Origin of the sequence: Rhodococcus sp. T2V (assembly GCF_029269925.1) — a bacterium.
Taxonomy (GTDB): domain Bacteria; phylum Actinomycetota; class Actinomycetes; order Mycobacteriales; family Mycobacteriaceae; genus Rhodococcus_F; species Rhodococcus_F koreensis.
In genome coordinates this window covers 1-57,671 of the sequence record NZ_JARJBD010000046.1, presented here as the reverse complement: position 1 = coordinate 57,671, position 57,671 = coordinate 1, and the positions used below count along the sequence as shown (strand labels likewise).

The following is a 57,671-nucleotide window of genomic DNA, read 5'->3' as shown; positions in this document are numbered from 1 at the left end:
TCCGCGCCTATCGACGGATCACCGGCCACGCCCCATCGACCGTCCTACCCAGAGGGATCTCGGTACACACGATGTCCTCGACCGAGTAGGCGATCGCCCCGCACCGAGGGCACTGCCCGGGCAGCTGTTGGTATCGGATCATTGCCCAGTGCTCGTCACACAGGAGGTAGTCCACGCGAGCGTCGAAGTGGCAGCAATCCTTGACGACCACCGCCCAGCGGGCCGCACGCACGAAGCCGACGGGGTCACCGGGGAAGTACTGAGGATGCTCCGCGCAGAATTCACACGGCAGTTCCGTCTGAACGATCGACGGCATCGGGACGGAGTGGTCCGCATCGTCCATACCGAAACACCTCCCAATCTCGAACCCGTCACCCGTCACCCGTCACCCGGCCCTCGACACCCTCGGCGGAAGAACACGTTCGATCGCGCGCCGATCACGGCATCACCACCCCGATCAAACACTCAATTGCAGATCGGTGGTCGCCGATACACTTTCCGAAACCTGCTCGCCGCCGTTTCGTACTCATCCATCCACGCGCCCAGACTTGTTCCCTCCTTGTACGGAACCGAAGCGAGAATCAGCAACCGCTGATCGATGGTTGCTAGCAACTCGTCCACCTTCTCCGCTGGAACGGGGGCTGGTTTTCCCCTGAGAAGGAACCACGCCACCAAGTTGATCGTCAAGGGATAGTCCTCCCCGAAAACTAGATGCAACCCTTTGACGGCCTCTCGCAGCCGCTCGCCGCAATCTCGTTGTGAGTCCGAACCCTCGGTGGCAGCCGCAAGTTCGAGCACCAACTCGCGAATTCCGATCAGCTGCGCAGGCACTGTCGGATCGGTCAACCGATTCGCCCTATGTCCACGCCGCCGAGCCGCATCAAGCTCCCTCACAGCTAGTACATAGGCGACTGAAAAGATGATGACGGTCACTCCAGCAACCGCCGCCCACATCCCCGTCGATGAGGGCGCGATCGACTCACCGTGCGATAGACGCACAGTCGCAGTGACGCCCAAGCCCACGACAGTCACGTAATGCCCGACGAGGATCCTGATGCCGTCGAGGTTATTCGGGGAAGAAGCTAGGAAGGTTGGGAGCGTCAACCCAAGATAGCCGGCCCACCAACCGACCCCTACCCACCACCCGGTTGTCCCACCCTGAACGTCGACAACCATGGGCGCCCACAACACCACACCGACAGCACACGCTAACGCGACACTTCCCACAGCAACAAGACGAAGAACCTCGTCACGATAGAAAATCGGCCTTACCCGTACATCACTCACTCCCCTCCCCTTTCCTTGTGTTTGGGAACACCCAGACCGTCCCCCCGGACGTTTGTCCGCATCACACCTCGACGCGGTTGAATTTGGCCACCACCAGGCAAAACCTAGGACTCCTTGCAGCTGTCTATATCCAGACGATCCACCACATCGGGGAGACCGCGATCGCCAGCGCGGTCCCGGAGATAAGGAAGGGGGCGAAACCGAACTCCCCCAAATTCTTCCGGCGTCCGATAAGTTTCACCCACAGCATCACCACGAGCGCGAGGACGTTCGGCAGCAACATCCCGGAGAGCACATTCATCCATCCGACCCATCCCAGGGCAGCACCCAGAATGAAACTCAAACGCACGTCGGCGAGCCCGGGGTAGCCGCGGGTGACGATCGCGAAGGCAAGGTTGAACGCGAACACCAGCATGCCGGCGAGAAGAGCGCGCCCACCTGCCGCAGGATCTTGATCCACCGCCACAGCGAATGCCCCGAACATCAGACCCAGTGCAGTGGTCAACCGGATCAACGTCAACGGAAACCGCAGCGTGAGGTGATCGATCCACGCTGCCCACACGCACAGTAGGCTCAGTGCAAGCCAGGCCGTCAAGATCGCATCGCCGCCGGCGAGCAGCACGGCGCCAAACCATAATCCCGCGGTCGTAGCCGCAGGAACGATCCGCCGCCCGGTTGCCTCTGACGGAATATCGACCGCCTTACATAACCGGGCCATCATCGGCGCTATTGCCGCACTCAACGCCGCACCAGCCGCAGCGCAGGCGCTTGCAGCCCACCACAACTCTGTTGTGCCGTATTCGGCATCAAGCCACCGAACCGCGAACCACACCACCACACTCGAGACGACGACAATCCCGGCAGGCGCGTACACCGTCGCCGACAGATGATCACTGCGTTGCCCTGCCGCACCTTCAGCACCGACGGCCGGCGACGGTGGCTCCTCGCTGAGACCACTGCCCGCCAGCTTGGACGTCGGTTCGGTCATCTCGGGCACTCCTCCGCAACTGTGCGACAGACATAAGGGATAGATCGACACTAGCCGTCCACCCGGACCGTCTCAGCACCACCGAGCCGATGCGGGAGCTCGCCCACTGGAAGGGCCCTTCGAGAAGCCGCCGCCTGAAACGCTGGAGCGGCGGTGGTCGCGCCGGGCGTCGTTCTGTCCAGGTCATCACATATCACTGGGCTCGACATTGCGTCCTCCCCTGTCGGACTGGAATAGATGCGAGTACTCGTGAATCGACGAACCACCACGGAAATTGCTGCACTGTCCCTCATCACGGCCCTCACCCTCACCGGGTGCAACAGCACAGAAGCCGAGACCGTATCCCCGTCAGCCGAACCAGCTGCTGCTGCCACACGCATCGAGTGGTCAACGAACCCCACCGTTGATCAAGGTCAGCCAGGAGTGACCGACGGTCCGGCCCGGCTATCCGAGACACAGCCGCCGACCACTGCTGCGCAGGCCACCACTGCCACCCCATTGCCGCCCACGAGCGCGCAATGCGGAACCGTCACCAACAGCATCAACGGTGCGACTGCACCTGTGACCATCATCGCCGGAACCCCCCAACTGTCCAACAGGACTGAGCATCAGTGATCGCTACCTCAACGACCGCACCGTCGCCGCACAAGGACAAGGTCGATTCGCCCGTCATCGACGGTTGGAACTGCAGCTGGCCCTACCTCCCGGACCGATCACACACCGACTCCTACCTGCAATGCGTCGACCCGACCGGGAACGCCATCAAGTTCGGCGACCGACACAGAACACCGAGGCAACCGAACCTCGTGTAGCCCGCGCGCGACGCGCCGTCATCCGTGCTCGCACAATCGACGCCAGACGAAGGCAATATTGATTCATGAGTGCACCAGCGAAAAAATCCACGCGCCCCTCACGCCGCCCGCATCGTGCCCGCACCGCATCACCTGTCGGCAGCTACAAGGAATACACCAGACGCCTCGCCACCGGAGCGACGAGCGTCGTCATCGACGCCGACCCGGAGATCTGGATGGACCTTGGCCACATCCCCGACCAAGTCCAGGTCAAGATCATCGGACGGACCTGCGCCGGGATCGCCGGCGGCTCCATCGCAGCCGCCGGCCGATGCTATATCCAAGCCTCCAACCACGCCAGAGTCACTGCCTACGAATTCGCTCACATCGAAGCGTTCGACGACAGCTCCGTCGATGCCCGCGGTAAGAGCTTTATCGTCGGTACCGACAGCGCCAGGATCCGCGCAGAAGACGACGCCATAGTCTTCGCGCACAGCCACTGCTACGTCCAAGCCAACGGACAAACTCTCGTCGCCGCCACCGATACCACCACCGTCCGCATCGACGGCGAAGCGCACGTCCGAGTGAGCGGTGGCGTGCACACCACCGGGCCCGGTCGACCCGCGAATATCGAAACCCATCCGATCAGCCGCCTCGCACGCCACCTGAACCTCTGAGCGAAACTATTCCAGGAGTGGGCACGCAGCATGCCGCTGTGCCCCCGCTCACCAACTAATCCGAAGGGATTGCGAATACGGACCGCTCCCCCACGCCGGTCACCGGTTGGCGGAGTCCATCAGGGAAGCGGCACGGTGACCGGCTGCGCCCGGCAATGCGCTGTGCCCGCGAGTCTCGAACCAGCTTCCGAAGCACCGCAGTCCGAGGTCTACACCCGCCGGGCGCCCAGTGCCCACGACAAGGACACCGCACCGCTGATCAGAAATGGCTGTCTCCTCGTCAGGTCAGGTGCCCACCCCGCCGCCGAGCGGCACCACATCCACTGCAGCGCTGATCGTTTCCTCGCCTGGTCGATCGTCACCAACCGGAACCCTATCGGCGCCCCACCTGCACTGTCACTGCCGCCGTAATACATCTCGCGACCAGCAATTACTGCACAGACGCCACGAAACCTTCATCGCCACCAAGGTGAAACCTACGCCCCACACCTAGCACCGCCGCAAGCCAACACCGAAGAACCTTCTTGCAGCATCGTCAAACTGGTGGACATACTTAGGTCGATGACAACTCAGACGACATGTGACGGTTCCCGGAACGATGCGATCACTGTGCGCGCAGCCACTCCACTGCAGCTCTACGCCGCGTTCCGGCGCCAACACCCCCACACCGCGATTCCCGCCGACTACGTAGCCGACAACGGCTTCCAGCTCGGACGTTGGCAGGACCGACAACGGATCGCTTACATGCTCGGAACCTTGCCACCCCAGCGCATCGCACAACTCAACTCGATCGGGTTCGGATGGAGCGATGACGACGCCCCGCTCCCTTCCGTGCCACCGCGCGACAGCAAGCGGCGACGGATGCTCATCGAAATCGCCGCCTACCGCGAAGAGCACGGTAACGCACTGGTTCCCGCGAACTACGTGACCGCAGACGGTGAACAGGTAGGTCAGTGGCTCTATCGGGCTGTCAAGAAGTGGCGGGCCGACGCCCTCCCGGACGACGAACGTGGTCCGCTCGCCGCTCTTGGTATTTCCCCCAGCCCGCGCCCGCGGGGTCCGCGTACAGTTGCCCATCACACCAGAACAGCAGTCAATCCCCATGGCCAGCGATCGACAGGCGCGCGAATCTGGGCGTGAACGCGGTGGGCTGCAATCTCCATTCTCGCAGCTAGCCTGCACGGTCCTTCTGCCGAGCACTCCGAAAGGGCGACCGCTTCTACCCCGGCTCGGACATGACTCGCAGGAAAATCGAAGGCGCGTCGACCGCGAAGATCGCTCGCCAATTCCAGCCGACTCGTTTCCCCTCGACGAGCACACCGCCGAGAACTCATTATCGAGGCGTCAGTTGGGCGTGACCAATACCTGCAGCTCTCCGATTCGATGTTGGTACGTAGAAGTTAGGGGAACCGGCGTTACTCCGCCGACCGTTCCTCCCGGCCACGACGCGGTCCACGTCACCACAAAATTGCTGGTCGCACTTACATTGAAGACCCCTGAGGGCTCGCCGATAGACGTCTTTTCGATGTGATGCCCGCACGTCGGTGAGGGCATCCCACTCGGCGGCGTAAATGGACTTGCATCTACTAGATCCGAATATGGAGTGAAAGGCAACAGCGCACCTGCACAGAAGGTCGGCAAGGATCCGTCGCCCCAATTCACCAGGACGCCAGTGTTCACTGCGTTGGCGGTGACTGTAACCAATCCCGTAGTCACCACTCGAGATACGGGACCAACCACAGAAGGACGCGTCGCGCCGTCACTGCACACCCACGACCAGGCCTGTTTGCCGACGAGGCCGGTTCTTCCTCCCGGGAAATTAGCGGGCTCAGGGGTCCAGCACATCGGCGGCTTCTCAAGCTGCATTCCTGTGATGGCGATGCCTACGGTGTTCATGATCTCGGCCATCGCCGGCGGAGTGGCCGGCATTCCCACATCGGGGCTGAGCGGAACGCAGTCCGTGAATCGGCCGCACGCCTTCAGCTGTTGCCTGACTGGAGGTCCCGTGGGGGCGGCCACGACGTCACTGCCACCACCGCTGTATCCAGACCCGCCGCCGCCCGTCCCCGCTGCGCTCGCCCCTGGGGAGCCTCCGGAGCCAGGTGATGCCGAAGGTACCTGGACGTAGCTGCCTTGCACTGTGATGTTCGAGCCGCCGTTTCCCATGCCAGGGCTGACGTCGATGCCTCCAGAACCGAAGCCAGGTTGTCCAAGCGCTGAGTGTGGCGACGCAACCAGGCTTCCCAGAACGAGCGCGCCGATCACGGCCGCATGAAGACGACGACGACTTGGCATGTGTTCTCCTTGGTTACGGTGCATCGCACGGCGCGTATCGGGGTGCTGCATCGCTGGTGACTCGCCAGCCGTTTGCATCGGGCCAATCCGCATTCCGGACGGTCAACTGGGCGAGCACAAACTGCGGCCGGTTGACGTCGTAGGCGGGACTGCCGTCTGACTTCGTCCAGGTCATCCCGGAGATGTCGGTGCAGGCGCGCACGTGGACCCAGGCGGGTCCGGAGATAACCTTGCCGTCGTCGCCTACAGGTATGCCGGCGTCGGTGATCTTCGCATCGACAACCGTGATTGCCCCATCGCTCCTCACGTTCTGAGACCGGTGCAACGTGAGGTCGGCCCTCCAGTCATCCAGCACGGGGCCACCGGCGACGGTGTCGAGCTGTTCGATCGGTACCGCGGGATCGGCGTCGAGGCGCGCCCAAACCGCATAGAAGTCGTTGACCTTCGCGAGCGCCTGTTCCCGTGCCAGCTCGTCAGGAATCTTGTTCGAGGTGTCTGCCCCGTCGGGCCCCTCGAACGCCGGGTCACCGGTGACAGTGAGCTCTACCGCCGGATCCGCCGCGTCGTTGTCGGAGCAGGCGGTCACGCCGACCAATAGCGTCGTGGCGGCCAGGGTGGCGACGGCGCTTCGGCGGATGGTGGTGTGTGCCATAGTCGTATCTCCTAGAAGAGTCCGGCGTTGCAGGGCGTACCGGGCAGTGTGTAGTCGGCTGTCACTCTCCATCCTGCTGGGTCGGGCCAAGCGGTGTTCGTCAGGATCGGCTTCCCGAGCTCGAGAACGTCGGTAGCGCGGGCGAGGCAGACATCCATCTCGATGGTCGCGGTGCCGGGCGTAGGGACGCCGTTTTCGTCGATCGGGATGTTGTGGCGGGTGATGGTGTTCTTGAGAACCTTGACCTCGCCTGCGTTCGCCTCGATGCGATGCGCGGTGATGTCCCGCTTCGTCGATTGAAGGAAGTTGCCGGCCGCGACAGTGTCGAGATCTGCGGGGTTGGCGGCGGGATCGGCACTCAGGCGCGCGAGCACCGTGTAGTACTCGTTGACCTTCACCAGTGTGGCTTCTCCGGCCTGTTGCTCGGGGGACTTTCCGGAGCCGGGCGGTCCGGTGAACGTGGGTCCGGTGTTGGTTTCGAGGGTGACCGGTTCTGGGGTCAGGATGCTGCAGCTGGCTGTCAGGCACATCGCAGCAGTGAGTGTCGCCAGTGCGGCGATGCGGCGCGTCATGATGCTGCTCCGATCCGGTAGTGGCTCCCGTAGGTGGAGTCGAGCTGACTCAAGAGCATCTTGGTTTCGTGTTCGGGCTCTTCTTCGAGTGCGTCGAGTTCGGCGATCATGCGATCGATCAACCTTTGGGTGGTCTCGGTGTCGCCCGAGAAGTGGGTGGCGATGATCGCTGCACGCCAGCACCCTTCGTGGACGATGTCGACCTTGAGGCCCGTCTCCGCGGCGGCGTGTGCAGCCGCGAGGTCCTGGGGAACTTGTTGGCCGCGGATGTAGCGGGTGGCGAGTTCCTCGGCGACGTCGGTGACGGCGGAGATCATGTCTTGTTTGGTGTGGTCGGCCCACCCGTAGGCGGTGGGGTCATCGCTACTGAAAGGTTGGCCGGTGACCAGGGCTAGTGCGGCGGATAGCCGGGTGGTGTCGACGTCAGCGGGGTGGGCGTTGACGAGTTCTTGCCAGTAGTCCCAGTCGGTCGTGACGGAGTCGTGGAGTCGTTGCGGGGTCCGGCCGGTTCGATCTCCGGACTTGATGAGGGCGGGTTCACCGGTCTCGGTGTCACCGAGCCACTTACGCAGGCGAGAGAGCGCTTCGTTGCGGCGCCGGCGGAGACGGGCCTTCGCTTCTTTCTCCTGCTCGGCTGTGCCGGTTCTGGCGGCTTCGACGTCGTGGGGCCAAATTTTGCTGTCGATGTCCGCGGCGAGGACTCCGCCGTCGGTGGTGATGAGAAGTGCAGCGATTTCGGTCAGGCTCTTCTCTCGGCCTTCGGCTGGCCCTGGTGACGGGGGTGTCATGGTGGGTTCGCCGAGCAGTCTGATCCAGATGTGATCCGCCGCGGGCGGCTCGCGTTCTGCGGTGACTTCATCTGAATCGGACGGCTGTGGTCGGTCGACGGCGTGGTCGAGGTCATCGTTCCCGACCACGCTGAAGGAGGCGGGATCGGAGCTGGTGCTGAACTTGTCGGTCGAGATGTCATTGTCGAGGCGGGCTGCTTCCCATCGAGTGTCAGGGTTGGTACCTGTGTGGGCGATGCGGGGTTCGCGTGAGGTGGTGGTCAGTAGGTTCAGGACGGACGCGTAGCTCTCCTCGTCGAGGGTGGTCACTGTGATACCGGCCGACGCGATTCCTGGACGAGTAAGGACGGCCGAGCCCTTGTCGTCGACCTCGAGGGTCCATGTGGCGTTGGTATGTGCGCTCTCGGTGGTCACTGCAGCGAAGGCGATTCGGGGTGCGTGCCGTGCGATGCCGGCGAGTAGCTCGGCCTGTGCCGCGGTCACCGGATCGGCGATCAGAACGATCTCGGGTGCGGTCAGCTCGCTGGTGGTGTAGGACGTGCGTGCCTGCGCGATTGACTCGATGTCGTTGTCCGCGAGTATTTCGGAGTCGAGTTCGAGGTGATTGGCGAGTGTCGTCAGTACCGTGTCGGCGTCCTCGGTGTGGGTGATGCGGCCGTTGTCGATTGCCTCCGGCAGGTCGGCGCAGTATCCGACGAGGTTGAGGTGGAGGCTGTCGGCGATGGGCGAGACTGCGAGTTCGACGGCGAGCGCGCGCAGCACCCCGGCTGTTGCAGTCGGGGTGCCGCTGATGGCGAGGTGGCCGATCTGTTCGAGGTTGAGTAAGAGTTCGCGACCGTCGTCGCTGGTTCCGACTGCCGTCAGCGCCGGGTACGGACTGATCTCGGCCTCGGGAACGCTGCGCGGGAGCGCTCTCGGGTCTACTGCCCAGGTGGTGTCGTCGATCTGTGTCCACGGCGCGGGGGGTGAGACCTGTTCGACGAGTCCGAGCTCGATGTCGTTGTCACCGACGAATACCGTCAGCAGGCCCGGCAGAGCGATACTCGTGGATCTGCAGTGGTGCGCGAGGTGCCGCAATGCGATGTCGACGTGGGTGGTGGTGAGCGGGTCAGCGGCGGCGGTGAGTGCGTGCTCGGCCTGGATCGCGGTTTCGGCGGGAAGGGCGATGCGCTCGCCGCGGCGGCGGCGATGTTGTTGCTTGCGACGGCGAAGTGCGAGATGCCCGGTGAGTCCGGCTGCGGCAACCGCTGAGATTCCGAGACCGATGAACACGACGTCGGATGAGCCGTCCTCGGTATCGGTTTCTGCCGGCGCGTCATTGGTGACGAGGTCGGCAGGCAGTTGGGGTTCGATGGGGTCGAGTTGCCAGTTGGGAGCGACATCCACAGGGGCGGGCGCCGGAGCGGGAGCAGCTTCCGGGGTCGGAGCGGGAGCAGGGGCAGCTTCCGGGGCAGGAGCGGGAGCTGGAACAGCATCGGCCGGCGGCACCAGAGCCGGCGCCGGCGTAGCGTCGGCCGCCGCGGAGGCGGCGGTGGGCATGATCAGTTGCTGGCCGACCGTGATCAGCTCGCCAGCCGGGGTACCGTCGGGAGTCGTGATCTCCTTGAAACGCAAAGGATCGCCGAGCTCGCGCTCGGCGATATCCCACAGGGTGTCGCCCTGTTTGACCGTATAGGCGCCGCGTCTGACCTCGGGTTGGGATGCGGGCAGCTGCAGGGTCAACCCTTCGGCCAGAAACCCTGGCTCGGGGACAGCAGTCCGGTTGAGGTCCAGGATCTCGGTGTAGCGGCGGCCCTCTCCGAGATGCTGCTGGGCCAATCCCCACAGGGTGTCTCCGCGCACGGTCGTCACTGTCGGCCCTGCCGGTTGTACCGCCGGACGGGTAGCCCGCGGATCCACCTGCGTCTGCGGTGACGCGCTCCGATCTTCCTGCTGCGAGTGCGGCGCATACGGGGAGGTGCTTCCCCCGTCCGCAGGCTGGGTCAGGACGGGTGCGGCGGTAGCGGTTCCGGCGGTCAAGAGCAAGAGAGCACCGCTGACGAGGAACGTCGCCGTCCGCTGTTGTGAGCGAAGAAGGCGCAGCTTCGGCGCTTTGACGCCCCGTAATGTCGCCGCGAGTTCGAGCAGAATCGGGATGGTGAAGGTGGCCCAGGCCGCCCAGCCAACAAGGGGAAGAAGGGCGATGAGAAGACTGCCGTCATCTGGACCCGCGAGCAAACCTTCGAAATCCGACCACGGTATGTCGAGCGGATTGCCGCGCAGCGCCCAGAGCGCGGCCGGGATCCCGGCGACAAGCAGCACCAGGATCAGGAAGTAGCCGAGTCCGGCAAGGCGGGACCGCGCGGCGTTTGCGCTCACGGTATGTACACCTCCCCGGCGTTGGTGCGGTTGAGATTCACAGCGGCCGTACCGACGAGCAGTTTCGTTCTGGGGTATGGCAGAAGTTTCGAGTTGTAGACGATGCGGGTCGTGATCAGGAGGGTGCGCGGGCCGGTGGGGATCACGTCACCGTCGACGCCGGCCTCGAACAGGTATCTCTTGGCCGCTGCCGTCGCGCGGACCGGGTCGACGACCGTGTCGATGCCGCGGGCGCTCACCGAGCCGATGATCTGCTGACCGGCTGCTCGGGCAGCATCCTCGGCGACGTTGTCGGCTCGCTGGTCGGCGGTGAGCATGCCGCCACCGTCGACGATCAGTCCCCAGACGAAAAAGATCAGGACAGGGGCGAAGACCACGGTCATCAGGGTGACGGCACCCTTGTCGCGGTGCTCCTCCGGCAGTCGGGAGGCGAGTCGCTTAGGCAGGGCGTTGGTCATCGTGTGCGCTCCCGGTAGGTATCGATCGGCGAGATTGCGGTAGCGGTGACGGTGCGGGCACCATTGACTCCGGGCCATCCAAGAGCGTCGAAGGAGACCTGGCAGGTCACGGTGACCTCGACCGTGGCGGGGACACCAGGTCTGGTGCGGAATCCGCTGGTATCGGCGTTGACCTTCATGGTGGCACACTTGAGACCTTGTCCGTCCATGCTGCCGGCCGCTGCTTGGTACGCCAGAGGGGTGGCCGTGGCGATGGTGCGGGCGAGTGAGGCTGCACGGGCACCCTCGGTGGCGGCGTGTTCGACCTTCTGGTGCGCCTGTCGGTTGACGCCGTACGCATACATCCAGCCCAGGAGCAAGATCAGGATGACAACTGCGAGGCACAGCTCGATCGTGACGTCGCCCCGGTCATCTCGGCGGGCGCGGGATATCCATCGGGTGAGTCTCATCCGATTCCTCCCGGGTTGGTGACGCGTTCAGTCGGTTTGGTGTGGTTGACGACGATGGGGAATTCGAGACCCGGGACGAGGGACGGGGCCTTTCCGGTGATGTTGACGGTTGTTTCGCGGATGTTCTTGCTGACGAGGACAACCGGGATCTGCAGGTCACCGATGCCTGCCTGGGCGATGCAGGCATAAGCGGCAGCTGTTCCTAGCGCTTGGTTGCCGTACTGGGATCTCGTGTTCTTCAGTGCCTTTTCGGCGCAGCTGTTGGCGACGTCGCGGCCGTGGAAGAACAGAGCGGTTTGCAGCAGGACCGAAAAGATCAGAAGGAATGCGACCATCGCGACGACCGTAACGAGCGTCGCCGGGCCTCGGTCATCGCGGCGCCATCGGTCGATCAACTGTTCCAGTGTGACCATGGTCTGCTTTCCGATTATTGTTGGACGGCTGGCTTTTCAGGACGGAATAGGGATATACGGCCACGGCCAGGAATCGATTCCGAGCTGCACAAGCACCCCAGCGACCGCCACCATCGCAGCGGCCTGGAAGGCCCTCACGAGGTATGTCACGTACTCACCGTCTCTCCAATCGATGCAGCGCTGTCTGATTTCAGTCGGGGATCGCGTTTGCGCGGGACATGATCTTGCGGACGACGATCGCACCGGCTGCGGCGGCGGCTCCGACCACCAAGACGGCCAGGAAGACGTATTCGAGGGTGGAGGGTCCGCGGTCTGAGTCTTTGCCGCCGGCGCGGTGGAGGAGGGTGCCGGCCAGTGCGGCGACGAACATCATCGTGAGGCTGATGTAGGAGGTCACGGCCTCGCGGGCGGTGCGCCGGGTGGCGGTAGCGACGGTGGTGATGCTCATGGTGGGCTCCTTGTGTGTGGTCGATGTGTAGCAGGTGAGCTGGACTAGATGATCGTGACCGGCCAGGCTCGGCGGTCTGGGCATCTCGCTCCTTTCGCGGCGCCGGCGGCGCGCCATCGAATCGGACTAGCCGGTGATGATGGTCAGTGCCGGGATGAGCAGCAGCATGATGAACAAGCCGGCGAGTCCGGCCAGCGGCATAGCCAGCTTTTCGGTGGCCTCCGCTGCCGCACCCTGTTCTGCGCTGGCCTGAGCGGATCGCAGCCCCGCGGCCTTTGCCCGCAGTGATGCGTAGACGGATGCGCCTTTGTCTCCGGTCATGTTCATGATGTCGGCCAGGTCGCCCAGCTCGGTCAAGCCGAGCTCATGAGAGACACGTGTCAGGGCATTCCACGGGGCTTCGCCGGAGCGCCCGGCTTCGTACAGTTCCTCGTCGAGACGTAGGAACACCCATGAATCTCCCACCTGCGCAGCGCGCTCGAGGCTCTGGGTGGTGCCGATGCCACCGCGTCGGCACAGCGCGACGAGATCGATGTAGGAGCTCAGTGCCTGCGCGAATTCCGCTCGTGCCGCGGTTGCCCGGCGCCGGATCTCGATGTCGGGGATGAGGAAGAGCAGGAAGGCGGTCGCAATCGACAGGATGGCAGGGATGGACCATCCCAGGCCGACCCCGAATGCAGTCAGGACCAGGTTGAGGAAGGGGAAGATGAGCAGTCCGAGCAGTGCTGCGACGAGCTTTTCCCCGAGTACGTGGGCGGGATCTCGGTGCAGCAGGGCGAGATCAGCGTTGGGGAGCGTGAAGAATTTGCTGTCCTGCAGGTAGGGGTGGACCCGGATGCCGAGTTTGTTCGCCATCCCGTCGATCAGGGAGGTTCCGGCTGTCGCTGGGCGCTCCGGGGCCGGTCCGGACAGGCGCGCCATGGCATCGCTGAGTGCGGGTTGTGCGCGCATGAAGTAGAGGGCGACCAGGTAGATGCCGATTGTGCCGACGCTCGTGTAGAGGATGACCGTCATCTGAATGCTCATCGCTGCGCTCCTACGAGGTCGGTGCGGTTGACGCGATCATTGGTGCCGATGAAGCGGGGGTAGGTCGGCGGTTTGGTGGCCTGCTTCATCCAGTACAGGTCGGCCGCGAACAGGGTCAGCAGGATCAGTAGCACGATCTGCATCCCGCCCGACTTGTACGGTTCCATGAAGTTGGTGAACAGGAACGCTGCCGCGAGTGTTGTGATTGCGATGATGGTGACCCATTTCGCCTGTGTACGGCTGGATTTGCGGTCGGCCTCGGTGCGGCGTCGGCGCGCGACCATGTCACCGACGTCTTCGGCGAGGCCTTCGAGCACGGCTGCAAGTCCCACGCCCCGCAGTTGCATGCTCAGCAGCAAGGCGCCGCAGATCTTGTCGCCGACACTGTCGTTGAGGTCCGAGGCGAAACGTGTGATCGCATCCACCGGAGGGACGTTGTTGCGCAGGCGGCTGATGAACGCCGTGATCTCCTCCCGTAGCGCCTCCGGGATCGGAGTGGAGATGATGGTGTGCTCGATTCCCGAACCAGCCTTCATGCTGCTGGACAGGTTGCGGGCCCACTCATCCATGGCCGCCAGCCGACTGATCTGCTGTTCCGCTTCGGGACGCCCGAGCAGGTACGGCAAGCCGACCAGCAGCGCCGGGACCAGAAAGAGGGTGAAGAGCCAACCCGAGAGGGACGACACGACGATGCCGGCGGCGAAGCCCACGACGAGCAGGATCTGGGTGCTACGCGGGATCTTCGACGAGCTGCGACGCCGGCGCTGACGCGTGGGCGCGGTGGGATCGCGGCGGTCGTTCCATCCGATGACGATGCAGGCGACCCCGGCGCACAGCAGCAGTACCAGGAAGATGCCGATTTGCTGATACATCACGCCACCTCTTCGTCGTCGTAGAGGTCACGTTCTTCGTCGAAGTGGCGAAGGCTATCGCTGGGGAGGTTGATTCGCTTGAATCCGCCGGCGAGCAGCTGGCGGAGCAGAGGTTGTGGAACGGATCCGAATTCTCCTGTGCCGTCCGAGTATCCCCGGTAGATCGTGGAGAAGGACGGCTTCTTGTCGTCGCCGGGCTCGACGTAGACGACTTCGTCGACGTAGCGGACCGAGGTGCGTGACCCTTCGCCGTCGACGCGGACCTTCGTGCCGAGTTGGACGATCAGGTCGATGTGCTCTGCGAGCTGGCGTTCGACGTAGTCCACCGTCGCGTTCATCGGGGGTTCGGTCGCCAGGTTCACCAGACGGTCGACGACACCGCGAGCGGTGTACGCGTGCGTCGTGGATAGCCCTCCTCTGGCCGTCTGCAGTGCCTTGAGGAGGGCGAGGATCTCGTGACCGGCGACCTCACCGACGATCATGTAGTCGAGCTGCTGTCGCACGAACTCGTACAGGATGTCCGAGAGGGTGTAGCTGCCGGCGAGTTCGCCGTCTGCACCGCGTTCTCCGCCGCCCAGGATTGTCTCGGCGTCGACCACGAAATCCTCGCGGCCAGGGAGTTCGTCGATGAAGAGTTCCCGTTCGGTTTCCGCGATTCCGATTCGCGTCTGCAGAGGAAGCGCATTGGCCAGTGCACGCGTGAAGGTCGTTTTTCCGAAGCCCATTCCGCCGCCGGTGACCACCGAGGCACCGCCGCGGACCGCGCACGAGAGGATGGTCGCGAGCTCGATCGGCATCATCCGATGTTCGGCGGCGAGCTGATCGAGGGCGATGTTCTTGAGACGGTGGATGCGGATTGCCACCGAGGGGCGTTTGACCGAGTAGCCCATGACCGACAGTCGGTGGCCTCCGCGCATTGTCAGACGCAGCGACGGATTGAGTCGGGAGAAGGGCCGGCCGCCGTTGTCGGCGCGTGAAGCCAGCAGTCCCATCCACTCGAGGAGTTCCTCGGGGGTGTCGACCACTGGGTCGCGGTGTTCGTAGTGTCCGTCGGGGAATTTGACGTAAACGGCCGCGCCGTTGAGGAAGATGTCGGTGACGTGCGGCTCTTCGACGAGTTCCTGCAGCGGGCCCAGGTTGAACTGCGCGTCGAAGATGGCCTTGATCAGGGCTTCTTCTTCGACGATTGTGAAGGTTTCGCCGCCGGAGTTGATGGTCTTTTGGACGTGGTTCTTGACCAGGCCGGTGATCGTCTCACGGCCGAACTCGCGTTCTTCCTCCTCGGTGAACGGGGCGAAGTATTTGCCGGCGTTCTTCGGGTCGTGGCGCTCGCGGTCACGCGCTGACCGGTAGTCACGCAACAGTTCCGCGGCTTCTTTCTGCAGAGCGCGGACCAGGGCGCGATCGACCTTGACCTTCGCGGTCGGCGGCACAGGCCGTGGCGCCGTGTCGAGGTGCCCGTTGGTGCTGGCCGGTGGCAGTTCGTGTAGGCGAAGCGATCGAAACGGGTCGGTGTCGGGGAGCGTGATTTCCGATACCGAACGGCGTCCCCCACCTGCGAGGTCGGCGTCCGGGATCAAGGCTGAGAAGAAGGGAAGTTCCGTGATCTTGTTCTGCGGAGGCGCAGTCGCGTCGTCGGAGTTCATCGACGTTCTCCTGTCAGTGTCGGCAGCGCAGCATTGAGCGCGGGACCGGACTTCCAGTCCGCCTGATGGCTCACCGCGAATTTGGTGATCCTCGGCCAGGTACTGCGGTGGAGGGTGTACAGGTAGATCGAGCGGCGACGGCGCCATTTGCTGATGGACAACCCGTCCGAGAAGACCTTGGCGTCATCGGAGTCGGGCAGGACCGCGATCACGTCAAGTCCGGTGACTTTCGTGACTTCCTCTGCGTTGTAGGGGGACTCACCGATCAGGATCAACCCCAGACTTGCCCGTGATTGCACCGCGGAGAGCTGCTGTCGCAGGGCGTTCTGCGAGGCGCGTAACGCTGCGATTGCCGTTCGCTCAGTGCGGGTGACGATTGCGATCGTTGTCGCATTGACGATCAGTTCGACCGGAGCGCCGCGTTGCCCGATCCGGCCGGCATCGACGATCACGTTGGTGTCGTCGACGCTCAATCCAGCCAGGTGGACACCCAACGGTCCCCACACGGGCCGCATCGCATCTGCCTGGGCGGAGTGGACCAGCCCCGGGAGCAAGGACACCGATGACTCCGGGATCTGGATGAGTTGCTCGGTCAGAGCAGCCTTGAGTCGCCCGTGACGATTCGCGTCGACGAGATTGATCAGGGAACGGTCGTGATAGTGGTTTCCGAGCATGTATCCGGCCAGGACCGGCGAGGACCCGATGGCATCCGCTTCTACGAGCAAAGTCCGGTCGGTCGGTGAGTTCATGGCCAGGGCGAGCGCCGTGGTGCTCACACCGGGTGAGCGTGAGGCGGATGTCAGTGCGAGAAACATTGCCGATCACCGCACTCGGTTGTCGAGGACGATCGCGACACGCTTAGTTGCGCCGCGGGCGGCGACCCAGTTGGCCTCTGCCTCGGGCACGAGCAGGTTGAGCGTTGTCTCGCCGGCTTCGGGGATCTCCTTGGTGGAGTACACCTGCGCCTTCGTGTTGATCGGGCCCTGTACAGGCGGGTCATCCTGGTCGCGTGGTGTGTCCACGACACGGACCATGTCACCGGGGACGATCGGCTCGGAGGGGAGGTGGCTGTAGCTCACCGTGATGCCGACCATCGTGAGGCCTTCCCCGGGAACAACCTGATCGGTGATCGCGGACGGGAGCAGGACGGTGCCGGCCGGCAACCGGGTACTGGCACTCATTCCTACGACGCGGCCGCGTTCGCTGACGGGCAGCGCCCCGAGATCGGCATCGACGTTGACCGATTTGACGGCCAAGTCCTTGGACTCGATGGTCTCGCCTTGCTGCACCTCGTTCGTCAGGACGAGCACATCGGTGGTTTCGCGCATGGCGTTGACCGCGGTGAGCATGCCGATCACTGCCACCACGACGAGTGCGACACCGATCGCCAGGTAAATGGGGCGCCGGCGAACGCGCGCGCGGGTATTCAGATCGGGTGGGTCGTCCTGATCTGCGCCGTTGTGCGCCGGAGGCATGTCATCCCCGGACGAGCGGAGCTTGTCGATTTTCTTGGTCAGCAGGGATGCCATGGTGGTCCTTCACAGTGGACGTGTGGACGTATCGGACACTTTCGTACGGCGAATAGTAGAGAGCCACCTGGACAAGTTCGCTGCGACCACGTCACCTGCAAGCTCCGACGGACTGGTGACGCCATCCGGTGCGACTGGTCCGGGGCACGTGAGGGCGCCGATGGGCACGTATACCAACTGCGTTGCGTGGCGGGTTTCGGTGGGGCTGCGACCGTGTTGCTCGCCACGGCAGTAGTGCACGCCGCTACGTTTTCTCCGATATGCAGAGATGAAAATATCTGCGCCCCAGCAGTATCCGGACCACGGGTGCCGGAATCGGCGGTTCCAACTATCCGGCTTGGGCAATATTCGCAACATACCGTTTTCCGACTACTTCTATTGCCCCATATAGGCGGTCGGGTTCGAAATGACCCTTGAAAACATGCCCGCGGACCGTTTTGGGAGTCTCTTCCTGGGTCGGCCGTCGCCTCAGCACGACTAGCGGTCCATGCCGTGCCACGAGCACGAGTAACTGTACGCCGAGCATCGTCCCCGTCGATCGCACACGTGAATCCCATTGCGCTGCACGTGGCATAAACGCTTTCCCCTCCGCAACCCGCCTTGGGCCCTCCCCCTCGGCGCGACTGTCGACCCGCACTCGTCTGCCTGCCACGCAGCTGTAAGTCTTCTGGGAAACATTCCATCAGGTCGGGAACTGCGTTGTCCAGCAGGGGGGGTAACACTCAAGAGTGTTACCTGCAAGCCTTGACATTCCCCGGGAGTAAGGTAGGGCCGCTGCATTCACTGTCGGAAAGGCCAAGCAATGGACTCGATCAGCCCGCCGAGTCTCGGTGATTTCATTCGTGCTCGGCGCACCCGGGCAACGCCGAAGCACCCGGATGGAATGACTCGGGCCGAACTGGGCGACGAGATCTACTTGAGTGTCAGCTACATCGCGCGGCTGGAAGGAAACGTGAAGGACGCGAGTCCTTCTCCACAGGTTCTCGACGCCACCGCCAACGCACTCTGTCTCGATGATGCAGAACGTCGGCACCTTTTCAATCTGGCACGGCGAACACAGACCGAGCGTGAGGACACCACGACACCCTGGACGATCGCCGACTATCGGACACTGATCACACCCGACATGAAGACCGCCATCGCGGCGCTGAACCCACACCTGGTGGCGTACCTCGACGAACGCTGGAATGTCATCGACTGTAACTCGGCGTACGACAAGGCGTTCCCTGGGCTGGTCGACGAGGGAAACGTGTTGCGCTGGTTCTTCTCGACTCCGGCATCAATGAAGGTCATGGTGGAGTGGGAGGCGGAAGCCGCCTTGACCGTCAGCTGGTTCCGAGCGTTGATGGGTCGCTACTACAACCCCGACTGGGCGGTGGAAACCCTCGAAGAGTTGAGCGCGTTCCCTCTCTTCCGCGAATTGTGGTCACGCGAAGAAGTTCGGTTCGGCCGGCACCAGCCGTTCATGCACCTTCGCGATGCCGAGACTGGTGAGCAATACAGCGTGCACGTGCAGGTCCACGCGGAGATGCGGGGCAAGTATCCGCTGCAGATGTACCTCGGAGTGCGCCTCCCCGCCTCCTGAACTAGCGGAGCGTCTTGATGAACGCGGTGATCGCCGCGTTGACCGGCTCGGGGTGTGTCCAGTTTGCGGCATGGCCGGCCACCGGGATCGTGACAACTGGCGCAGCACCGGGAAGACCTGCTTTGAGCTCGTCCGCCTTCTCTGCGGGCGCTGACAGGTCATTTTCCCCACGGATGATCAACGCCGGAACGTCAATGTCGGAGAGTCGGTCCACGATGTCGTCGCGTTCGATAAGGCACTCTGCGGCTGGTCGGACAGCCATGCGATCGCTGCTGTTCCATTTGCTGATCCACGACGTCCAATCCGCAGGTTCTCCCCCGATCAGTTGGGGGGCAAGTGCGCTGGTGAGCGGTTCGAGTGGGGCTGTGCTGCACCATTGATCGAACAGGACGCGGTATCCGGATTTCTGCTCGGGTGTACAGGCTGAGGCTTCCGTGTCGAGCAAGATCAGCGCCGTCGTGCGCTCCGGTGCGAGGAGTGCTGTGCGCAGCGCGGTATAGCCGCCCTGGGACATGCCCCCGATGATTGCCTTCTCGATACCGAGGTCGTCGAGGACTGCGAGAGCGTCGCGTGCGAGGTCCCAGTATGTGAACGGCGTACCCGTATCAGTGGTTTTTCCGTGGCGGCGCGCATCCCAGGTCACAACCCGGAGGTCCGGGGATAGATCGCGCACCTGGGGCGTGAACATGGATGAGTCCATGAAGAACCCGTGCCCGAGTAGGAGTACGGGCCCCTCTCCCCCACTGTCGGTGTAATAGATGTCGGCGTCGGGCGTTGTCACTGTCGGCACGTAGCCGATCCTAGGGTGAGATGACTATCCCCGGTCCAGGCGAGCCCCACGGAGCGCTGTTGCCAGTGCCCTTTCAGCGGTTGCCGCTCACTCTCGACAAGGCCCTCTCGCCACAACCTGCGGAGACTATCGACGTGTTCTGCCCAGTGTCCGTGATCGGTGGGGCTTCTTCCGTTCGAGGGCCGCCCTCGACTGGGTGCGTTCGGTTCGTCCATTCGGTGAGAGCGCGGGCGATCCAGCATCGCGCTACCGCGGAGTCCGCTGCACAGGCGGCGAGGCACTCGAATGCCAGCGCTATCGCGACTGTGAACTCGGGGTGCGTTTCGTCGATGCACTCGAGTGCGATGTCGTTCGCCGCCGAAAGTGCCAGATAGGTGGCCTCTGAACTGGTTACGGCCGAGCTGTGGGCCAATCTCTCCGTGGCCTCGTAGGCCGCGCGCCACGCGTCGGGGCTGAGCGCCTTCGTTTCCGATGTTCGGCACATACCGGCGACGCGCTCGAGTTCGTGGAGTACTTCGTCGCCGGCGGCCGGTAGCCTGGTGGTCAAACCCCAGTCTGAGTCGAGCACGTCGGCGAACCAGCACCAGCGAGCGAACTCGGGCGCGTCTTCGAGCGCGAGTTCGACGGTTCCGGACGCCAGCTGCATCACCGCATCGGCGACCGACATCTCGTTGAGAGCGGAAGAAAATGACTCATGCATGATCGTTTCCCGTCTCCGTGTCCCCGTGGGTGGGGCGTGAGGGTCAAGCGCAGAGTTGGAACCTGTTGTGGTCATTGCCAAGAGCCGCACTGCGGAGCGTGCGCGACCGCGTCCGGCCGAGGTCAGAGCGTGGTCAACCAGCACTCGACGGCGCGCCTGGCAGCGTCGGTCGGATCGGCGAGGTCGACCACAGTGGTGGCATCGACTCCCTCGGTGCGCTCCCACCTGCCGTCGTCTCGTTGGTGGTCGACGATGGACCAGATTTCCACCGTGGCTTCATGCTCACCGCGGGTGATGAGCCGAAGAGCCGGGAAGAATCCGGGGCAGAGATTGCTGAGGGCGATGTATGTGCGGTCCTCGTCAACGGCGAGGTCAAGGTCGTTGTGATCGTTCGCGTCGTGGGCGGCCGCAATGAACGCCGTGTGGAAGTCCTCGGGGATTTTTATGAGGGCCATCGGGTCTGGTCTCCTTCGAAGGGTCGTGATCTGGGGTGCACAGCAATGCCTCCCAAGGTCGCCGGAGTCAGCAGGTATCAGCGAACTGGAACAAGGCCTGCCGGGTCGGGGTGCCGATGTCTGTTCGGCGGGGCGATGCCATCTTGATGCGCAGAGCCGCAGCCCCGACGACAACCGCCACCGCTCATCCAAGTGAGGCCAGTTCTGCCCGGCACCTGCAGCTCTCGTTGAACCCGACCGGCGGGGCGGCCGCCATAGCTTCGAGCGCCGGGATGGCAGCGAACTCCCTGGCACCCCAGCTTCCGGCGCTGAGCGTGCACAGGCGATCGTTGCCTCGTGGAACTGTGCGCTTGTCGTGAAGGCGCCGGTCCAGCGGCGCCTGATCGCACTCACTCGGTTGGCGGAAGCCCGCGCCGGCGCGTTCACCCTGGAGCCGGCGGGCGACTGTGATTCGGCGGCATCCGACATATCTGCTGCTTCTCGCGGAGAGTCAGAATCGTGCGCGCCTGTCAGATCGGCCGCGGCAGCGACTGCGGCAGTCTCGCCCTTTCCACGCTCCCCCGCAGGCGCGTCGGTCGTGGCCGGCGTCTCCGCCGTGGAGGGATCATCGGAACCCGAGACATCCGTCTGGACGAGAGCTCGGCGGTACCGGCTCAGCTCCGTCACGGCCGAGTCGTACTTGATGGCGAGCTTGTCCGCGAGGAGGCTCGGTGACCAGCGCTGCTCGTAGGCCATCCGAATGATTTCTCGCCGTTCGCAGTTGCGCATGGGGACTTGTTCGCCACTCAGGCGACGAACGATGACGACCTCGTCGGACGCGACCGCTCCCGTGGCCCGCTCGCGCTCGTGACTACGCGCCTTAGGATTGTCGATCTCGTCGTCGTCCCATCCGAGAGGCGGCACCAGTCCTTCTGCGCGTGCTTGTTCACGGAGGTCGGCGTCAGGTCCGGGGCGCATGGATAGCTCGTCGTAGATCTCGTCGACCGCTTCCCACAGCTCGCTCGGGATGAGACCGTTTTCCGGCATCGAGGTGACGACGTCGACCTCGACGTTCAAGCGGTGAGCGAGGCTCGGATCGCCGTAGCCCATGGCGTTGAGGGCGCGCAGTCGGCGGCGAGCCCCCACTGCTGGGGTCAGATCACGCCCACGGCTCGGGTGAAAAGTGATCGAGAGGATCGCGTCCGCGATGGCGGAGGTGGTCGTGCGAGTCGAAGTGCTCCTCAGCGACCGGATTGTCGCGACCGGCACAGAGGCCAGCTCAGCGATCAGAGCGGTCGGCATGCCGGCGCACATCAGCGCATTGATGTGGTAGCGCACATCGACCGTGTCGACAGCTGTATCGACGACGTGACGGGCAGGTGTCCAAGCCTGCCCGTCACGTCCCCCTACACCCGACTGTCGCGATGTCTGGAACCACCCGTCGTCGCGACTGGGCAAAGCAGACCGGGCGGGGAATCCGGCTGCATTCAGTCTAGCTAGCTGAGCGGCGCATACGGACGAGCGTGCGTCGCGTCGATGCGCAGACGTCTGGGACAAGGGTGGGGCAGCTGAAACGGTAGTCGTCATCGGATGCTCTTTTCCGTTTAGCGGCTGGTCAGGCCGCATGTAAGTGGGAACTGTTCGTACTCGAGCGCACCGGGGTTCGAGTACAGCGAATGATGGTCAGCGCTACACCGCATTCATCACTGGAATTTAAACCCGGTATGCAATGATGGTATCTACATCTTCAATAAGATGTCCAGCGATGAACGGAAAATCGCAGTGAGAGCGCCCCTGAACGGCTTCCAGCCCCAGGCCCTCGAAGACGCGCGCACCACTGCCGGAATCTCGCGCGGCGATCTGTCCCGCGCAATAGGTGTCGACCCGACCACCATCCACAACTGGGAAACCTCGCGATCGCACCCTCAGCCCGACCATCTCGCCCGAGCCGCCGAGAAGCTCGGTATACCCCTCGACCGCCTGGTCGTCGTCCCGGCAGACAGTCGGACCATCGCCGACCTTCGGAATCTTGCGGGATTGACGCAGAAACACGTCGCAGACCGAACCGGACTCAGCACCACCACCATCGGCCGAATCGAGCGGGGCGAAGGAAGCCTGTCCGATCGACACGCCACAGCACTCGCTGAGGCCCTGCACCTGGAAGAACGCACAATCCGTGACGCATTCATCCGCGCACGAAATCGACCGCTTCCTTCTCGATAGTTCGGCAACAATCACCACCTCACTCATGCACCGTCCCCGCGGCGCAACCGCTGCTGCCGGCGACGATCGATGGAGCGCCGTGCTCCGCTGAGAGCCAGAGTCGCAGCGAGTGCGAGAACTGCCACCACGACGATCAGCCGACGAAGGTCAAGGCCGGCACCTTCTGTACCAGGGATAGTCACCGGCGGTGATGCCGAGGCCGCAACGATGAGCTCGTGCGCGATCAGCCACGCAGTTGCCTTGGTCGACATTGCCGGCAGAGCCGCGACAAGGAGGCCCAGAAGCAATGGGGCCGCCATCAACAGAGACAGTTGGTCGTCGTCGGACAGGCCTGTTGCATTCGGTGCTGGTTGGATGGGCCGCTGAGGTTGACTGGGGTGCATAGGATCTCCTCCTGAAATGGCTTCTATCTGGAGGAAGATCCGGTGCAGCGGGCTTGTGTGACAGACGGCGGCGTTCTTTCACAGCCCGGCGCGAACCACCTCAGCGAATGAGTCGCTCGCTGCCCAGCTGATGAATCTGTTCCTGGCGGAACCGGGAGCGCGAGGCCGTCCCGCCGATCTCGGGGCGGCGTCGGCGTGTAATAACAGAGCCGCGCCTGCGGCTGACGGGGGCGGCACAGTTCATTCTCGCCTGCCGCTTGGCCTTACACGTGGAGGCTGAGAGAGCGTCCAGCCTGACCCGAGTGCGGCACAGACAGGCCGTCCTCATTGCCAGCTCAGCCCGACACCTGGATCGGTTTGCGGATCGATACGTAGGAACTATCAGGTATGGCGAGGTCGCCGAACTCGTCGGTGTCGCTGCGCCAGGTCAGTGACAGCAATGAGTCTTCGATGATGTCCGGTTCGGGATCGGTGTCTACGACGACCCATTCGTCGGTGTCCTCCATCAGCAGCAGGTCCCCGAGTGCGACATCGGCGGCGCGAACATCGCGGACCGGCCCGTACTGGTCCTCGTAGGTGTCAGGTGAATCGTCCGAGAGGTCGAAGACCTCGGTGCCGCCCGCCGGTATCTCTGGTTCGGTTGCTGCTGGTTCTTTGACCAGGGCTAGTCGAGCGGGTGAGGACTCCGCCCGAGCGGCGGAGGATTCACCGAGTTGTGGAGCAGCGAGCTGATCGAGGAACGAGGCGGCATCGGTGGCGCCGGCGGCCGTCGGGGTGTGGTAGTCGTCGAGTTCGACCGCTGCTTCGTTGGTGGGCTTGACTCGGCCCCCGAGTAGCCCGAGGAGCGCCGTCGGTGACGCGAGGCGCCGATCGGTTTCGTGGGTCATCTTCGCTCTTCTGAGTACTGGATCGAGGTCGGGTCGGTCGCTGGCCAGTACCCATTCGGCTTCGATGTAGTCGAAGTATGTCAGCGGCGCCGGTTCTGACGTGTCGTCGGTGGCGTCGATGTCCGGAAGTTCGTCCGGTGGGATGATCAGCAATCGTGAATGGCGTGTTATCGGGGGTCGGAGGGTGTCGAGCAGTTTCGACTCGAAGGTTCCGGAGCGTGTCTTGCGTGGGTCGGGTACGCGGTAGCACTGGATCTCGATGGGCTGATAGTTGTCGGTGACTGTGGTGCCGCGGCCGCGGCACTTGCGAGGCACACTGGTTCCGATCGTCGGTGATTGCCACATCATGAGCGCCCCTTGTGGCGAGAGCCGGCCCATGGAGATGCGCATGGCGAAGTTGTCACGCATGTCGCCGAGGAAGTACTGCGCGTCGGGACGCTGAGTTCCGAAGACTAGATGCACTCGCGAGGTACGAGCCTTGCGTGCCATCGACGCGAGCATGTTGAGCGTCGGTGGTTGTCGGGCGCCGCCTTTCGGTTTGACCCTGGAGTACCAATCTTCGACGTTGCCGCGGAACTCGGCCCATTCGTCGAGAAAGACCAGCACTGGTTCGAAGTCCACTTCTGTCGCCTCGCCGGTAACGATCTTCTGGTAGCGGAACTCCATGAGATCGCGGGCGCGGTGGACCAACGCCACTTGCTGCTCGATTGTCGTAGCGACGACTTGTACATTGGGCCAGTCCTGGAATCCCAGGAATTCGACGTACTTGCCGTCGAGGACCCAGATCGGCCATCCACGTCGCGAGAAATTGACCAACAGATTGTGTGCGGTCACGGTCTTGCCGCTTCCGGGTGGGCCGATCAGCATCAGGTTCGGGTCGATCGCCGGCCGCCACACAACCTCGTTGCCGTCTTCGTCGATTCCGTAGGAAATTTCCACCGAGTCGTAACTGGCCAAAAGATCGGCACCGGGGTCGAGGTCCGGTGCCGGCAGCCAGACGCTGTCCGGGAATGCTGTGCGTTGCTCGAATCGAACCCAATCCGTTTCAAGATTCCACCGTGCTCGCCAGCGACCGGGCAACGTCGCGCTCATTCCTCGTTCGACACGGGTCCGGTAGCCATCCGATTCCAGTTTCGGACCAAGTTCGTGACGCACTTCCATTGAGGTCACTTCGCCAGTTTCGGCGGCGGCGCGGATTGCGGTTACGGTCGCAGTCGGGCCCAACAGCTGGGCGATGATCCGCTTCGCGCGCACAACCTGGTCGCTGTCGGCGACTTCTCGTTCCGGCTCGGCAGCGGGCGTGAACGTCAGGCGCCGGCGGGCAGGGTCGTGCTTGTCGAGTTCGAAGAAGCCCCACCCTTGATCTTCGAAGACCCCGCAGATATCAGCGAGCCAGGTCTCGTCATTCAGTGCCTGTGTCGAGTCGTAGTGCACGGTGAGTTTCCCCGGAAGTCCCGGCCATCCACGACTCCATTTCGACGTCGACAGCACCGCCCGGGTGGCCTCCGGTAGCCCCACGATCGGGCACAGCCTTTCGATCACCTCGTCGACGTCGACATCGCGAAGCTGCTTACGTTTGCCGGCTACTCCGGCGTAGGCGGCAGCGATCGACAAGCCCGCCGCGGCGGGCATCGCGAGGGCGCTGTATCCGAACAGCGGAGCGGCGGCGCTGGCACCGACCGCGGTGGTACCCAAGCAGAAACTGTCGCGAAGCCAGGTGTGCGGCCGCGGCGGCAAGGAACTGATTCGGGGAGAGCGTGCGAACCGCGCACCACTTTGCTGCGGAGGTGTGGTTGTCATCGCCAGGCCTCGCCTTCACCAGTCGGCAAGGAGATCACGAGCGTGCCGGCGCTGCGATTGCCTTCCGCTTGCCGATTCGTACTTCCTGACTCGGCGTATCCAACTGCCAATCCGGGCCGCGACCACCTTGTTTTCGGAGTTCGCTGATCAGTTCGCATTTCCACGCTGCTCCCTCCTGCGCGACCGAGCGCGCCACCTCGCCGCTGATTGATCTCCTACTCGGAGGAAGATCCCGGTAAGGAAGCTTGTGTGACACGCGCTAGCCAAGTTTTCTGGTCCGTGCTCGCTCCGCATCTGGAAGCGGTGCGCTCATCGCCTCATGTTGGAGTCCCTCTGGGAGGCGTCCCACCCTCATCCCATTAACCCGACCTTGCGACATCGCCATGCCGGGGCGGCAATTGTCCTGACTCCGTGAATCTGATGCCGCCGACCTGCGGTGCGTCAGATTGTCTGAGCCGCAATGTTCGACTTTGCCTCACTGAATCTGATGCGCGTGGAATTTGTTGGCGTGCCGCCCGACCGATTGCACGTGGCCTGAGTCCCGACGCACGAGGACGTCGACCGCGACCAGGGGACCCCGCATAAGATTCACCGAGTCAGGCATCAGATCGACCGTCGGCCGCATCAGATCTGCTGAGTCGGCATCAGATGCACTGAGCCAGGACAGCAATTGTCCCGACTCAGTTGTTGTCCTGTGACAGTTGATCGTCCTTTTTGCCAGTGAATCTTGCTTACCCGGCGTGTCTTGCCACTGTAGTTTGCTGGGTTCAAGATCACCCCGCCCCGGCCGGCAGGCAGTTCGCAGGACCGACGGTGCATGAGCAGATGGCAGCACACGCCGGTTCAAGCAAGATTCACTGGCAAACAGCGCCCCTGCGTCTATGCCGCCATTCCCCGAAACGTGCGTAGGCACAGCCGAATCCCGCCAGTCAAAATTCCTCGGCCCAGGTCACAGCTCTACCACCGAGGACAATCCAATGTCACCGGACAGTTGTAGCTTCTCGTTGAAGAGTTCGGATTCTCATTGAAAGTTCGTGCGTCGTTCGGATTCGAATGATTGCTGAGAATCTGCGGCGGCGTGTCTGCGGCCGGACGCGTCGCGGCTTGGCTCAACCGGGCAGCAGCTTCAATTACCGAAGAAAGCGAAAAATCGGTGAGAATCCCAGCCGCAAAATCGGTGAGAAACCTCAGCAAATCCCCTGGTGGTGGAACCATTCACCGAAAAGTGCGACGAGAACCTACATCAGTGCACCTGGCGAGATCACAGCTGCCGCGACTGCGGTTCGCCAGGTCTATTGAGTCGCCGAGGCAACGTCTGGATCAAAGAATCTGGCGAGCGTGGAACTCGGGTGCGTCGAATCATTCCCGATCGTGGGCCAGTACCTCGGATTCGCCAGGTTTGCTGAGCCGTCCGCCATATAGTCGGCCGCCCTCGCCAGATTCAGTGAGTCTTCGCCACCTCCACTGCGCCAGGACAGCAATCCCCGATTTGCACCACCCCCTTGACACGTGGGTTACGCTCCGAGCAGCGCAACGTAGAGAGCATTGGATCGGAGCTAATCCCCGCGTAGGGATATATTTCCGTTCAGGCAACAACCCACCTCACGACGCGTGTTGATCATTTCTCCAGCCTCGCTCGCGTACCTCTCCCTGCCAGGGGTTTTCGTGTCTCTGAAGGTCTGCGTTGATGGACCGCTTACCCCTTATTGCCGAGAGATCGGACTTCACCCGGGTCGGGCATGAATTCGTCTCACTCTGCCCGCGTGCGCACTTTCCACGACTCCGAGCGGTGGGTGATCGGCCTTGGTGCCGGGCGCCGGTCTTCGGTGTGTCAATAACGCCCGAGTGAGTGTCAGGCCGCCAACTTCTTCATGTGCTGACGCACGGCGGGAACGTATGCCTGGGTCTGGGCGAATGGCGGAATCCCGCCGTATGTGAGGACGGCACCCTCCCCACCGTTGTAGGCGGCGATGATCAGATCGGTGAAGTCGCCGCGGACGGCCCCGCTGTCATGATGCGGTCGAAGGTAGTCGGCGATGTGGCAAAGATAGCGCCCTTCCGAGGCGATCGCGTCGTACGGATTGAACGGGTCGGCAGGGTTCGGTGGTTCCGTGTTTCCGTTTCGATCTAGACCGGAATCCGTGCCGAATGCCTTCCAGGTCTCGGGCATGAACTGACTCATTCCTTCGGCGCCACCCTGGTTTACGCCATCGCCTGTGCTGACGGCCATTTCGTTGAACCCGGACTCTTGTTGAACGATGCCGGCAACCAGGACTGGGCTCACCTCTGGGCACAGTGACCCAGCGGCTGAGACTGCGTTGGTGTATTGCGGCGGGATGCTGCCAGGGGCGAACTTGATCTGATCACCGACCTCTGGCGGGCACGGCTCCGTGGTGGTCGTACCGCCCGGAGCGCTGCCGTAGTGGGTGTCGGCGGTCGGCATCCCGCCGCCTGTGAGTGTGACGTGTACGTGGTCGAAGTGGTTTGCGGTGTAGCCGTGACGGTCCTCCATCAGTGACCAGTCGCCGGTGCCATCCCAGTAACGCTGTTGCCAGATCACGAACTCGACGTTGAGGGCCGCTTTGTTCTGTTGGAGGTACAGGGCGATCTTGTCGCCGAGCGCCTTCCCTTGGGCGCTCGCGGAGTCGGGAATCATGATGTCGACCGCGCGCCCGTCGGGGTGGTCCGGGGCGACGTCGTCCGTTGGGCGCCATCCGCCGATGCTGGTGATCTCGGGGAAAGCTGCCGCGATGGTGCGCATGACGCGGATCGAGTCGACCTGCATGTGCGCTTCGCTGCCTTTGTCGGCGGGCAGCGGCGGTAGATCTCCACCGGTGGAATCGGTATGTGCGACCAGCTCTGCTGGTCCGCCATTGGGCGAGATGGTTCCTTGTTGTGTGAGCCACGGAATGGGATCTACTCCGCCGCCCAGTGACCAGCCTCCGGGGTAGATGCCGAAGTGAAGATGCGGTCCGCTCGACTGTCCTTCGCTGCCCACCTTGCCGATCAGTTGGCCCGCTGTGACCTTGTCTCCGGTGTGGACGAGGACTCCGGAGGCCTGCATGTGCCCGTATAGGGATTCGACGATCCGGCCATCGATGGTGTGCCGGATCCGAATCCAGTGTCCGTAGCCGGCGGCGGGCTCGGCGGCGATGACTTCGCCGTCACCGGCGGCGTAGAACGGGGTGTCCAGTGGTGCTGCGTAGTCCTGGCCGTCGTGCATGCCTCCAGCGCGCATACCGAAGGGTGAGCTGATTGTGTAGGTGCCTTCGGCCATCGGGACCGCGAGGGATCCGGGCTTGATTCCCATGAGGCTGCCGCCCCCGGCGTCTGGCACAGGTTGGCCGCAGTTCGTGTCACTGCCAGTCGTCGCGAGGATGACCAGTATCGGAGCCATCATGATGACCATGGCGAAGGCAGGTATGCCGGCGAGCAGCCACCACCACTTTTTCGAGCTGCCTTCCTGTGTGTCCGGGGTCGACGGTGGTGTGTCGAGGAGCGTCATCAGTGAGCTTTGTGGGCCAGTGCGCTTGGCTTGACCACCGGCGCGGATCCGGACTGCGCGGCGGCAGCGAGCAGCTGCGCAGTCTTCGACGCTGAACCGCTGGGGATCCCTGTTTCTGGAGAGGCGGGTCTGGCTGGTCGCGGGGTGCGGCTCGGTGTAGTCGGCAACATCACCGGCGCCCCAGATGTGGTGCTGAATTCGCGGAATCGGCGACCGTCCGGACCACTGGTTGTCGTAGCCGAGGCACGGACCTGGCCAGCGTGGGCGACCGGCAATGACGGGGCGACCCCGATGGGGTGCTTGATGCCGGCCTTGCCCGACACCGCCGTTTTCGACAGTCGACTCCGGACAGCGTCGGCAGCAGCGTTCGTAGCGGCGGTTCCACGACTGGTCTGGGCACCGACCGCGCCGGAGGTGGACTTCGGGTAGCTGTCGGGATCGGCAATCGAGTCGACCTTGTTCTTCGCTCGCTTCGCCGTCGAGGAGAGGACCCGTCCGGCAACCAGCACTGCAGCCGCCCCGCCGGTTGCTGCGGTCGACGTGGCTCCGGCTGCGACCTTTCCGGTCGTTGCCGCGGCAGTGCCGGACTTCTTCGCTAGTGCTCCTGCCCCCTTCACCACGGCTTTTCCGCCCTGGTACATGTGGCGTCCGTTGGCGGCCATCGCAGCGATGTCGCGCGCTGTGGTGGGCGTTGAGCGACTGATGGCGGTCGGTGCGGCGTTGGGCCGTTTAGCCAGAATTGTTGCCAGGTTGTCCGACATTCGCTTCATTCCCTTGACCGCTCGGCGGAAGAGTAGAAGTGCGGTGACCAGGAAGATGTCGACGAAGAACACCGTGCGGATCAGGTTCGATTCGTCTGCAGCGAAGAGATCCTCGACGACCATGACGTAGCCGACGAGGAAGACGATGGCGAAGATCATCTGCAGCAACGCCATTGCGGCGTTGGCGATGGTCCGCCAGAACTGCCCGCGCATCGGGGGTGCGATGGCGAGGACGACTCCTGGTATCGATTTGATGGCGTTGCCGATCGAGACACCTGCGGCGATGATCAATCGGCCGGCGAGGTAGATCGCGAAGGCCATGAGGAGTGCGCCGGCGAAGTTCAGGAAGAACAGGCCCATCGCTTGTCCGGGACCGGGGTTGTCGGCATAGGCCTTCATCGGCCCGTCCTCCCCCTCACACTTGGCGATGGCATCTTTGACGCGGTCTTCCGGTTTCGCGTCGGGATTGATCAGGTCAAGGGCTACGCCTGCCCCAGGGGCGACCTCGGAGACGACGTCCTGTGCTTTGTCCGCGAGTCCAGGCTCCTTGGGCTTCGCGAGGTACGCGGCGTCGAACTCTTTGACGCATTTCCCGTTGTTTTCCGGGGCATCGAGGACGACTCCGAAGTTGATCAGTTGCGTTGGTTGGCGGATGAACGTATCGATGAGTTTCGATTCGATCGTGTCGATCTCAGTCTGCGGGTTTGCGCTGGTATCACCACCGTTCGCGAGCCCGGAGGCAACTTCCAGGCCCACATCTCGCGCCGACAGCACCAGCCCGTCGTCTCCGAGGACGCGATCGACCGGGTTCGAGAGAACGCCCACGGCCGCGGCCGCGATGACGCAGAACATGAGGAGTTCGTAGATTCCGGTGGAGAATCGGCCGCGGATGATCCAGATGGCGACGCTGAGTCCGGCAACTGTGAGCATCAGCGGGGTCAACGCGAACTGGTCGGTGATGGAGGTGACCGAGTCGGCGATGGTGCGCACGGGGGTGAGGATCAGGTCGAGCCATTCGAACGAGAGCACCCAGGTGATGAACCAGATGGCTGTTGCCATCAGGAAGCGGAAGACCTCGTATTCGAGGGTGATGATGTACGCCCAGATCATGCGCCAGCCGCCGCCCACCGAGGCGTTGCCTTTGTCGATGGACAGGAAGTAGCTCCACGCGTCGATGCCGTGCGAATCTTTCAGATTCATCCAGGCGAAGAACGGGCTCGCACCGCCGCCGCCGGCGGGATCGGCGAGAGCGGGGGTGGCCACGATCATCAAGATGGCGCCGGCCGCGTGCCAGCCGGCGATGAGGCGGATGAGTAGCCGGCTCCACCAGCGTGCCCACAGCCAGCGGGTTACCGGACGGGTCAGGTGTATCAGTGCGGTCAGCCAGGACTGCGGAATCCATGCGGTGACAAGCCACGGCAGTGAGCGTGTGGCCGCGGCGCGGACACTGAAATACTCCCAGGGTTGGGGGGCACCGACCACCTCACGTTCACGGGAGGGCGCCGCGGCCGCGGTCATGCTTTCACCAGCTTGTTGTCCTTCGGAGTGGTCGACACTGCACTTCGGCGAGACTCGGTTGCCGGCAGCAGCGTCTTGATACGACCGACGTTTCCGCTGCCATCGCGCATGTAACCTTCACCGCGGCGGTGAGGTTCGACGTATTTGTCTTTTCCGGTGACCGGAGCTGTCTGCTCCATGTATTGCTTGACCAGTCCGTGGTCGCCCGGGTCGAGGCCGAGCCATTCGATGGCGCGCTTGGCGAGGGTGTCGTCTGTATGACGGTGCGCGATGCGGGTCTTGATCAGTCCGCGTAGCTTCGGGGTGCCGAACGCGCAGTCCTGGTCGCCGAGTCCCACGGCGGCCGAGGATTTGCGGCCCTGCAGCACGAAGTCCTCGACGATGTCGATTCCGTCGTCGGCGCTCAGGAGGTGGTGTGCCTCGTCGACGAGGAATAGCGCCATCTGGTCGGGGTCGGCGAAGCACTGTCCGCGGGCGAGCTTCGCGATCAGGGTGTACACCGCGTGACCGAATCGCTTCTCCAGCGGCAGGTTCTCGTAGAGGTGCTGCTTCTCGGTCTGCAGCTGGGTCGGCAAGTCGACCTTGTGGGTGCGGAAAATGATGCCGGGAGCAGTAATGGGCAGCGGGGGTAGATCTGTGCCGAACAGTGCCGCCGCGTAGGTGCGGCGGGCGTAGACGTTCATCGCTTCGCCGAGCTCGTGGGCATGGGCGATCGGGCAAGCACCGGACAGGAGGTGTTCGGTCAGCTCGCCCAAACCCTGGTAGGGGTGCTCTGCGCGGTACTCGGGTTCGAGCACCTTCGCCAAGGCGATGCCCAGGTCTGAGGATGGCTGGATCCGGAGCAGTGTCAACAACACGGACTGGGCCATTTCTGCTGCGATCCCGGCCTCGAAGATCCTCAGTGGATCCATGCTGTATGCGGGTTCGACGAGGTCGACCACGACTGCCTCGGTGACGGCGCGGGCCCAGTTGGCGTACTCGCCGAGGTCGCTTTGGTCGATACCGATGACCTGTCCCCCGCAGTCGACGACCTGGCCGGCGATCACCTTCATGGTGACCGACTTGCCCGATCCGAGTTCACCGGTGACCGCGAAGGATCCGGACTGGTCGCGCAGGGACTTTCCGGCGACGTCGTGGTGAACCACACCGATCCGAGAGGTGGTGATGTTCAGTGCCAGTAGCGGACCACTGCCATCGCCGAGATCGTTGCGAATGAACGGCATGTACGCCGCGAAATGCGTCGACGTGGTGATCTGGGCGAACTCGCGGACGATCTTCGATGTGGGAACGCCAGGCAACATCGCCCACCACAGGTCTTCCTGGTAGCCGACCGGTGCGACCACCTTGTATTCCTGCTGTTCGAACGCTTTCGCCAATGCCTTCGCGTCAGCGAGTGCGCGCTCCTCGGAATCGGCTCCTACCGCGAATAACGCCGTCCAGGCAACCTCGACCTCATCGCGGTTCGTCTCGAGCAACGAGGTGTATTCGGTCAACGCGGCGGCAGCGAGGTCGAGAACACCTTGGCCGCCGGCCAACTCTCCTTCCCGCTGTTCGTACTGCTCCTTCAGGTTCTCGAGCGCGCGCTTGTTCGCTCGCATGACATCGGCACCGGCGGTGACCTTGAGCCGTACCGCGAAATCGACATCGATATCGCCGAAGTCGTCAGCGAGGGTGAAGAACTCCGAGCCGGGGAAATAGACGCCACCGGCGGGGGTGTCAGCGAGCGCGAGGAGCACTTGGTAGGAGGCAGGGTGGTCGACGATTTCGTACGGCTGGTCGACTTTCAGGACCCGACTGAACGTCGGGACCTTGCCTCGCCAACCCGAGGCCTTCTCTCGATCCGATTGGGCGCCCTCGTCGATCCGGCATGCGGACAGGGCGGCACCTGACTTTGCTCCTGGCGTCACGGCTGCGTCCGGCAGGTCAGGGTCGATATGCAGTCCGCGCGTCATCGCGTGCCGCCACAGCCACACCATCTGAGCGGGAGTGGCAGGTTGCGCATCGAAGACACCGGGGATGTCGGCCATGATCCGGTTGGCCTGCCGGACACGGGCCCGGATCTCGTCATCGTCAATTGCGTTCCGCGGCAGCCCGATGTAGTCGGACAGTGTGGTCCAGGCCGAATGAGCCGCGGCCTTGACCTGATCGACGACCTTGGGTGTGGTCAGCGGAATGCTCAGCCAGTAGATCCGCTGGCCCGGGCGGTATAGCTCGATCGAGTCGAGAGTCGCTTCGCATTCGGTTGCCCAGTCCGGGTGTGCATCGAGATCGACGCCTTCGGTCATTCGGGAAACGACGGCCTCGGCGCTCAACGATGCTGCAATGCCCATCAACAGTGACTCGCCCGGAAGGGCGCGGACGAGCATCGTGTGCAGGGTACGAGCAGTGCGCTTGTCCACGTCGGGGCGGTAACCGTAGTCGATTCCCGTGAGCACGTAGTCCGCCCAGACAACGCCGGACTTCGTCCACCGGATGTTCGCGGCCATTGACAGCGTCGGCTGTTCCATAGTGGCGGTGCTTTCTACTCGGAGGCGCCTGCAGCAGCCAGCGCGAGGAGTTCCTTGACGCTCGATCGGCCGGCGCGATGGGTGGGCCCGCTCGCCGGTGTGGGCACCGGAGCGGAGGTCGGCGGTCGTGGTGCGACAGGTTCCGCCGATGCGGTTCCGGTGACCTCGGCGGTGGCGATGTGCACGGCCTGCGGGACGACCGTGGCGCTGAGTTCGGCGGCCGTCGGGTCGGCAGTGATGTAGCCACTCGGACGCACGAGGTGGGGTGGCCGGATGGTCACCCGGCGGCCGTTGATCTGGATCTTGGCACCGGCCGGCGCGAAGGCTGCGGCGCAGATTCCCTGTGCCACTGAGGCGGGGCTCCGGCCGGCAAACCGGAGTTTGCCGACGACAAAGACGGTGCCCAGTGACCAGAAGGCGAAGAATCCGACGTTCCAGGAAATGCTGTCCCGAAGCCACAGTGGATGCAGGAGCCACAGGAGCCCACCGACGATCGCACCGCTGACGGCCTGCGGAACGGTATAAGGACCGAACGGCAGCTTCTTTCCGTCAGGCGTACGCCCGATCAGCTGCGGCACCTTGCGAGCGCGGGTGAAGTTCTTGATGACTTCCCCTGCGGTGCGCTCGTCGCTCATCGCAGCACCGGCCCACTCGTGACTTCATGCCGGCGAGGCCGCGAACCCGCTTCCTCAGTGCTAGCTACATCGAACATTGGAGCCTCCTTGAAGAGGTCGTCGCGCAATGAGGTCATTGCCGATAAGGCGTCTTTCAGCCGGTGCGAACGAGCGGAGATCACACCGGAAGGTCTAAGCCCGAACTCGGCTCGGCCACGATGTGCACCACGGCGGGAGCGCTCTCCAACTCCTCACCTGTCGAGTCCTTCAGGACGTCCATGTTGAAGACGACCCACAGTGCTGCACCGCCGATGAGCGCGGAAGTGATGAGTCGGGCAACTGTGAATGAGGCCATCAGATTCTTGAGAAGAAAGAACAAAACGAGGCAGCCGGCGGCCGACTGGAGGAGCAGCTTGCCGTCGCTGGTGAACTCCTGCGCCTTGTCGAAAAGCCCTACGGCGAGGACCGCGTTGTTGGGATCGGTGGCTGCGAGCGCAATGGACATGATGGGTTACCTTCCGGATGAATGAGGATCGGTTCCTGACGGAGAAAACAACGGCACGTCGCCGGCAGTCGGCACTGAAAGTGCGGGGGTCTGCCCTGAATCAGACGATGCGGACTCCGGGGCACCCGCACGTGGTGTGGTCGAGCTCGGTGCGGTCGTTGACGAGGATGGTGTTCGGGGTGCCGCCGGCGGGTACAACGGCGTCGCGTCAATTGCGCTGACCTCCCACCGGCCGCCGCGGGAGGTCATCGTCAGCGCATACTGCCCACTGACCGAATCGACCTCGGTGACTTTCTGCGCTGCCGTCACCAGGAGGCGCACAACATCACCGTCAGGCAGCGGCGCCGATGCACTGGCAGCGCTCAGGTCTTCCGACGAATAGATATCGGTGATTGCCACGCTGCGATACGGCGCCGGAACAATCGGGGCGATCGAAACCCCCGGCGTGAGATAGCGGACTACTTCCCCATTGCCGGTCAACATCGCGGACAGGAACTCGTGCGCGGACGTGGCGATGGGATGGTTGGCGACCCGGTACTTGTAGCCGAGTTTGACGTCGATCGAGGTCGACGGTTCAGCTACTTCAGCGGGGAATGCGGCCGCCCTCACGCCCACTTCGGTAACCACAACCGGCACCTGAAAGTAGCGACGAACTGTGGCCGCATTCGCGTCCGAGGCGGCTCGAACTGACACCGAGACCGTCACCGCGTATGTCCGTGACTTCGGCTCGTAGCCGATCGACGCGACGGCCGGATCAGTCGCGGCAAACAACGGCGCGGTCGGAAGGCTGGGGTTTCCCGAGACGAAATGATCAAGTTCTTGTTCATTCCCACGCGATGCCTGGAGCCAGGCAACGACGAACTGCCGAGCAAGATCCTCGGCTCTCGCTTGACCGATTGTGTCGACGTCCGCGGTGTCCTTGGTGGCCTTGTCGGTGAGGTTCGGAGTGGGCGAGGATCCGAAGACGACAAGGATCAAGGCAACTATTCCGGCGCCGAGTGCGGCGAGGATTCCTGCCCTGAGAAGTCGCGTGGTCCACACCTGCCGAAGGCCCCACTGTGCACGCTCCGCGCGCGCCAACTCCTCGGCTTCGTCGACAACCAAGTCGACGCCATATACGGTCGCGGGATCGGTCGTGCTCTTGGGGCTTCGGCCGAAGTTGTTGATTTTCGCGAGGTCGATTTTCATCGGATGCCGGCTTCTGTCGTCGGGTCGGACGTTGTGCAAGCGGAGACGGAATCCACGATGTCGAGCGCGGACGCCCGCGTCAGCGCGGCGCGCGCGGCTGGCGCTTCGACGAACACCAACAGCCACAGCGAAGTGCTCGCCTCTTCATCGAGAGGGTTCACCGCCAGGGCTGCCGCGACTCGGCGGATCTCTTCGGTGACGGCGTGCACGTAGCCGAGATCGTGCAGCTGGGCTTGCAGCGAGTTGTCGAGCTCGTGCATCCGGTCCTCCTGGCGACTGGGGTGTGGAAGAGCGCCACACAGAAGAAGTGGCTGTACTTGGAGGAAGATCCGGGTCCGGGGGCTTGAGTGACATCGCTCGCGAATCTTTTGAAGTTTTTCTGCAGTCGCCAAGGGGTTATTGCCTCAGCCGAAAGAGCGCACGTGAGGGGCACTCCTTGCCCACCACCGCACTGCCGGAACCTTCACGGCAACAACGCCTTGGCAATAACGACAACCCCTCCGGCAACAACAAACACGCAGGTCAGAGGCAATATCTGGTTGCTGTACTGGGCGCGAGACCACCTCGCCCGCGCCCAGAGGAGACCGATCGTGGAAACGTCCACCCACGCCCCCACCGCCCCCACCGCCACCGCCACCACCACCGCCACCGCCACCGCCACCGCCACCACAGCTTCATCGGCAACGCCGGTTCGCAGCACCGCTCCGAGCAATCTGTACAGCCGCTTGAACACCGAGTGGATGTACCTGTGCGCTCGCCCCACGGCCGCCGCCGAAGTCTTGACGTGGTCGGTGAGCCAGGATGCGCTCCGTGAGGTCGCGGATCTCAACGATCTCGCCGCGGCGCACCGCCGAGATCGTGATGGTGTGCTTCTGGCGCTGCTGACACTGCATCAGGAAGGAAGCTCCCTTGCCGGGCGAGCGCTACTGCAGTTGATGCTCGGCAAGCTCATCGCCCTGACGCGCCACGCACGGGTCAGTGGGCACGATCGGTTTCACGCGTGCGATGAGAGAGCGGCCTCCACGGTGGCCACGTTCATGTCTCTGATCGCCACCTACAGGCCGTCCGGTGAGAACGTCTACGCGGCGCTCTTCCTGCACACGCTGAAGAAGATCACGCGTGAGGAAACCTTCGCCCAGGAGATCCCCGCCTCCGATGTCATGGACGAGTCCGACAGTGCTGAGAACGAGCCGGAAGCGGATATCTCTGCATCAGCTCTGCTCACCTGGGCGGTCGAAAAGAAGGTCATCAACGACCTCGATCGCACCCTGATTCAGCGGGCATATCTCGAGCAGACCGATTGCGACCTGGCCGTGATCGCCGCGGAGGTGGGGATGACTCCGGCAGCGCTTCGCCAGCGGCTCTACCGCGCGGTCACACGCCTTCGTAAAAGTGTCGTCGCCTCCAACCGGCCGCCTTCTCGACCCCGGTTTGCGCGTGGTCGTCGTCGGACCGCAACGACTACTGCGGCGATCTGATGGCCCGTAGTTTCGTGCCTCTGTTCACCGTCATGGTCTTCATCGCGGCGGCGGTTCTTCTGACCGAAACGTCGTTGCTCCTCGAAGCGACGCGAGGATTCGATGCTGCACTCACCCGCCCCACAATCGCTCGTCCCGGACTGCTCTCCGAGTCCACGCATGCGATGAGCAGGGTCGCTCTGAGTGTCGCCGACTTTCTCCCCCGCGACGTCACCACTCATATCGACAGCGGTCGGGTCATCGTGCCGGCGCTGCATCGCTGACGAAAAGAGAACACTCATGAGGAACCTTCACGCGCCAACTTCTGCGGGCGGTCGCGCCAACGACAACGCCTGGGTGCCCCTACTCGTCGCCTCCCTGCTCGCTGCACTCCTCGCCTCCCTCATCACGTTTGTGTCGCCACGTCAGGCCGAGGCGGTGCCGGCATCGTCGGGCTGCCCGGCAGTGGAAGTGGTGATGATGCCGGGAACGTTCGAAACGGACTCGACCGCTAATCCTGACATCGCGACGGGTCTGCTCAAGCAGGTCACCGATCCCCTTTCCCAGCTGTTCGGCAGCTCCATCAAGATCACCTACCCGGCCTACGAAGCGTCCGCCTTCAACAAGGGCAAGACCTATGGCACCAGTAAGGCATCTGGCATCAAGGCCGGTGCGCGCGTGATGCAGACTCGTGCAACGCAATGCCCAAACACTCGGTTCGCACTCGGCGGCTACAGCCAGGGTGCGGACGTGGCCGGCGACTTGGCATGGTTGATCGGACACGACAAGGGACCGATCCCCGCAGAGAAGTTGATCGCTGTCGGGCTTGTTGCAGACCCACGGCAGAGTTCGAATGGCGACAACACTCTCGTCGGTCCGCCCGTCGACGGTGTTGGGATCGCCGGGGCCAGGCCGGGCGGGTTCGGAAAGACTGCTGCAGTCACGCGTTCGTACTGCGCCCCCGACGACCTCTACTGCTCGACCAACGCCGGCAAGGATGGATTGCTCGCAGGACTTGGGCGGGTGCTTGCGCAGCCTCCGACTGCTTCCGGTCCGCAGCAGAGCGATGGATCTCAGCCCACCACCGCGGGTCTGCAGAATGCCTTGGTATCCGACTACTCGAAGGTCGATCTTCCGGGATTGGCTGGCAACATCGAGACCCTCCAGCAGCAGCTGCAGTCCGGCGCTCCGGACCTGGAGAGCATGGAATCGGCGGCGACAGATGTTGCCAACACCCTTGTTCCGGTCGCCGATACGACCAGCTGGGTCACCCAGAATCCGGCCGTGGAACAGACGCTCAAGACTGCGGACGCTTCGACTCCCGAATACGCCGCCGGTCAGATCGTCGACAAGGTCAAAGGCATCGACTTAAGGAGTGCATTCCAGGCCGCGGACACCATCGCGCGGACAGTTCAGAATGCCATCACGCCGGATCAGGTACAGCAGCTGCAGACCTCGGTGGACACCTTGTCCACTCAGGTCTCCCCCTTGGCCGCCGCTCCGGCCGATGGTCTGTCACTCGCGGCGGACGCACTCTCGATGATCAAGCCGAGCGTGCTCATCAACCAGGTCACGCACATCGGGACGAACGCATTCGACCTCGCCAACAACATCCCGCCAGTCCTCGACATCTTGTTCAACCGGATCCCGCACATCGTTCTCGATCCGGGTCTCGATCCGATGTCAAAGGTCAAGGCTGTCCACGCCGAGTTCGACCGCATCAACGTCCTGTTCGAGCCACTCATCAAACTCGCCGCCGGACTCGACTACAAGACGGCTGCGGCCCTGATCGCGATGATTCCCGACCCGTCCGGCGCCGCACAGATCATCTCGATGATCGTCGGCCTCGTCGGGAATCTCGACATCGTCGGTCTGGCGAACACCGCCGGCGAACTCCAAAAGCAGCTCTGGCACGCCATCGAGACCGGCGACATCATCGGAGCCGGCCTCGGCGCACTCCCCCACATCCTCGACTTCGCGAGGATCGCGGTGGGCACACTCAACGGCGGCCAGAAGACCGAGGCGTCCAAGCTCGGTTCGGTGTCTGCGTCCACGACGACCGGACAGCGGATCACTCAGCAGTCACAGGCTGGGGACCTTGGAGGGCTCGCCTCGAGCCTCACCGCCTTGGCAGGCTCTGATGGTGCAGACGCCCTCTCCCAGATCGGTGCTGAAGGGCTCAAGTTCGCCTCATTCATCGGGTCCGGAACTCATCAGAACTACGGGGAGCTCGTCGTCGATTCATCGGGCACTACGGCCCTGCAGGACATGACCAACCACTTCCGCGATCCGATCGCCAAGGCCGTGGCCTAAGCCGGTAGTTCATCATCAAAATGGCGGTCGTCCGATATACGTCGACAGAACAATGGCCGGCCACCCCGACACTACGTTGCTGCGCCCCGCCTCGGAATCTTCTGGCGCCTTCGCGGTCGTCACATTGCAGGTTATGGGTTCTTGCGGCCCTTCTCGTCAGCGCGATCGATGGCTTCGCCGCGACCGGGACGACCGTCCACTCACTTGTGGCCGTCCCCGTCTCTGTTGCGCCGATGATAGTTCCCGTGCTCTGGGTAGTCGCAAACAAGAAGTAGGGCTTGTCGCCGCTACTCTGCCGCCTGTGTGCGTTCGTCGTCCCCGAAGAGGTACCCCGTCAGAGCCGCTGTGATCAGATGCGACCGCGACTTCGCGGCAAGATCGATGACAAGTTGATCGATGACGTCGAAGTCGGCCTTGAACAGGCGGTATGTCACCTGAGTCTCGGCATCGTCACGTGACGTTTTGGCGCGAATGCCGCGGGGCGCGAAGAGCCCTCCCCCGATTCGGCCACCGGGATACAACAACTCGGGCAGACGGTCGTGTGTCGCCTCAATCGCAACAATGAAGATCTGACCGTTGGTCATTCCCGTCTGTTCGCGAAGCTGCTCGAGCTTCGCGTGGCACTTAGCCGGCACCCGAACGCTGGACGACTTCCCGCCGCTGTCCGGATCGGCCGCTGGTCCTCGTTCGGGTGGCGCTTCTCGATACGGCGGCTCGTCAACTTCCGAATCCCCACCCTCAATGAACTGGGAGGCGATGTGTTCAACCGATCGAGCAGCCGGCGACCGAAAGGCCGAGGCTAGCGGACGGTGTCCCCCGGTGGCTTGAGGTTGACCATGTTCCTGCGTCACGACGATGTACTCCGATGCTGAACAGGGAGCGAGACCCGCTCGCTCGAACCCAAATGATCTTGATGTGCCTTATACAGCCTGCCGTGGACTGCTTCGACCAACAGTGCATCGGCCGGACAGTTAACGAAGAGCGTGTATTCAATGCAAAACATAACGTTGTAAGAAGAACATAGACCAACAGTGTCTTACGCCGAAGAGAGTATCGCAACAGCGCGTGGTCAGTACCGACAGATGCTTTGCAGTCGATCTTCTTGGACTCCCAAATGCGTCCCATTATCATCCCATAAGCGATTGTCGATCAGCATGGGGTGGTTTGTACTACCTAAGTACTTGATTGTGGGATGCTAGTGGGATGCAGTTGGGACGAGGTAGAGACCATTATGCAGTGCTTATCGAGCTCGCTTTAGATGCTTTCATCATCATTCTTAATAACTATGCTTTGTGCGGTAGATCTTCGCCTTAGAAAGTTTTGGGACGATCGCATAACTACGGATGACACCCCTATCGTCCGATGTCATCATGTTCGTATGACGGTGCCAAACGGTGAGGGCCTCGAACTTGGCCGTCCGTGGATCGAAGATCTGCGCTGGCACCGCGATCAATACAGACAGTCACGCTTCCAATGGAGCGGCAGTGAGGCGCTCCTCGCGGCTACAGAATTCACCCACGGGCGCCAGGACTTCACCTCCCTGAAGGATCTGCACGAGCTGAACCAGGGCCGGCGCGCTGCCACTGAATACGCCGCAGTCTGTCAACGCGCGTTCGGAGAGGCCGTCAGGCAGTCGCGTCGGACTATCTGCCCGACCTCCTGGGGCGCTGTCGCCATCGAACTGGATTCGACAGTCAACGAATGTTCGGCCAGCTCCCACTTTGCGACCTGGTCGAGCCCTGCAGACAGAACAAACACCCAGGTGGATCGGGTTCAACGTATTGTCGACGGCCTCTACTTCTCGAACCCTCTGATCCGGGCCTGGGAGCTCAAGCAGCTCTGGGACCTGTACACGGCCGCCGAGAACATTCTCGAGGACACCTTGATCGACCTCATTGTCGAACTCGACGGACATCGTCGAGCTCAGGACATTGCCGATGCGATCGGCGTCTTCACCGTGGCGGGGCTCAGCCATCGGATAGACCTCCAACGAAGCCAACGCGGCGCCGTCGGCGATCCCCGCAGAACACCGCATCAGTACAGGTAGAACCTAAATCTGCATCTGTTCACGCATGTGTTCACGCAACACTTTCCTCATACGTTCACGCGTGTAGACCATCCCCGTGGGGCATTTGCCCTGTGCCGCGCTCGACGTTCGATCCGCAGAGTTTTCCGCTCGGGCGCCAGTGCGATCTCACGCACTGCACCTGGCACCGAAATACGGCACCCCATCACGCATTTGATTCAGTTCGCCCCCTCGTGCCCGAACCAGCAGCAACGTACGTACCAGCTCACGTCCTACAACCAGTGGTGTTACCCGCATCGATGACAGGGCAAGTTCACGCGCACGTACCGGTATTTCCTCCCGCGTCTTATCACTTACTCCGACACGTGTCGGTACCTGCATACAGTCACGTGCAATACATCGCGGTTAGTCACGCCTACTCCAACGTAGGTTGTCCCGCTTAGCATTCCGCATGCAACCATGCGTGCCTTCACGCCATGCCTCACGCAGTCCTTCACGCATGGTGTCCCGTTGTTATTCAAGCGCGTTCACACGCGTTACTACTTGCATCTCATCACGCTGTACTTTCCGCCTTTTATCAGGCTGGTTCTCACGCGTGACCACATGCGTTTCTACCTGCAGTTAGCCACGCGTGCCCTCACGCCTATCTCCAGGCCCGTTACCACGTCGACCGAACCGCGTTACCTCACGCGGTCAAGCAGGCCCGTTACCACGTCGACCGAAACGCGTTACCTCACGCAGTCAAGCAGGCCAGTGCGCACGCCTGCCAGCACGCCAAACCCCACGCCTAACTGCCAGCCTTGACTCATACGGTTAACCCCGTCGCATCCCACGCGTTTGCTCACGCAGAGCTACCTACGGTTCACCCCGCGTGGCATACAGCAAGTTGTCCAGGAATCCTGCTAGCTTCTCTGGGAACCACTCGTCACAACCAATGTCCAATGGGAGAACTGCCATGTCCATGCATGTCGTCGCGACCTCAACTGCGGAGCAGCAGGAACTGCCGGTGTCGTTCGGATTCTTCAACGGCAAGGGGGGAGTGGGAAAGACAAGCTGTGCCGCCAACTGCGGCGGACTCCTTGCCGCCGCCGGATACCGAGTCCTGATCGGTGACTTCGACCCCCAGGGGAACCTGTGCCGCGATCTGGGCTACGCCAAGCACGACGGATCTGAACTGTTCACCGCGCTCCTGCAAGGGTCCGCACCCCCGATCGTCCACAATGTCGGCGGCCGCGAGAATCTCGATGTGATACCGGGTGGTTCCGCGATGTTCGACCTGGCGGCGGTCATGGTCTCCCGACAGCAGCGTCAGGGCGGTAAGCGGCTCGGCCAGCTCGTTCGCGCCATGCTCCTGCAGGTTGCGCACAACTATGACGTGATCATCTTCGACACTCCGCCCGGTGATTTGACCATCATGGAGGCGCTGATGGAGGTCGTCCAGGCCGTGGTCATCCCGGTCAGGGCAGACGATGCAAGCCTCGACGGGTTGGAGACTATTGCTGGCCAGTTCTCGGCGACACGGGATGGTGATCCAGACCGCAATCTGCCGGCTGTCAACCCACGGCTGCAGTTGGCAGGTATCTGCTTGTTCGGTGTGGGTTCGCGTTCAACCAAGCTCACGGCGAAGATCCGCGAGTCCGTCAACGAGATGATCGGGGATGCCGCCCCCATCTTCGAATCCCGGATCCGGACGATGGAATCTACTGCCTATGATGCCCGCCGGGAGGGCTTGCTGGTCCATGAGCTGGAACAGCAGACCGAAGTCGCCAAAGTCGCTCGTTTCGCCGCACTGAAGAAGGGCGCCAAGCCGACGGATCAGATACTTTCGCGCAATGCGTCCGGGTTGGCCGAGGACTATGCAGAACTGACACGCGAAATCCTCGTGCGCCTGTCGACCATCAGCGAGGAGGTGGCGTCGGCATGACCGAAACCAGCACTCCCCGCCGCAAGAGCCTTGCCAATGCTTTCGCTCCGAAAGGTAACCGCGCGGAGGGTTTGGCCGGCCTCCTTCCGACTGCCGGCAGCCCCACCCAGCCTCGGCCTTCTACCCCGATCACCGAGGTAGAACCAGCCACGGAGGAGTCGCGGCCTGTCGAGAAGGCGCCTGCAGCGCAGGAGCCGCCACAAGCTCAGGCCAAATCACCCGCTCCTACTACTACGGCGCCCGTGCCTGTTCGCTCCGAGCCGGCCAGTAAGCCAGAACCAACCCCACCACCTGCACCCGTCGAGACGCAGGATCCAATCTATGAGCCTGCCTCGGACCCGACCCCGGTCCTCGACGATGATGTCGAACCTTCTACGGAAATTGGGAAGGTGACCGTGACGGCCTATCTGGATCGCGCCACGCGTGATGCACTGCAGAGCCGCGCGGCCGAACGTAGGTGTGATCACGCTGATGTGGCTATCGAGGCATTCGATTCTGTGGGGATCGCGGGACTTCGCAGCCTGTTCCAGCCGGTGGCTCGGCGATCCGCGGCCGGGATCCCGATGCATCAGGAGCCATTTGCGGTCAAGGGTCCCGTTGAGACGTGGTTCCGGTTCACGACGGCTCAGCGAGACTGGCTTGACGCTCAGGTGAAGGTGGTCGGATCGAAGTCTCGGAGCCGGCTTCTCGCTGGTGTCTTGTCGCTGCATCTTCGGACTGCGTCTCGGTAGCGACGATGGGGTAGGGCGACGGGGGAGTAGAGCCTTCGCCGCCCTACCTCTCAGTCGATTCTTGACAGCTCATCGGTGGTGCGTACGAAGACATGTCAGGTGTCTTTGAACCCACTCCCCACCCCACTCCCCACCCCACTCCCCACCGCCGTGGGGAGTGGTTTTTACCGTTTGATCAGGCTTTTCTTCCCACTCCCCCCACTCCCCACCGATTCGCCCCGCAGGTCACACGTAGGGGTTGTTGTTCATCAGAAACCGCGGTGGGGCGAGTTTGGTCAAACAGTCCATGCGCCGCGGCATGATGCGGCGACGAAGATCTTGTTTCCCATCTGTCACACAGCGCTGGGTCGAAGGATCTTCCTCAAACCAGAAGCAGATTTTTGGTGAAGGTGAGGGGATGCACGATGAACGGCGACACACCGATAACACGTCATTCAACGTTTCCGAAGCAGTTTCTGTTTAGGCTCTTCGCATGGGACGGCCACACAAGGGAACGCGCAAGTGCATATCAGTTCGTGCACCCCTTCAACAGCACAGCTTCTACGAAGCACGCGCCGAAGAGCTCGGACTCGAGCTCGGCGACTACGCCCTGCTCGTCATGGCCCGTGCGTACAACCTGGATGTCCCCGACTACATCCTCAAGAAGTTGGACCCGGAAAAACTACGGGCGCACGACGAGCGCTATGCGGTCTCCGATTCGTCCGACAACGAACTTTCAATCTCGGCATGACCTGGCCATAGATAGCGAAAGACCCCCACTGCTTGCCGGCCTGCGGGGGTCCTTCGTTCCGTTGATTACGAACTGAGTCCTGGAGGGGACCTGGTTCATAAATACGAGTCCTGGAGGGGACCTGTGCCCATACTAACCCGGGCCGCACCGCGCTTGCCAGATCTCGTGGCGCGTGTGTCTGAGGCGGCTTCGTGACTGCTATCACTGCTGGAACCATTCAGATCGGTCGGATGTCGTCATTCGACCGGGTTCGTGCTGCTGCCGAACGCAATGGCGGGGTCAACGAACGCGGCTCGACCCAACTGATGGCGCGGTGCCCGATCCATGGAGACCGTCACGCGTCGATGTCCGTGACCTGGGTCGATGGGCATCGGGGAGGAATGGTGCTGCTTCACTGCCACGGCTGTGAAGCTCCCGTGTCGGAGATCGCCGAGGGTCTGGGTTTGTCGATGACCGACCTCTTCGACGAACCGCTGCCTGATCGCGATGCGCTTACACGCGTAGGCCGATCTCCCCAACGACGTGGTGCCGGGCGGCGCCGGCCGAAGGGTGGACGACTTCCCGCCCGGATCGCGCTTCCGGACACACCTGATGCTCAACACCGGTGGGATCGAGTCAAGGTCTACTCGTATGTATCTGCAGACGGCACTTTGGTGCAGGAGGTAATCCGCGAGGAATGCACGAGCTGTGAAGTTGGCCGGCACAAGCAGTTCCGACAGGTTTTCGTCGACGCGGCAGGGGCTCGGCTCAGACGTAAGCCGGACGACTTTGAACCTGTCTTGTATCGACTACCGGAACTGCTGTCGGCAATCTCGCTCAATTCACCCGTGTGGCTACTTGAGGGTGAAAAGGATGTCGAGACAGCCGAATCGCTTGGACTGGTAGCCACAACCAATGCTCAAGGCGGACTGAACTTCCCCCCGTCGTGCGCTGACCTTTTCGAAGGCGCTGAGGTTCGCATCGTGCTCGATCGCGACTCCGTCGGATGGAAGCGGGGTATCGAACTCGCATCTCTGTTGGGTGGCAGTGGCGCCCAGGTCCAACTCTTGCTGTCCGCAACAGCGGCACCCAAATCTGATTTCACTGACCACGTCGATGACGGCCATTGGTCGACCGACTCGACGTGGGGTGGCCTCATCCCTGTTCGGGCTGGGGAAGTCGCTGCCCACGGCTTCGCTGCCGACGCAATCGAGAAGCAAGCACTCATCGAACTTGCGCTGGCAGAGGCGACCGCCAGAGCTGACCGTGCACATGAGCGGGACGGAGACGAAGAGTTCCGACGCGCACAGCGGTGGGCGCTCGAATCGGAGCGACGTTTCGAAGATCTGACTGAACTTCTGGACAAAGTTCGACAGCAGGCCGCGGCTGAAGGCACCGATTGGGCGGGAGAAGCGGTCGAGAATGCCACGACCGCATGGCGTGCCGCGCTCGTTGCAGCTCGGGCCACACACGATGTCGCGCGAGTTCCTATTCCACCGATTCTGCAAGACCCCGACCTTGAGCCCGCACCGGGGGCGATTCAGAACTCTCGCAGCCCCGTTGATTCACAGTCGGTCCGGTCTGGCTCGGAAAGCCTAGCTACGCCACTGAACACGATCCGTGGGCGCAACGTTATTGCTCCGGTGTATCGGATCATTGACGGGAACTTGGTCGAAATCGTCACAACCAAGAGCGGCGATCAACAGGCGAAACTCGTACTGGACCTCGATGCCCGGATCGTTGAGATGGAGTATCTCGAAGTTGCCGATGCGGGTATCGACGTCGACGAGCCGGAATTGATGGGCCGAGCGGCGATGGCCGGTCAGAGTGAAGTCAATCCCTCCGCACCTCAAGAACTCACCGCAGTGGTTATCGGCTACACCCATCCGGAGAGCCGAGAGTTTCTGCGGATCCGAATCCCGGCGAAGGAGTACCGGGATTGCGGCTGGGTCGATACCTTGCCGGGCCCCCCTGCCTACGACTCTCGCCCCAGCGGAGTGGCGAAGCTGCGAGATGCACTCAAGGGCGCAGGTGGGCGCGAAATCCGACGGGTCGTGCGATACCGATCTACAGGGTGGCGCCGCGATGAGCAGGGCAAGTGTTTCTTCGTTCACGCTGGGGGAGCCATCGACGAGAACGGCGGACGGGTCGCCCCTGTTCTGCTGACAGGCCCCCTCAAGATGTACGACCTTCCCGCACCCACGCCCGACCCGGTAAGGATCCGAGAAGCATTCCTTCTACATTCCGGCTCGATGCTCGAACGCACCCCGACGCGGGTTTCGGCCGCTCTACTTGGGCATGTATTCAGGTCCGCATTGGGTCCGAACCCATGGGTTCTTACGTTGGTCGGATCGCCTGGTAGCTACAAGACCTCACTCGCGTCATTGGCGATGCACCACTGGGGAGAGAAGTGGGATCGGCGGCGACCTGCGACATCGATGTCGGGCAACGGCGACACATTGAATGCGTTGCGCATCAAGCTTAACGCCGCAAAAGATGCTCTGTACTGGGCGGATGATGTCGCACCAACCCGAGATTTCGGGACTGCGCAGAAGGCGCTCGAGGAGTTCGCTCGATTGGTGCACAACGGTGAGCAACGCTCGCGAAGCACACGTGATGGTCTCGGAGTTCTGGACGGAACCCCGCCACGCGCGTCTGCGTTAGTTACCTCCGAGATCATGCCGCGGCCAGGATCTGCAGCTCAGCGGATGCTCGTGGTGCCGCTGCAGGCGCGGGAAATCGAACTGGACGTCTTGAAGGAACTCGATACGGCGCATTCCCGTCATGGCCGTGCCTTGTTGATGGCCACGTACCTGCAATGGTTATGCCCGAGGTTGGACAATGTCCGGGCTGAGGCGTTTGCCGAAGGTGAGCGCTATAGCGAGCGTTTGCGCATGAGTGGTGAAAGTGTTCGTCAGGCAGACGCTTTGGGGTCTCTGTGGGCGGGCTGGCATGCGATGTCTCGTTTCCTTGTTGATGTGGGGGCGTTGACGGAGAACGAGGTCGCGCAGGTCGGGGACCTGGTCACGATGGGCTTGTCTGATGCCGCTGCTGCGGCCACTGACCCGGATCTGCCGATGCGGACCGGTGCGCGAGTACGGGAGTTGTTGGTACACGCACTGAGAAATGGTCACGCCTACGTGGAGGACGTCGACACCGGACAAGCTCCAGCGGATTGGTCGATGGCTGCATGTCTTGGATGGCGGCGCAGTGTGGTAGGTGAAACATCCGACGGCACTCCTCGATGGCGTGCGGAAGGTCGTGGCGTTCGATTGGGATATGTCGTGGCCAACCCCCGGCCGTGCGATGGTCAACCACAGGTCTTGTTGGACCCGATGGCCCTCGAACAGGTGTTGAAAGCCACTGGTCAGACGATGACTGATACTTTGCAGATCGATCGCGGTACCGCCTTGAGAGCTCTCTATGACGAGGGCGTGCTGATCGCGGAGGAGCGGAAAGGCAGAATGCCGCGGTACACGGTGCAGCGGACGGTCAAGTGCGAAAACCGCAGGCAGCGCATGGTTGCACTGCGGCTGCACAAGTTGCTCGGTACCGATGGTCCGGAAGACCAAGTAACCAGCGATGCAGGATCGAGTGCCCCGACACCCGGCGGCGATTCGAGCGACTTTTCCGCGCCTGAGGTCTTCGGTGGCTCGGCTCTCTTCGATGGTTGGCTTGCCGATTCGAACAGTCCAGGGTCCGGGGCAGCTTCGGGTGATCCGTCCATCGAAGTCATGAGCCTGACCAGCTCTCATTCTGAACAGGAGCCTGAGATGGCTATCGAGACCGATGCCGAGGGGCATTCCGCTGATGGAGTGCAGATTTCACCGGTTTCCGCCTGCGCCCTGTGTGGCGGCGAGGACGCCGGATGGCAGATCGATGGCTTGGTGATGCACCTTCCCTGCTGGTGGCAGAGCACCGCCGCCACCCGATCGGCAGCTGCAGCATCCGGCGACACAGTCGGACAGGTTTCGCCAATGGTGGTGGACGAGCCGGTGGCGGCTCCCGTAGAAACGACGTCTTCTGAGACTGCTGCTGCAGCACCGCCGGCCCCCGTCGAAGCGCCAGCCCTCGTCGAGACGGCGGAGACCGCGCAGCAGCCGACCACGACAACCCCGGCGCCGAACCGTGCAGCAGAAGAAGCACCGACCACCTTCACCGCACCCGCGGCAGTACTCGACGTCGATGGTGCATGGCTTCCCGACGGCACCCGTCACGACCTTGCCTCGCAGATCGCCCATGTCGGCGATGTCGCGGAGCTCGTAGCGACGTTGAACCTCGGCACGTGGACGTCAGACAAATGGTCGGTGCCTGGGCAGATCTGGATCACCGACGCGATGGCGCAGCACGTGGGAATCGACACCAGCAGTTTGGGCAAGCGCAATCGAAACGACCGGCTCAAGGAACTGACCGCACAGTCTCCGTTCGTCGCAGAGGCTCTCTCCGAGGGCTGGCAGCTCGGCGGTAAGGAGGGGGATCGGCTCGGCACGTGGACCCGCGTGTGGAAGGGCGAGACCCGTGGTGTCTGGGTGGCACTGGTCTCCGGCATGAGCCAGGACCCCAAGGAGATGCCCATTCTTGGTGACTCGCCGGCGCCCTCCACTCTGGCGCGACGCCTGTCACTGCTTGCAGGTGCTCTGCGTTTCCCCTGGGCTCTGAGCCCGGCATCGACGGGCATCGATCTGATGATTGCCGCCCGGCCGAAGGAGTGGAAGCGCGTATTCGCATCCTCCGATGCCGAGTTCGCCAAGAAGTTCCAGATCTTCGAAGCGGATATCGACTGGTCACGGAGCTTGTCCGACGACGAAGCGAAGTGCCGTTACGTCCATGCCTTCGACCGCGGCGGTTCGTACGCGGCAGGAATCGCCGGCCTCGAACTTCCGATCGGCGAACCTGTGCATCATTCGAACGGACTGCCGTTCGATCGCAAGCTCCCGGGGTATTGGCTCGTGGAGATCCCCGAGTGCGCGGACTGGCGGCTCCCGAATCCACTCAACCCGATGGGCTTGTCAATTTCCGAGCCGAAGTGGGTGACTACGCCCACCCTCGAACGCGCCAGCAGTCTAGGGTACGAACCAGAGATTCTGGAGGCCTACGTGTGGCCTGATCACGGACGGGTCCTCGTTCCGTGGTACGAACGGATCCGGGATGCGCGCACCGTCTTGGACGTCAAGGACGATCTCGACGCGCAGTTGGCGCGCGAACAGAACAAAGTCATCTACACACATACGATCGGCATTCTCAATTCCGATCTGCACTTGGCAGGACGCCCAGGATATTCACCGGAGCGTCACCACCACATCGTTGCCAAGTCGCGGGCCAACATCATGTACCGGATAGCTCAGATCGGCGAAGAGACCGGACAATGGCCCGTCGCAGTCACCAAGGACACCGTGCTCTACGTATCGGATGAATCCGATCCCCAGCTTGCGTGGCCTGGAGAATCGAAGCAATTCGGACGTGGTTTCGGCCAGTACAAGCCGGAAGGATCCGCACTCCTCGCTGAACATCAGCAGTACCTGGACGGCAAGGGCTACCGGGGCAAGTCAGATCTGATCGCACCGGCTGAGTGGATGTCTGCCGACACCGGCTCGGGAAGTGACTCGTGATGGCACGGAAGCCCCTCAGCCGCACTGCCTATTCGCGGATCGCCGACAGTCTGGCGGACTACGGCTCTGTGGTGGACAACCAGATCAATGTCGTAAGAGCCGCCAAGGAACTTCGTGTTACCCAGACAGCGGTACGTGAAGTGCTGCGCGCTGAGCGCGGAAAGATGCAATCGGAATTTTTCGGCAAGCTGACCGGACGCCGAGGCGCCGACACTTCCGGTCGACCTGGATCCGCCAACCTCAAGGCTCAGCTACTGGCCGCCTACGGGCCCGGCAAACGGAGCGAGATCAACACTGCCGCCGCAGCACGCGATCTTGGGGTCTCTCGACGGACCGTGGAACGCTGGTTGGCACCTGAAGGTCGGCAGCGAATCGCCAAACCGCGAGCCGAGACCCTCAAAGCCCTAGCCCACAAGGCCAAACGAGCGGCATCTACGCAGAGCGCACGCCGCGCGGCGATGTCGACTATGCGGAGCAGCAAGCAAGGTAAGGCGCTGGCCAAATACGGCGCCAAGATCAGGATCGATGCTGTTCAGGGTCCGGGACCGCGGGAGTATGCCCGGGATCGGCTGATTACCTTGGCGCTGACGCCCGACCAGGTCGAGGCGATGTGGAATGCGTATGAACGCGGTGGCGATAAGGGAATGACCGACTGGATGAACAAGCGAGCGCAGGACTACGTCGGTGGGTGGGAGTTCTTTCAAATTAACAGCTTCGACGTGGAACGGTGAGTTGTGGTCGTCCATCGAGGGCCTCGCTGGACGCGCAAACGTCTGGAGACGATGCTCCTGACCTGTTACGGCGAAACTGCGCGTGGAAGTGTTGACGTGCAGGCGGTCGCGGACGCTATGCATGTCTCGCCCCGTACCGTTAGGCGATGGTTGGCCGGCTCCAACCGACAGTTGGCGGCCGTCCCACATCGTCGACTCGAGCAGCTGCGTCTGCCGGCCGCCGAGTCTGAGTTGCGGGGCCGGCAGCAGGCCGACTACGCCCGTGAGGCGATCGCCCAGATCGCGCTCCCGAAGGACAAGGGAATTTTGCCTGTTTGGCGTGAGCGGGGTTGGCTTCAGCCACATGTCGTGGCGATTCTTGACATCGCTGGCAAGCCCTGGAACCAGATTGTGATCAGCAATGGTTCGGCCCGCTCGATGAGTGAGTTTCGACGCCGCGGCTCCATTGTCGATGTCACGACGGTGCCGACGCGTTTTCATGGTGTGGTGCTTGTTCAGGAGGTGCTCGATGAGGTCGAGCCGTGGAGGTTGCATCCGCTCTCGGAGTTGCTTCCTCATGGTCGTACGCATGTGTGGTCGAACGACGCGCCGGCAGTCGATCTGTCGGTGTTTGCTGTGTCGAAGGAGTTGAGATGACAAACGAGAAGGGTGTGAATATGGACGACCAAGCTAGCTCTGTCGAGAAACGCGCCAAGGCACTGCTTTCGGAGTTCGTGCTCGATAACGACGCCGAGGGGGCGCACCGTCGTAAGGTCGATCTTTCGTGGTCATCGTCGGGCCGCTCAATGCCGTGATCGATTCGGTGGGGCCGCGCCCATGGTTGCGTGTGAAAGATCCGCAGCCGTTGCCCGAGGCGTCGAAGCCAGCATTCTTGGCGCGTCAACTGCGTGAGCTGGACGAGAACAGCCTCGGCCGGCTGATACGCGATCACCTTGTGCCGCTCAGTTCGGACCGCAGTTACCGCACGCGGTGGAACGGATTCTGGTCGTCGCTCGGGTTCGATCCGGTGCTGCGTGACCGCGCGGCGGGGATCATCAACGATTTTCTCGATCTCGCTGAGGGAGCGCTCGAAGCCGACGATCAGGATGACAATCAGACTAAGCGCACCGAGAAGTTCTTCGACCGGTGCGAGGGTGCGCTCGATCGGATCCTGAAGCGCGAGGACGAACCGCTCGCCTGGGCTGGTGCGGCAGCGATGACGTTCAATCCGCCGGCTCGGGCAGTGATTGATCAGCTCGTGTCTGCCATCGAGCAGCACCGAAGCGATCTGGACAACGAAGCTCTGTGGGCGACACTCGACAGCGTCCGGAAGCATTCCCTGGGCGGATCTGGACCGCGGAAACGTCGGTCTCAACGCTGAGATAGTCAGTCGGTTACAAGGTCAGTCACTCGCTAGACACCAACGTCCCCGGCACCGGGTGTGCCGGGGACGTTTTCACTGTTCAGGGGCTGTTTTTGATGGTGTGTGCGGGTAGATTCGGTGTTGTCCTGTTGAAGGGCGGACTGACCATCTGCCCCTTGTTTTGGAAGTTGGTCTGGCATGCTGACGATTTCACATAGTGCGTCCGAAGGAACCTTGATAGAGGGGACGTCGCGCGGCGATGGTACGAACGAGGTGTTGAAAGCACTGGGATGGCGGTGGTTTCGTTCTCTTGGGACCTGGGGAATCCGGGGGAGCCGGGATCGGGCGCCGAAGTTGCACTTGATCGAGAGCACTGCGGCGGCGTTGCGCGCTGCTGGGTTCGAGGTACAGATTGAGATCGATGTCACGGCGCGGCCAACTGCCGAGGTCGAGGCCGATCGGATTGAGCGTCAGGCGGGCCGCGTCGCTGCACTCGAAGATATGGCGCAGCGACGAGCCGACCAGGCCGATCAGGCATGGGAGGCTGACCGGCGCGCACACGATGCGCTTCCGGACGGTGGCGAACCGGTTCATGTGGGGCACACCGTTCGGAGAGCCGACACCGGAGAGCTATCGAGACCGCGCATCGCACGCTCGGGCAGGCCGTGGCTGCCGAGGAGGGTGCGAAGGAGGCTCGGCGGCGGGCTGAGTCGGCGGCGGTGACGACGTCGGCTCGGTACGACCCTGAGACGGTCAAGAACCGTATCGACTCGCTGCAGGCGAGACAGCGTGCAGATCAGCGGCTTTTGGACGGGCACGAACGGACATTGTTCGTCGTGCGGGGAGTCAGGCAGGTCGAGAAGACTGCGCCGATCGAGGGCGCTTACCGGGAATCGGTTATTGCTCGGATGGAGGAACGCGCAGATCAGATCTCGTATTGGGAGGGAGTTCGCGCGGAGCAGATCGCATCGGGGCAAGCGACGAACTACGGGCCCGAAGACATCGCGAAGGGTGATCAGGTTCAGCGTCGCGGCCAGTGGTACAGGGTCGTTCGTGTGAACAGGAAGACTGTAAGCATCCCCTCGATCGTGGGTGGGGGCTGGACCGACAAGGTGGCGTATCACGAGCTCAGCGGCCATATCCGCGCCGAGGCTCAGAAAGAGCCGGCGGAGACCTGGGTCGACGTGGAGGAAGCCCGGTTATGAATCAGTTCAGATCCGAGATCCACAGTGGCGAGTTTCGGCGCTCACGGCACTACCCGGTTTCTCGGCGGGTGGAAAATGCCGCGGCACAGGCGTTTATCGAGTGCAGTCCAGGTTCGGAGTGGCCTCCGGTGAACACTCAGTTCGCCGATGTCTTCCGCCTGGCGGCCTGGCGCCTTCTGGTGCCGATCGAGACGGTCGCGGCGCTGGACTGCTCGACGCTGACCGGGCGGGACTGGTCAGCGCTGGCGCCGGACGCGCGATCGGAGTGGATCGATCGGGCGCGCGCGAGCACTGCTCGGCTCACGCGCATGCCGCATTGGAAACGGCTCAGTTGCACAGCCTGATTGAGCGTGACTCGGTGGTGTCCAGCCTGTAGCCGCGCGGCCGGCCGCTGGGCGCCCCCGAGTCGGTTTCTGCCGGCGTCCCCGGCACCGGGTGTGCCGGAGACGTTTTCGCTGTTCTGGGGGTGTTTTTGTTAGTGGGTTGGGCTAGTTTTCGAGGTGCAGTAAGTCCAAATTTCAGCGGGTGAGTCTGACCAGCTCACCCACCGACCCAGAGGGGTTTGTGTGATGGAACCGATTCGTATCAGTTCGGCAGTGGATGCGGCCGCGTTGGCGGTGAGTCTGGCGGGGCATTTGCCGACGTCGGAGGTTGTGGTGGCTCCCCTTGATGAGAAGGCGTTCGGGACGGTGTTGCTTGCCCAGCTTCCCGAAGTTGTTTCGGAAGCCGATCGTCAGGAGTGGGTCGAGGTCGCACGCGAGCGTGTCGGTGACATCGAGGCGCTTCTGGTGGTGGTGTTCGGCTCACCGGCCCACGCCGAGCTGGTGGTGCAGGCGCTTCGCGAGGCGGCGCCCGATCGGGCGTTTCACGTCTTCGCGTATTTCCGGGGCCAGGCTCGGCGGTTTCATCCGCTGCCGGGGGAGTGGGAATCCGGCGACCTGGCATCGCATCCGGTCGTGACGCTGGCCTTGACGGAGAGCAAGGTACGGCTGCAGACGCGGGGGGAGATCCGTGCAGGGTTTGCACCGGCTCAGCTCGGCGAGGAGCGAGCACGGGCGGTCACCGAGGCCGCCACTGCGGAAGTGACCCGGCTGGGCGGTAAAGATGCGTTCAGGGCGGCGGAGGAGCTCTCCCGTGATGTCATCGCCCGGTACCTCGAGGAGTACGAGGCTCGCGGAGTGTGCGTCAGCGATGAGCATGCGGCGCGGTTGGTGGCGGCGGCCTGGCATACGCCGGTGCGGGATGTGCTGTTGTCGGGCATCACGGTCGAGGATGGTCGGGCGCTGGGCGAGATGTGGCGGCAGGTTGGGGCCGTGACGATGCGGTATCCGGCGGCCGCCCCGCTGATCTTGGCGGGGGCCAGCTTCTGGGTCGGTCGGGACGCGGTAGCGGCCCGGGAGGCGATCTCTGCCGGACTTGAGGCGTTCCCGGATCACCGCTTCGGTCAGGTGATGGAGCAGATCCTCGACGCCGGATTGAACCCGTCCGTGTGGGACCAGTTGTGCGCGGCCGTACGTGTGGCCGAGGGTGTCGCCGACCGGTAGTCCAGTGCGGTTGTGACCGGTGGCCGGCCCCCGACTGGCCACCGGTCACAGCTGTGTGCGCCTATGTCCCCGGCACCGGGTGTGCCGGGGACATAGGCGCAGTTCAATGCGGGTTTTTGTCGGACGCTTCGGCTAGGTTTTGAGGTGTTCGTGAGTCCAATCCACGGGTGAGTCTGACCAACTCACCCACCCGACCCAGAGGGGTTTGCTGTGAGTGTTTTTCGTATGTCTTCGCCGTCCGATGTTGTTGCCGGTGCGGTCGCGTTGGGCGGTCATCTTCCAGTCGACGAGGTCGCGGTGATGAGCCTTGACCGGCACCCGGCGGCGGTGATGCTGGTCCAGTTGGGTGACGATGCCGAGCGGGAGTCGGGGCGCATCTTGGACGCCCTCGAGAGCGCCGCACCGTTCAAGGAGAGCCAGTCGATGCTGGCGGTGGTGTTCGGCCCGGCCGACCGGGGTGATGTGGTGGGCGCGATCCTCGAGCGGCTTCGCCCCGATGCGGTGACCCCGGTGTTCGTGTTCACCGATGGTCTGGTGCGTCAGTGGCACGGGGCCGGGTCCTTGATCGGGCAGCCGGGCATCCCGGTCGATCTGGCGGCGCACCCGATCATCGCCGAGGCACTCGTGGTCGGTTCCACCACGCTCATGACCCGCGCCGAGATGCGAGCGAGTTTCGCACCGGCCCAGCACGGTCCCGACCGCGCCGCTACGGTGGCCGCTGGTTACGGGCGCGAGCGCGTGATTCTGGCCGCGAGGGACCCGCAGAACGCCGCCGACCGTGCCTACGATTTCGCATTGGCACCGTATGTCGGGGGGACCACCGGAGCGGGGGAGCGGGGCATCAGCGTCACGGACGAGCACGCCGCAACCATCGCGGCCGCGATGCACGATGTGCCGGTGCGCGATCTTCTGTTCGCCCGAATCGACGCACACAACGCCGATGCCGCCGCCGAGGTAATGCGCCAGGTCGGGGCCGTATTGCCCCATGATCTCGCCGGTGCCTTGCTCATTCTCGCCGGAGTGTTTCATTGGGTGAGCCGTCACGCCGCGCTGGCACGTGAGGCGGTGAACGTGGGCCGGGCGCTCGATCCCGCGCACTCCCTCGGGAAGCTGTTCGAGCAGTTTCTCAACCACGGGATGAACCCGGCACTGTGGGAGCAGCTGCGCGCCGCCGCGGTGCGCGCCCATCAGGCCCAGTAGATAACGAATCAGCGATGCGATGACCGAACAGCGCGGTTCCGCACCGCTGGCTTCGGCCAATCCCGTTGGGGATGACCATTTCCGAAGTGTAATTTTGATTGTTCCGGATTCCGTTACACAGCAAGCTAACCCGCGACCCAGCGCGCAGCGCGTGGGTGAATTCCGTTATGGGCGGCTTGCCGCCCAGTCGGTTCAGGCCCCGGGCGCAGCCCGGGGTACCCTCCCCGACGG

Annotated in this window: 50 protein-coding genes; 21 read left to right on the top strand and 29 right to left on the bottom strand. The window is 63.0% G+C overall.

What is annotated here, in order from left to right:
• Positions 1-7 precede the first annotated feature (7 nt).
• From P3H15_RS31415 to P3H15_RS31405, 3 genes are all read right to left on the bottom strand, one after another.
• The gene (locus tag P3H15_RS31415; protein WP_276140780.1) at positions 8-343 is read right to left on the bottom strand and encodes a hypothetical protein; all 336 of its coding nucleotides are present in this window, start codon (positions 341-343) and stop codon (positions 8-10) included.
• A 122-nt stretch (positions 344-465) separates the two neighbouring features.
• A complete protein-coding gene (locus P3H15_RS31410) occupies positions 466-1,287 on the bottom strand; it encodes a hypothetical protein (RefSeq protein ID WP_276140779.1) in 822 nt (273 codons plus the stop codon).
• Between the two features lie 124 nt (positions 1,288-1,411).
• A complete protein-coding gene (locus P3H15_RS31405; RefSeq protein WP_276140778.1) occupies positions 1,412-2,275 on the bottom strand; it encodes an A24 family peptidase in 864 nt (287 codons plus the stop codon).
• Positions 2,276-3,152: 877 nt separating this feature from the next.
• Here P3H15_RS31405 and P3H15_RS31400 point away from each other — a divergent pair.
• On the top strand, positions 3,153-3,743 hold the full coding sequence (locus P3H15_RS31400; protein WP_276140777.1) for a hypothetical protein: 591 nt from the start codon (positions 3,153-3,155) through the stop codon (positions 3,741-3,743).
• A 561-nt stretch (positions 3,744-4,304) separates the two neighbouring features.
• Complete coding sequence (locus P3H15_RS31395; RefSeq protein ID WP_276140776.1) at positions 4,305-4,883, top strand: helicase associated domain-containing protein; 579 nt, start codon at positions 4,305-4,307, stop codon at positions 4,881-4,883.
• A gap of 1,168 nt (positions 4,884-6,051) precedes the next feature.
• Here P3H15_RS31395 and P3H15_RS31390 read toward each other — a convergent pair.
• From P3H15_RS31390 to P3H15_RS31335, 12 genes are all read right to left on the bottom strand, one after another.
• Positions 6,052-6,690 carry a hypothetical protein gene (locus tag P3H15_RS31390; RefSeq protein WP_276140775.1) on the bottom strand — a complete coding sequence of 213 codons (639 nt, stop codon included), beginning with the start codon at positions 6,688-6,690 and terminating at the stop codon, positions 6,052-6,054.
• An 11-nt stretch (positions 6,691-6,701) separates the two neighbouring features.
• On the bottom strand, positions 6,702-7,262 hold the full coding sequence (locus P3H15_RS31385) for a hypothetical protein (RefSeq protein WP_276140774.1): 561 nt from the start codon (positions 7,260-7,262) through the stop codon (positions 6,702-6,704).
• A complete protein-coding gene (locus P3H15_RS31380) occupies positions 7,259-10,408 on the bottom strand; it encodes a LysM peptidoglycan-binding domain-containing protein (RefSeq protein ID WP_276140773.1) in 3,150 nt (1,049 codons plus the stop codon). The genes P3H15_RS31385 and P3H15_RS31380 overlap by 4 nt, the downstream gene beginning before the upstream one ends.
• Positions 10,405-10,866 (bottom strand): TadE/TadG family type IV pilus assembly protein, encoded by a 462-nt coding sequence (locus P3H15_RS31375; RefSeq protein ID WP_276140772.1) that lies wholly within the window; start codon positions 10,864-10,866, stop codon positions 10,405-10,407. Before P3H15_RS31375 ends, P3H15_RS31380 begins: the two co-directional genes overlap by 4 nt.
• Positions 10,863-11,315 carry a hypothetical protein gene (locus P3H15_RS31370; RefSeq protein ID WP_276140771.1) on the bottom strand — a complete coding sequence of 151 codons (453 nt, stop codon included), beginning with the start codon at positions 11,313-11,315 and terminating at the stop codon, positions 10,863-10,865. The genes P3H15_RS31375 and P3H15_RS31370 overlap by 4 nt, the downstream gene beginning before the upstream one ends.
• A complete protein-coding gene (locus P3H15_RS31365) occupies positions 11,312-11,650 on the bottom strand; it encodes a hypothetical protein (protein ID WP_225857972.1) in 339 nt (112 codons plus the stop codon). The genes P3H15_RS31370 and P3H15_RS31365 overlap by 4 nt, the downstream gene beginning before the upstream one ends.
• 268 nt (positions 11,651-11,918) lie before the next feature.
• Positions 11,919-12,176 (bottom strand): hypothetical protein, encoded by a 258-nt coding sequence (locus P3H15_RS31360; protein WP_124390652.1) that lies wholly within the window; start codon positions 12,174-12,176, stop codon positions 11,919-11,921.
• 126 nt (positions 12,177-12,302) lie between these two features.
• Entirely contained in the window at positions 12,303-13,202 is a 900-nt protein-coding gene (locus P3H15_RS31355; protein ID WP_276140770.1) for a type II secretion system F family protein, read from the bottom strand.
• Positions 13,199-14,074, bottom strand: a complete 876-nt coding sequence (locus tag P3H15_RS31350; RefSeq protein WP_276140769.1) for a type II secretion system F family protein — start codon at positions 14,072-14,074, stop codon at positions 13,199-13,201. The genes P3H15_RS31355 and P3H15_RS31350 overlap by 4 nt, the downstream gene beginning before the upstream one ends.
• The gene (locus P3H15_RS31345) at positions 14,074-15,720 is read right to left on the bottom strand and encodes a CpaF family protein (RefSeq protein ID WP_276140768.1); all 1,647 of its coding nucleotides are present in this window, start codon (positions 15,718-15,720) and stop codon (positions 14,074-14,076) included. Before P3H15_RS31345 ends, P3H15_RS31350 begins: the two co-directional genes overlap by 1 nt.
• On the bottom strand, positions 15,717-16,496 hold the full coding sequence (locus P3H15_RS31340) for a hypothetical protein (RefSeq protein WP_225857974.1): 780 nt from the start codon (positions 16,494-16,496) through the stop codon (positions 15,717-15,719). The genes P3H15_RS31345 and P3H15_RS31340 overlap by 4 nt, the downstream gene beginning before the upstream one ends.
• Before the next feature lie 45 nt (positions 16,497-16,541).
• Complete coding sequence (locus tag P3H15_RS31335; protein ID WP_276140767.1) at positions 16,542-17,249, bottom strand: SAF domain-containing protein; 708 nt, start codon at positions 17,247-17,249, stop codon at positions 16,542-16,544.
• 802 nt (positions 17,250-18,051) lie between these two features.
• Here P3H15_RS31335 and P3H15_RS31330 point away from each other — a divergent pair.
• Complete coding sequence (locus P3H15_RS31330) at positions 18,052-18,834, top strand: helix-turn-helix transcriptional regulator (RefSeq protein ID WP_124390657.1); 783 nt, start codon at positions 18,052-18,054, stop codon at positions 18,832-18,834.
• Between the two features lies 1 nt (position 18,835).
• Here P3H15_RS31330 and P3H15_RS31325 read toward each other — a convergent pair whose 3' ends face one another.
• The 3 genes from P3H15_RS31325 to P3H15_RS31315 form a co-directional block, all read right to left on the bottom strand.
• A complete protein-coding gene (locus P3H15_RS31325) occupies positions 18,836-19,615 on the bottom strand; it encodes an alpha/beta fold hydrolase (protein ID WP_276140801.1) in 780 nt (259 codons plus the stop codon).
• Positions 19,616-19,697: 82 nt separating this feature from the next.
• Complete coding sequence (locus P3H15_RS31320) at positions 19,698-20,324, bottom strand: hypothetical protein (RefSeq protein WP_276140766.1); 627 nt, start codon at positions 20,322-20,324, stop codon at positions 19,698-19,700.
• 122 nt (positions 20,325-20,446) lie between these two features.
• Positions 20,447-22,384, bottom strand: a complete 1,938-nt coding sequence (locus P3H15_RS31315; RefSeq protein ID WP_276140765.1) for a hypothetical protein — start codon at positions 22,382-22,384, stop codon at positions 20,447-20,449.
• 129 nt (positions 22,385-22,513) lie between these two features.
• Here P3H15_RS31315 and P3H15_RS31310 point away from each other — a divergent pair, with 129 nt between their 5' ends.
• On the top strand, positions 22,514-22,981 hold the full coding sequence (locus P3H15_RS31310; protein ID WP_276140764.1) for a helix-turn-helix transcriptional regulator: 468 nt from the start codon (positions 22,514-22,516) through the stop codon (positions 22,979-22,981).
• Between the two features lie 718 nt (positions 22,982-23,699).
• Here the strand turns inward: P3H15_RS31310 and P3H15_RS31305 are convergent.
• The 9 genes from P3H15_RS31305 to P3H15_RS31265 all read right to left on the bottom strand — a co-directional run bounded on the left by P3H15_RS31305 (position 23,700) and on the right by P3H15_RS31265 (position 37,382).
• Positions 23,700-25,946 carry an FtsK/SpoIIIE domain-containing protein gene (locus P3H15_RS31305; RefSeq protein WP_276140763.1) on the bottom strand — a complete coding sequence of 749 codons (2,247 nt, stop codon included), beginning with the start codon at positions 25,944-25,946 and terminating at the stop codon, positions 23,700-23,702.
• A gap of 1,957 nt (positions 25,947-27,903) precedes the next feature.
• Positions 27,904-29,556, bottom strand: a complete 1,653-nt coding sequence (locus tag P3H15_RS31300; protein WP_276140762.1) for a M23 family metallopeptidase — start codon at positions 29,554-29,556, stop codon at positions 27,904-27,906.
• Entirely contained in the window at positions 29,556-31,835 is a 2,280-nt protein-coding gene (locus P3H15_RS31295) for a hypothetical protein (RefSeq protein WP_276140761.1), read from the bottom strand. Before P3H15_RS31295 ends, P3H15_RS31300 begins: the two co-directional genes overlap by 1 nt.
• Positions 31,832-34,342 (bottom strand): ATP-binding protein, encoded by a 2,511-nt coding sequence (locus P3H15_RS31290; protein WP_276140760.1) that lies wholly within the window; start codon positions 34,340-34,342, stop codon positions 31,832-31,834. The genes P3H15_RS31295 and P3H15_RS31290 overlap by 4 nt, the downstream gene beginning before the upstream one ends.
• Positions 34,343-34,356: 14 nt before the next feature.
• Positions 34,357-34,977: a hypothetical protein gene (locus tag P3H15_RS31285; RefSeq protein ID WP_276140759.1), complete on the bottom strand. Its 621-nt coding sequence runs from the start codon at positions 34,975-34,977 to the stop codon at positions 34,357-34,359.
• 157 nt (positions 34,978-35,134) lie between these two features.
• Positions 35,135-35,461: a hypothetical protein gene (locus P3H15_RS31280; RefSeq protein ID WP_276140758.1), complete on the bottom strand. Its 327-nt coding sequence runs from the start codon at positions 35,459-35,461 to the stop codon at positions 35,135-35,137.
• 6 nt (positions 35,462-35,467) lie between these two features.
• Complete coding sequence (locus P3H15_RS31275) at positions 35,468-36,649, bottom strand: conjugal transfer protein (RefSeq protein WP_276140757.1); 1,182 nt, start codon at positions 36,647-36,649, stop codon at positions 35,468-35,470.
• Complete coding sequence (locus tag P3H15_RS31270) at positions 36,646-36,909, bottom strand: hypothetical protein (protein WP_276140756.1); 264 nt, start codon at positions 36,907-36,909, stop codon at positions 36,646-36,648. The genes P3H15_RS31275 and P3H15_RS31270 overlap by 4 nt, the downstream gene beginning before the upstream one ends.
• A 203-nt stretch (positions 36,910-37,112) precedes the next feature.
• Positions 37,113-37,382 carry a hypothetical protein gene (locus P3H15_RS31265; protein WP_276140755.1) on the bottom strand — a complete coding sequence of 90 codons (270 nt, stop codon included), beginning with the start codon at positions 37,380-37,382 and terminating at the stop codon, positions 37,113-37,115.
• A 58-nt stretch (positions 37,383-37,440) separates the two neighbouring features.
• Between P3H15_RS31265 and P3H15_RS31260 the strand changes: the two genes are divergently transcribed.
• The 3 genes from P3H15_RS31260 to P3H15_RS31250 are packed head-to-tail and all read left to right on the top strand — an operon-like array spanning position 37,441 to position 40,419.
• Entirely contained in the window at positions 37,441-38,127 is a 687-nt protein-coding gene (locus P3H15_RS31260) for a sigma-70 family RNA polymerase sigma factor (protein WP_276140754.1), read from the top strand.
• A 14-nt stretch (positions 38,128-38,141) separates the two neighbouring features.
• Entirely contained in the window at positions 38,142-38,390 is a 249-nt protein-coding gene (locus tag P3H15_RS31255; RefSeq protein WP_276140753.1) for a hypothetical protein, read from the top strand.
• Positions 38,391-38,406: 16 nt separating this feature from the next.
• Complete coding sequence (locus P3H15_RS31250) at positions 38,407-40,419, top strand: cutinase family protein (protein WP_276140752.1); 2,013 nt, start codon at positions 38,407-38,409, stop codon at positions 40,417-40,419.
• 287 nt (positions 40,420-40,706) lie between these two features.
• Here P3H15_RS31250 and P3H15_RS31245 read toward each other — a convergent pair whose 3' ends face one another.
• Positions 40,707-41,270 (bottom strand): hypothetical protein, encoded by a 564-nt coding sequence (locus P3H15_RS31245; RefSeq protein ID WP_276140751.1) that lies wholly within the window; start codon positions 41,268-41,270, stop codon positions 40,707-40,709.
• A 527-nt stretch (positions 41,271-41,797) separates the two neighbouring features.
• Here P3H15_RS31245 and P3H15_RS31240 point away from each other — a divergent pair.
• The 8 genes from P3H15_RS31240 to P3H15_RS31205 all read left to right on the top strand — a co-directional run bounded on the left by P3H15_RS31240 (position 41,798) and on the right by P3H15_RS31205 (position 53,509).
• Positions 41,798-42,466 carry a hypothetical protein gene (locus tag P3H15_RS31240; RefSeq protein WP_276140750.1) on the top strand — a complete coding sequence of 223 codons (669 nt, stop codon included), beginning with the start codon at positions 41,798-41,800 and terminating at the stop codon, positions 42,464-42,466.
• A 934-nt stretch (positions 42,467-43,400) separates the two neighbouring features.
• Positions 43,401-44,369 carry a ParA family protein gene (locus P3H15_RS31235; protein WP_276140748.1) on the top strand — a complete coding sequence of 323 codons (969 nt, stop codon included), beginning with the start codon at positions 43,401-43,403 and terminating at the stop codon, positions 44,367-44,369.
• Positions 44,370-45,572: 1,203 nt separating this feature from the next.
• Positions 45,573-45,830 (top strand): hypothetical protein, encoded by a 258-nt coding sequence (locus P3H15_RS31230; protein ID WP_012686736.1) that lies wholly within the window; start codon positions 45,573-45,575, stop codon positions 45,828-45,830.
• 191 nt (positions 45,831-46,021) lie between these two features.
• A complete protein-coding gene (locus P3H15_RS31225; RefSeq protein ID WP_276140747.1) occupies positions 46,022-51,418 on the top strand; it encodes a telomere-binding protein in 5,397 nt (1,798 codons plus the stop codon).
• Positions 51,418-52,149, top strand: coding sequence for a terminal protein (locus tag P3H15_RS31220; RefSeq protein ID WP_276140746.1), 732 nt, complete (start codon positions 51,418-51,420; stop codon positions 52,147-52,149). Before P3H15_RS31225 ends, P3H15_RS31220 begins: the two co-directional genes overlap by 1 nt.
• 3 nt (positions 52,150-52,152) lie before the next feature.
• On the top strand, positions 52,153-52,785 hold the full coding sequence (locus P3H15_RS31215; protein WP_276140745.1) for a hypothetical protein: 633 nt from the start codon (positions 52,153-52,155) through the stop codon (positions 52,783-52,785).
• Complete coding sequence (locus P3H15_RS31210) at positions 52,782-52,943, top strand: hypothetical protein (RefSeq protein WP_276140744.1); 162 nt, start codon at positions 52,782-52,784, stop codon at positions 52,941-52,943. Before P3H15_RS31215 ends, P3H15_RS31210 begins: the two co-directional genes overlap by 4 nt.
• Positions 52,913-53,509 (top strand): hypothetical protein, encoded by a 597-nt coding sequence (locus P3H15_RS31205; RefSeq protein ID WP_276140743.1) that lies wholly within the window; start codon positions 52,913-52,915, stop codon positions 53,507-53,509. The genes P3H15_RS31210 and P3H15_RS31205 overlap by 31 nt, the downstream gene beginning before the upstream one ends.
• A gap of 192 nt (positions 53,510-53,701) precedes the next feature.
• Here P3H15_RS31205 and P3H15_RS31200 read toward each other — a convergent pair whose 3' ends face one another.
• A complete protein-coding gene (locus P3H15_RS31200) occupies positions 53,702-54,085 on the bottom strand; it encodes a hypothetical protein (RefSeq protein WP_276140802.1) in 384 nt (127 codons plus the stop codon).
• On the opposite strand from P3H15_RS31200, the gene P3H15_RS31195 reads away from it, so the two are divergent.
• From P3H15_RS31195 to P3H15_RS31170, 6 genes are all read left to right on the top strand, one after another.
• Complete coding sequence (locus tag P3H15_RS31195) at positions 53,993-54,214, top strand: hypothetical protein (protein ID WP_276140800.1); 222 nt, start codon at positions 53,993-53,995, stop codon at positions 54,212-54,214. The two genes, P3H15_RS31200 and P3H15_RS31195, sit on opposite strands and share 93 nt — an antisense overlap.
• Entirely contained in the window at positions 54,157-54,696 is a 540-nt protein-coding gene (locus tag P3H15_RS31190; RefSeq protein ID WP_369426209.1) for a hypothetical protein, read from the top strand. The genes P3H15_RS31195 and P3H15_RS31190 overlap by 58 nt, the downstream gene beginning before the upstream one ends.
• Positions 54,697-54,824: 128 nt before the next feature.
• Positions 54,825-55,040 carry a hypothetical protein gene (locus tag P3H15_RS31185; protein ID WP_276140742.1) on the top strand — a complete coding sequence of 72 codons (216 nt, stop codon included), beginning with the start codon at positions 54,825-54,827 and terminating at the stop codon, positions 55,038-55,040.
• Between the two features lie 225 nt (positions 55,041-55,265).
• Positions 55,266-56,240, top strand: a complete 975-nt coding sequence (locus P3H15_RS31180; protein WP_276140798.1) for a DUF4192 family protein — start codon at positions 55,266-55,268, stop codon at positions 56,238-56,240.
• A gap of 225 nt (positions 56,241-56,465) precedes the next feature.
• Entirely contained in the window at positions 56,466-57,440 is a 975-nt protein-coding gene (locus P3H15_RS31175) for a DUF4192 domain-containing protein (RefSeq protein ID WP_276140741.1), read from the top strand.
• Between the two features lie 19 nt (positions 57,441-57,459).
• The coding region (locus P3H15_RS31170; RefSeq protein WP_276140740.1) for a hypothetical protein at positions 57,460-57,671 on the top strand (212 nt) is incomplete at its 3' end.

What these genes read in the sequence shown, in the direction of transcription:
- P3H15_RS31180 (WP_276140798.1), top strand. Translation starts at nt 55,266, where the DNA reads ATGGAACCGATTCGTATCAGTTCGGCAGTGGATGCGGCCGCGTTGGCG.
- P3H15_RS31395 (WP_276140776.1), top strand. Translation starts at nt 4,305, where the DNA reads ATGACAACTCAGACGACATGTGACGGTTCCCGGAACGATGCGATCACT.
- P3H15_RS31250 (WP_276140752.1), top strand. Translation starts at nt 38,407, where the DNA reads ATGAGGAACCTTCACGCGCCAACTTCTGCGGGCGGTCGCGCCAACGAC.
- P3H15_RS31280 (WP_276140758.1), bottom strand. Translation starts at nt 35,461, where the DNA reads ATGTCCATTGCGCTCGCAGCCACCGATCCCAACAACGCGGTCCTCGCC.
- P3H15_RS31285 (WP_276140759.1), bottom strand. Translation starts at nt 34,977, where the DNA reads ATGAGCGACGAGCGCACCGCAGGGGAAGTCATCAAGAACTTCACCCGC.
- P3H15_RS31295 (WP_276140761.1), bottom strand. Translation starts at nt 31,835, where the DNA reads ATGACCGCGGCCGCGGCGCCCTCCCGTGAACGTGAGGTGGTCGGTGCC.
- P3H15_RS31195 (WP_276140800.1), top strand. Translation starts at nt 53,993, where the DNA reads ATGGCGCAGCGACGAGCCGACCAGGCCGATCAGGCATGGGAGGCTGAC.
- P3H15_RS31220 (WP_276140746.1), top strand. Translation starts at nt 51,418, where the DNA reads ATGGCACGGAAGCCCCTCAGCCGCACTGCCTATTCGCGGATCGCCGAC.
- P3H15_RS31235 (WP_276140748.1), top strand. Translation starts at nt 43,401, where the DNA reads ATGTCCATGCATGTCGTCGCGACCTCAACTGCGGAGCAGCAGGAACTG.
- P3H15_RS31240 (WP_276140750.1), top strand. Translation starts at nt 41,798, where the DNA reads ATGACGGTGCCAAACGGTGAGGGCCTCGAACTTGGCCGTCCGTGGATC.
- P3H15_RS31200 (WP_276140802.1), bottom strand. Translation starts at nt 54,085, where the DNA reads ATGAACCGGTTCGCCACCGTCCGGAAGCGCATCGTGTGCGCGCCGGTC.
- P3H15_RS31275 (WP_276140757.1), bottom strand. Translation starts at nt 36,649, where the DNA reads ATGAAAATCGACCTCGCGAAAATCAACAACTTCGGCCGAAGCCCCAAG.
- P3H15_RS31360 (WP_124390652.1), bottom strand. Translation starts at nt 12,176, where the DNA reads ATGAGCATCACCACCGTCGCTACCGCCACCCGGCGCACCGCCCGCGAG.
- P3H15_RS31370 (WP_276140771.1), bottom strand. Translation starts at nt 11,315, where the DNA reads ATGAGACTCACCCGATGGATATCCCGCGCCCGCCGAGATGACCGGGGC.
- P3H15_RS31375 (WP_276140772.1), bottom strand. Translation starts at nt 10,866, where the DNA reads ATGACCAACGCCCTGCCTAAGCGACTCGCCTCCCGACTGCCGGAGGAG.
- P3H15_RS31405 (WP_276140778.1), bottom strand. Translation starts at nt 2,275, where the DNA reads ATGACCGAACCGACGTCCAAGCTGGCGGGCAGTGGTCTCAGCGAGGAG.
- P3H15_RS31385 (WP_276140774.1), bottom strand. Translation starts at nt 7,262, where the DNA reads ATGACGCGCCGCATCGCCGCACTGGCGACACTCACTGCTGCGATGTGC.
- P3H15_RS31230 (WP_012686736.1), top strand. Translation starts at nt 45,573, where the DNA reads ATGGGACGGCCACACAAGGGAACGCGCAAGTGCATATCAGTTCGTGCA.
- P3H15_RS31345 (WP_276140768.1), bottom strand. Translation starts at nt 15,720, where the DNA reads ATGAACTCCGACGACGCGACTGCGCCTCCGCAGAACAAGATCACGGAA.
- P3H15_RS31355 (WP_276140770.1), bottom strand. Translation starts at nt 13,202, where the DNA reads ATGAGCATTCAGATGACGGTCATCCTCTACACGAGCGTCGGCACAATC.
- P3H15_RS31400 (WP_276140777.1), top strand. Translation starts at nt 3,153, where the DNA reads ATGAGTGCACCAGCGAAAAAATCCACGCGCCCCTCACGCCGCCCGCAT.
- P3H15_RS31415 (WP_276140780.1), bottom strand. Translation starts at nt 343, where the DNA reads ATGGACGATGCGGACCACTCCGTCCCGATGCCGTCGATCGTTCAGACG.
- P3H15_RS31390 (WP_276140775.1), bottom strand. Translation starts at nt 6,690, where the DNA reads ATGGCACACACCACCATCCGCCGAAGCGCCGTCGCCACCCTGGCCGCC.
- P3H15_RS31270 (WP_276140756.1), bottom strand. Translation starts at nt 36,909, where the DNA reads ATGCACGAGCTCGACAACTCGCTGCAAGCCCAGCTGCACGATCTCGGC.
- P3H15_RS31175 (WP_276140741.1), top strand. Translation starts at nt 56,466, where the DNA reads ATGTCTTCGCCGTCCGATGTTGTTGCCGGTGCGGTCGCGTTGGGCGGT.
- P3H15_RS31350 (WP_276140769.1), bottom strand. Translation starts at nt 14,074, where the DNA reads ATGTATCAGCAAATCGGCATCTTCCTGGTACTGCTGCTGTGCGCCGGG.
- P3H15_RS31330 (WP_124390657.1), top strand. Translation starts at nt 18,052, where the DNA reads ATGGACTCGATCAGCCCGCCGAGTCTCGGTGATTTCATTCGTGCTCGG.
- P3H15_RS31290 (WP_276140760.1), bottom strand. Translation starts at nt 34,342, where the DNA reads ATGGAACAGCCGACGCTGTCAATGGCCGCGAACATCCGGTGGACGAAG.
- P3H15_RS31310 (WP_276140764.1), top strand. Translation starts at nt 22,514, where the DNA reads ATGTCCAGCGATGAACGGAAAATCGCAGTGAGAGCGCCCCTGAACGGC.
- P3H15_RS31335 (WP_276140767.1), bottom strand. Translation starts at nt 17,249, where the DNA reads ATGGCATCCCTGCTGACCAAGAAAATCGACAAGCTCCGCTCGTCCGGG.
- P3H15_RS31320 (WP_276140766.1), bottom strand. Translation starts at nt 20,324, where the DNA reads ATGCATGAGTCATTTTCTTCCGCTCTCAACGAGATGTCGGTCGCCGAT.
- P3H15_RS31210 (WP_276140744.1), top strand. Translation starts at nt 52,782, where the DNA reads ATGACAAACGAGAAGGGTGTGAATATGGACGACCAAGCTAGCTCTGTC.
- P3H15_RS31365 (WP_225857972.1), bottom strand. Translation starts at nt 11,650, where the DNA reads ATGGTCGCATTCCTTCTGATCTTTTCGGTCCTGCTGCAAACCGCTCTG.
- P3H15_RS31315 (WP_276140765.1), bottom strand. Translation starts at nt 22,384, where the DNA reads ATGCGGCCTGACCAGCCGCTAAACGGAAAAGAGCATCCGATGACGACT.
- P3H15_RS31300 (WP_276140762.1), bottom strand. Translation starts at nt 29,556, where the DNA reads ATGACGCTCCTCGACACACCACCGTCGACCCCGGACACACAGGAAGGC.